This window comes from Streptomyces sp. NPDC126510 (assembly GCF_040302345.1).
Classification (GTDB): Bacteria; Actinomycetota; Actinomycetes; order Streptomycetales; family Streptomycetaceae; genus Streptomyces.
Genome location: NZ_JBEORR010000021.1, coordinates 1 through 57,131 on the forward strand (window position 1 = coordinate 1; position 57,131 = coordinate 57,131).

At 71.7% G+C, this 57,131-nt stretch carries 50 protein-coding genes and 2 pseudogenes (1 of these 52 running past the window's edge); 14 read left to right on the forward strand and 38 right to left on the reverse strand.

Going from position 1 to position 57,131, the window contains the following annotated elements:
• Positions 1-486: 486 nt before the first annotated feature.
• From ABTX60_RS27015 to ABTX60_RS27030, 4 genes are all read left to right on the forward strand, one after another.
• On the forward strand, positions 487-1,089 hold the full coding sequence (locus ABTX60_RS27015; protein ID WP_352099607.1) for a hypothetical protein: 603 nt from the start codon (positions 487-489) through the stop codon (positions 1,087-1,089).
• A gap of 37 nt (positions 1,090-1,126) precedes the next feature.
• Positions 1,127-4,273: a DEAD/DEAH box helicase gene (locus tag ABTX60_RS27020; RefSeq protein WP_352099608.1), complete on the forward strand. Its 3,147-nt coding sequence runs from the start codon at positions 1,127-1,129 to the stop codon at positions 4,271-4,273.
• Between the two features lie 441 nt (positions 4,274-4,714).
• Positions 4,715-5,638 (forward strand): hypothetical protein, encoded by a 924-nt coding sequence (locus tag ABTX60_RS27025; protein ID WP_352099609.1) that lies wholly within the window; start codon positions 4,715-4,717, stop codon positions 5,636-5,638.
• Between the two features lie 164 nt (positions 5,639-5,802).
• Positions 5,803-6,045, forward strand: a complete 243-nt coding sequence (locus tag ABTX60_RS27030) for a hypothetical protein (RefSeq protein ID WP_352099610.1) — start codon at positions 5,803-5,805, stop codon at positions 6,043-6,045.
• 72 nt (positions 6,046-6,117) lie between these two features.
• On the opposite strand, the gene ABTX60_RS27035 is transcribed toward ABTX60_RS27030, so the two are convergent.
• Positions 6,118-7,020: a PIN domain-containing protein gene (locus ABTX60_RS27035; RefSeq protein WP_352099611.1), complete on the reverse strand. Its 903-nt coding sequence runs from the start codon at positions 7,018-7,020 to the stop codon at positions 6,118-6,120.
• An 86-nt stretch (positions 7,021-7,106) separates the two neighbouring features.
• On the opposite strand from ABTX60_RS27035, the gene ABTX60_RS27040 reads away from it, so the two are divergent.
• Positions 7,107-8,420, forward strand: coding sequence for an AlbA family DNA-binding domain-containing protein (locus ABTX60_RS27040; RefSeq protein WP_352099612.1), 1,314 nt, complete (start codon positions 7,107-7,109; stop codon positions 8,418-8,420).
• Positions 8,421-8,651: 231 nt separating this feature from the next.
• Positions 8,652-9,362 (forward strand): hypothetical protein, encoded by a 711-nt coding sequence (locus ABTX60_RS27045; protein WP_352099613.1) that lies wholly within the window; start codon positions 8,652-8,654, stop codon positions 9,360-9,362.
• 283 nt (positions 9,363-9,645) lie between these two features.
• Here ABTX60_RS27045 and tpg (ABTX60_RS27050) read toward each other — a convergent pair whose 3' ends face one another.
• Together tpg (ABTX60_RS27050) and tap are read right to left on the reverse strand one after the other, a co-directional pair.
• Positions 9,646-10,203, reverse strand: a complete 558-nt coding sequence (gene tpg / locus ABTX60_RS27050; protein ID WP_352099614.1) for a telomere-protecting terminal protein Tpg — start codon at positions 10,201-10,203, stop codon at positions 9,646-9,648.
• A 10-nt stretch (positions 10,204-10,213) separates the two neighbouring features.
• A complete protein-coding gene (tap, locus tag ABTX60_RS27055) occupies positions 10,214-12,439 on the reverse strand; it encodes a telomere-associated protein Tap (protein WP_352099615.1) in 2,226 nt (741 codons plus the stop codon).
• Between the two features lie 271 nt (positions 12,440-12,710).
• Here tap and tpg (ABTX60_RS43270) point away from each other — a divergent pair, with 271 nt between their 5' ends.
• A complete protein-coding gene (gene tpg / locus ABTX60_RS43270; protein WP_502992404.1) occupies positions 12,711-13,265 on the forward strand; it encodes a telomere-protecting terminal protein Tpg in 555 nt (184 codons plus the stop codon).
• A 20-nt stretch (positions 13,266-13,285) separates the two neighbouring features.
• Here tpg (ABTX60_RS43270) and ABTX60_RS27065 read toward each other — a convergent pair whose 3' ends face one another.
• The 5 genes from ABTX60_RS27065 to ABTX60_RS27085 all read right to left on the reverse strand — a co-directional run bounded on the left by ABTX60_RS27065 (position 13,286) and on the right by ABTX60_RS27085 (position 18,148).
• A complete protein-coding gene (locus tag ABTX60_RS27065; protein ID WP_352099617.1) occupies positions 13,286-14,074 on the reverse strand; it encodes a hypothetical protein in 789 nt (262 codons plus the stop codon).
• A 38-nt stretch (positions 14,075-14,112) separates the two neighbouring features.
• On the reverse strand, positions 14,113-14,385 hold the full coding sequence (locus tag ABTX60_RS27070; RefSeq protein ID WP_352099618.1) for a hypothetical protein: 273 nt from the start codon (positions 14,383-14,385) through the stop codon (positions 14,113-14,115).
• A 13-nt stretch (positions 14,386-14,398) separates the two neighbouring features.
• The gene (locus ABTX60_RS27075) at positions 14,399-15,142 is read right to left on the reverse strand and encodes an AAA family ATPase (RefSeq protein WP_352099619.1); all 744 of its coding nucleotides are present in this window, start codon (positions 15,140-15,142) and stop codon (positions 14,399-14,401) included.
• The gene (locus ABTX60_RS27080; RefSeq protein ID WP_502992408.1) at positions 15,139-16,752 is read right to left on the reverse strand and encodes a transposase; all 1,614 of its coding nucleotides are present in this window, start codon (positions 16,750-16,752) and stop codon (positions 15,139-15,141) included. Before ABTX60_RS27080 ends, ABTX60_RS27075 begins: the two co-directional genes overlap by 4 nt.
• 160 nt (positions 16,753-16,912) lie before the next feature.
• Entirely contained in the window at positions 16,913-18,148 is a 1,236-nt protein-coding gene (locus tag ABTX60_RS27085) for an AAA family ATPase (protein WP_352099621.1), read from the reverse strand.
• A 297-nt stretch (positions 18,149-18,445) separates the two neighbouring features.
• Here ABTX60_RS27085 and ABTX60_RS27090 point away from each other — a divergent pair.
• Together ABTX60_RS27090 and ABTX60_RS27095 are read left to right on the forward strand one after the other, a co-directional pair.
• Positions 18,446-19,129, forward strand: a pseudogene (locus ABTX60_RS27090) (TniB family NTP-binding protein); the annotation flags it as partial.
• A 658-nt stretch (positions 19,130-19,787) separates the two neighbouring features.
• Positions 19,788-20,567 carry a TniB family NTP-binding protein gene (locus tag ABTX60_RS27095; protein WP_352099623.1) on the forward strand — a complete coding sequence of 260 codons (780 nt, stop codon included), beginning with the start codon at positions 19,788-19,790 and terminating at the stop codon, positions 20,565-20,567.
• 126 nt (positions 20,568-20,693) lie between these two features.
• Here ABTX60_RS27095 and ABTX60_RS27100 read toward each other — a convergent pair whose 3' ends face one another.
• From ABTX60_RS27100 to ABTX60_RS27165, 14 genes and pseudogenes are all read right to left on the reverse strand, one after another.
• Positions 20,694-21,452, reverse strand: coding sequence for an MFS transporter (locus ABTX60_RS27100; RefSeq protein WP_352099624.1), 759 nt, complete (start codon positions 21,450-21,452; stop codon positions 20,694-20,696).
• A gap of 11 nt (positions 21,453-21,463) precedes the next feature.
• Positions 21,464-21,826 carry an MFS transporter gene (locus ABTX60_RS27105; protein WP_352099625.1) on the reverse strand — a complete coding sequence of 121 codons (363 nt, stop codon included), beginning with the start codon at positions 21,824-21,826 and terminating at the stop codon, positions 21,464-21,466.
• Positions 21,827-21,978: 152 nt separating this feature from the next.
• On the reverse strand, positions 21,979-22,245 hold the full coding sequence (locus ABTX60_RS27110; RefSeq protein ID WP_352099626.1) for a hypothetical protein: 267 nt from the start codon (positions 22,243-22,245) through the stop codon (positions 21,979-21,981).
• A 38-nt stretch (positions 22,246-22,283) separates the two neighbouring features.
• Positions 22,284-22,661, reverse strand: a complete 378-nt coding sequence (locus tag ABTX60_RS27115; protein WP_352099741.1) for a hypothetical protein — start codon at positions 22,659-22,661, stop codon at positions 22,284-22,286.
• Between the two features lie 99 nt (positions 22,662-22,760).
• Positions 22,761-23,017: pseudogene (locus tag ABTX60_RS27120) on the reverse strand (alcohol dehydrogenase catalytic domain-containing protein); the annotation flags it as partial.
• 15 nt (positions 23,018-23,032) lie between these two features.
• A complete protein-coding gene (locus ABTX60_RS27125) occupies positions 23,033-24,313 on the reverse strand; it encodes a glycosyltransferase (RefSeq protein WP_352099627.1) in 1,281 nt (426 codons plus the stop codon).
• The gene (locus ABTX60_RS27130) at positions 24,310-26,199 is read right to left on the reverse strand and encodes an ATP-binding cassette domain-containing protein (RefSeq protein ID WP_352099628.1); all 1,890 of its coding nucleotides are present in this window, start codon (positions 26,197-26,199) and stop codon (positions 24,310-24,312) included. The genes ABTX60_RS27125 and ABTX60_RS27130 overlap by 4 nt, the downstream gene beginning before the upstream one ends.
• Positions 26,196-30,338 (reverse strand): non-ribosomal peptide synthetase, encoded by a 4,143-nt coding sequence (locus tag ABTX60_RS27135; RefSeq protein ID WP_352099629.1) that lies wholly within the window; start codon positions 30,336-30,338, stop codon positions 26,196-26,198. The genes ABTX60_RS27130 and ABTX60_RS27135 overlap by 4 nt, the downstream gene beginning before the upstream one ends.
• Complete coding sequence (locus ABTX60_RS27140; protein WP_352099630.1) at positions 30,332-30,622, reverse strand: acyl carrier protein; 291 nt, start codon at positions 30,620-30,622, stop codon at positions 30,332-30,334. The genes ABTX60_RS27135 and ABTX60_RS27140 overlap by 7 nt, the downstream gene beginning before the upstream one ends.
• Positions 30,615-31,688 carry an OsmC family protein gene (locus tag ABTX60_RS27145; RefSeq protein ID WP_352099631.1) on the reverse strand — a complete coding sequence of 358 codons (1,074 nt, stop codon included), beginning with the start codon at positions 31,686-31,688 and terminating at the stop codon, positions 30,615-30,617. Before ABTX60_RS27145 ends, ABTX60_RS27140 begins: the two co-directional genes overlap by 8 nt.
• The gene (locus tag ABTX60_RS27150) at positions 31,673-33,046 is read right to left on the reverse strand and encodes a trans-sulfuration enzyme family protein (protein ID WP_352099632.1); all 1,374 of its coding nucleotides are present in this window, start codon (positions 33,044-33,046) and stop codon (positions 31,673-31,675) included. Before ABTX60_RS27150 ends, ABTX60_RS27145 begins: the two co-directional genes overlap by 16 nt.
• 40 nt (positions 33,047-33,086) lie before the next feature.
• The gene (locus ABTX60_RS27155) at positions 33,087-33,476 is read right to left on the reverse strand and encodes an MmcQ/YjbR family DNA-binding protein (protein WP_352099633.1); all 390 of its coding nucleotides are present in this window, start codon (positions 33,474-33,476) and stop codon (positions 33,087-33,089) included.
• The gene (locus tag ABTX60_RS27160) at positions 33,473-34,414 is read right to left on the reverse strand and encodes a transglutaminase domain-containing protein (protein ID WP_352099634.1); all 942 of its coding nucleotides are present in this window, start codon (positions 34,412-34,414) and stop codon (positions 33,473-33,475) included. Before ABTX60_RS27160 ends, ABTX60_RS27155 begins: the two co-directional genes overlap by 4 nt.
• Positions 34,411-34,809, reverse strand: coding sequence for a hypothetical protein (locus ABTX60_RS27165; RefSeq protein ID WP_352099635.1), 399 nt, complete (start codon positions 34,807-34,809; stop codon positions 34,411-34,413). The genes ABTX60_RS27160 and ABTX60_RS27165 overlap by 4 nt, the downstream gene beginning before the upstream one ends.
• Before the next feature lie 125 nt (positions 34,810-34,934).
• Between ABTX60_RS27165 and ABTX60_RS27170 the strand changes: the two genes are divergently transcribed.
• Both ABTX60_RS27170 and ABTX60_RS27175 read left to right on the forward strand, forming a co-directional pair.
• Positions 34,935-36,119 carry a hypothetical protein gene (locus tag ABTX60_RS27170; protein WP_352099636.1) on the forward strand — a complete coding sequence of 395 codons (1,185 nt, stop codon included), beginning with the start codon at positions 34,935-34,937 and terminating at the stop codon, positions 36,117-36,119.
• Between the two features lie 42 nt (positions 36,120-36,161).
• Entirely contained in the window at positions 36,162-36,578 is a 417-nt protein-coding gene (locus tag ABTX60_RS27175) for a VOC family protein (RefSeq protein WP_352099637.1), read from the forward strand.
• A 57-nt stretch (positions 36,579-36,635) separates the two neighbouring features.
• Here ABTX60_RS27175 and ABTX60_RS27180 read toward each other — a convergent pair whose 3' ends face one another.
• The 9 genes from ABTX60_RS27180 to ABTX60_RS27220 all read right to left on the reverse strand — a co-directional run bounded on the left by ABTX60_RS27180 (position 36,636) and on the right by ABTX60_RS27220 (position 46,849).
• A complete protein-coding gene (locus ABTX60_RS27180; protein ID WP_352099638.1) occupies positions 36,636-37,469 on the reverse strand; it encodes a DUF4346 domain-containing protein in 834 nt (277 codons plus the stop codon).
• Entirely contained in the window at positions 37,463-39,349 is a 1,887-nt protein-coding gene (locus ABTX60_RS27185) for a B12-binding domain-containing radical SAM protein (protein ID WP_352099639.1), read from the reverse strand. The genes ABTX60_RS27180 and ABTX60_RS27185 overlap by 7 nt, the downstream gene beginning before the upstream one ends.
• Positions 39,346-40,734 (reverse strand): alkaline phosphatase family protein, encoded by a 1,389-nt coding sequence (locus ABTX60_RS27190; RefSeq protein ID WP_352099640.1) that lies wholly within the window; start codon positions 40,732-40,734, stop codon positions 39,346-39,348. The genes ABTX60_RS27185 and ABTX60_RS27190 overlap by 4 nt, the downstream gene beginning before the upstream one ends.
• Positions 40,731-42,008 carry a GTP-binding protein gene (locus ABTX60_RS27195; RefSeq protein ID WP_352099641.1) on the reverse strand — a complete coding sequence of 426 codons (1,278 nt, stop codon included), beginning with the start codon at positions 42,006-42,008 and terminating at the stop codon, positions 40,731-40,733. The genes ABTX60_RS27190 and ABTX60_RS27195 overlap by 4 nt, the downstream gene beginning before the upstream one ends.
• A 93-nt stretch (positions 42,009-42,101) precedes the next feature.
• Complete coding sequence (cysD, locus tag ABTX60_RS27200; RefSeq protein ID WP_352099642.1) at positions 42,102-42,908, reverse strand: sulfate adenylyltransferase subunit CysD; 807 nt, start codon at positions 42,906-42,908, stop codon at positions 42,102-42,104.
• Complete coding sequence (locus ABTX60_RS27205; RefSeq protein WP_352099643.1) at positions 42,889-43,650, reverse strand: hypothetical protein; 762 nt, start codon at positions 43,648-43,650, stop codon at positions 42,889-42,891. The genes cysD and ABTX60_RS27205 overlap by 20 nt, the downstream gene beginning before the upstream one ends.
• Positions 43,647-44,993: an alkaline phosphatase family protein gene (locus tag ABTX60_RS27210; protein ID WP_352099644.1), complete on the reverse strand. Its 1,347-nt coding sequence runs from the start codon at positions 44,991-44,993 to the stop codon at positions 43,647-43,649. The genes ABTX60_RS27205 and ABTX60_RS27210 overlap by 4 nt, the downstream gene beginning before the upstream one ends.
• Positions 44,993-45,316, reverse strand: a complete 324-nt coding sequence (locus ABTX60_RS27215; protein WP_352099645.1) for an acyl carrier protein — start codon at positions 45,314-45,316, stop codon at positions 44,993-44,995. The genes ABTX60_RS27210 and ABTX60_RS27215 overlap by 1 nt, the downstream gene beginning before the upstream one ends.
• Before the next feature lie 12 nt (positions 45,317-45,328).
• Positions 45,329-46,849 carry an alkaline phosphatase family protein gene (locus ABTX60_RS27220; RefSeq protein WP_352099646.1) on the reverse strand — a complete coding sequence of 507 codons (1,521 nt, stop codon included), beginning with the start codon at positions 46,847-46,849 and terminating at the stop codon, positions 45,329-45,331.
• Between the two features lie 169 nt (positions 46,850-47,018).
• Here ABTX60_RS27220 and ABTX60_RS27225 point away from each other — a divergent pair, with 169 nt between their 5' ends.
• From ABTX60_RS27225 to ABTX60_RS27235, 3 genes are all read left to right on the forward strand, one after another.
• On the forward strand, positions 47,019-47,741 hold the full coding sequence (locus ABTX60_RS27225; RefSeq protein ID WP_352099647.1) for an HAD family hydrolase: 723 nt from the start codon (positions 47,019-47,021) through the stop codon (positions 47,739-47,741).
• An 88-nt stretch (positions 47,742-47,829) separates the two neighbouring features.
• On the forward strand, positions 47,830-48,234 hold the full coding sequence (locus ABTX60_RS27230) for a type II 3-dehydroquinate dehydratase (RefSeq protein WP_502992409.1): 405 nt from the start codon (positions 47,830-47,832) through the stop codon (positions 48,232-48,234).
• Complete coding sequence (locus ABTX60_RS27235; RefSeq protein WP_352099649.1) at positions 48,231-48,926, forward strand: PIG-L deacetylase family protein; 696 nt, start codon at positions 48,231-48,233, stop codon at positions 48,924-48,926. Before ABTX60_RS27230 ends, ABTX60_RS27235 begins: the two co-directional genes overlap by 4 nt.
• On the opposite strand, the gene ABTX60_RS27240 is transcribed toward ABTX60_RS27235, so the two are convergent.
• The 7 genes in view from ABTX60_RS27240 to ABTX60_RS27270 are tightly spaced (at most 15 nt apart) and all read right to left on the reverse strand, a layout consistent with a single transcriptional unit that may run on beyond the window.
• Positions 48,902-49,768, reverse strand: coding sequence for a glycosyltransferase family 2 protein (locus ABTX60_RS27240; RefSeq protein WP_352099650.1), 867 nt, complete (start codon positions 49,766-49,768; stop codon positions 48,902-48,904). The two genes, ABTX60_RS27235 and ABTX60_RS27240, sit on opposite strands and share 25 nt — an antisense overlap.
• Positions 49,762-50,928, reverse strand: a complete 1,167-nt coding sequence (locus ABTX60_RS27245) for a Gfo/Idh/MocA family protein (protein WP_352099651.1) — start codon at positions 50,926-50,928, stop codon at positions 49,762-49,764. The genes ABTX60_RS27240 and ABTX60_RS27245 overlap by 7 nt, the downstream gene beginning before the upstream one ends.
• Positions 50,925-52,133, reverse strand: coding sequence for a DegT/DnrJ/EryC1/StrS family aminotransferase (locus ABTX60_RS27250; RefSeq protein WP_352099652.1), 1,209 nt, complete (start codon positions 52,131-52,133; stop codon positions 50,925-50,927). The genes ABTX60_RS27245 and ABTX60_RS27250 overlap by 4 nt, the downstream gene beginning before the upstream one ends.
• Positions 52,134-52,148: 15 nt before the next feature.
• The gene (locus ABTX60_RS27255) at positions 52,149-53,141 is read right to left on the reverse strand and encodes an ROK family protein (RefSeq protein WP_352099653.1); all 993 of its coding nucleotides are present in this window, start codon (positions 53,139-53,141) and stop codon (positions 52,149-52,151) included.
• Complete coding sequence (locus ABTX60_RS27260) at positions 53,138-53,962, reverse strand: SDR family NAD(P)-dependent oxidoreductase (protein ID WP_352099654.1); 825 nt, start codon at positions 53,960-53,962, stop codon at positions 53,138-53,140. Before ABTX60_RS27260 ends, ABTX60_RS27255 begins: the two co-directional genes overlap by 4 nt.
• Positions 53,959-56,205 carry an AMP-binding protein gene (locus ABTX60_RS27265; RefSeq protein ID WP_352099655.1) on the reverse strand — a complete coding sequence of 749 codons (2,247 nt, stop codon included), beginning with the start codon at positions 56,203-56,205 and terminating at the stop codon, positions 53,959-53,961. Before ABTX60_RS27265 ends, ABTX60_RS27260 begins: the two co-directional genes overlap by 4 nt.
• On the reverse strand, positions 56,196-57,131 hold the 3' portion of the coding sequence (locus ABTX60_RS27270) for a radical SAM protein (RefSeq protein ID WP_352099656.1). It continues 171 nt past the right edge of the window; only the last 936 of its 1,107 coding nucleotides appear in the window; its start codon lies beyond the right edge, outside the window; the stop codon is at positions 56,196-56,198. The genes ABTX60_RS27265 and ABTX60_RS27270 overlap by 10 nt, the downstream gene beginning before the upstream one ends.

The following is a 57,131-nucleotide window of genomic DNA, read 5'->3' on the forward strand; positions in this document are numbered from 1 at the left end:
GCCCTGGGCCCCCCCCCCCCCCCCCCGGCCGGGGGGTGCCCGCCCCCCCCCCCGGGGCCCCCCCGGCGGGTGGCTGCGCCACCCGCACACCGAGCCTGCTGCGCAGGCTCGGTGACGGTCCGTCCGCTGCGCTCCCGGACCGGCGCGGCCTTGCCGCACCATCAAGCCTCCGTTGCACTCCGGCCTGAAGGGCGGGTCCGCTGCGCTCCCCCGCCTGACGTCCTTCCGGCTGCGCCTCCAGAACCGTTGAGCCCGCTAGCGCGGGCCGTGCTGACTGCGAAGGGTGGGGGTCGCTCGTTCGTGTGGGTTCCAGTGTACCGCGTGCGTCAGGTTGATGCAGCATGTACTGTTGGCGAAACACGAGACATCCCCCAACCACCCGGGAAACTCCCCGGAATCCGAGAGGAACGACTGCAGATGACCGGTCACCATGAATCTACCGGACCCGATTCCGTGCGCCGGGTGACGCAGTACCAGACTGCGGGCGTGAACGCCCGGTTGAAGGTGTTCGCGCTCCTGGAGACGCAGGGCGTGCCCACCAGCGAGGCGGACGACCTGGTGGCCGCGTTGGAGGCCGGGGCGGTCGCGGGGGCGCAGTGCCAGGTGGTGGAGCTGGGCGGCATGGCGCCGGCCTCTCGGGGCCCGCTGTTCTCGGACGGCTGGGATGACGGCGTGACGGCCGTGAGCGAGGCCTTGGTGGGCATGGCGGACCGGGAGTGGTCGCGGCGTGGCGGTCGGTCGGCCGGGGCCGCTGAACTGGCCGTACACATCGCGGACATGAGACAGCGTGAGCGGGCCGACCTGGTGCGGCTGGAGAGGTTCGTCCGGGAGAACGTGCTGCCGCGCACGCACCCGCACACCACGGCGCGGCGTCGGGTGCTGGAGGCGCTGGGCGAGGCCGACGGTCTGTGCACGGCCCGGACGCGGAACGCGGACGGAGACGTCATTGTCTGCACGCTCGATGCCGGGCACTACGACCCGGACGATAAGCCGCCCTTCAAGGACGGAAAGCCGGGCGGCTGGCACAAGGCGGATGCGTCGATCTGGAACGACTTGGGCGCGGCCTGCATTCCGCATGCGGCCCTCTGAAAGACCACAGGAATTGACCGCTCGGGGAGCCATGGAAATGTCGGCGATTCAGCTCAAGGAACACCAGGTAGATCAGCGATCCGCGTTTCGCAAGTGGGTGGGATTCCCTGCAAGGTCATCTGTGCCCCCGCAGGGTGCCCGGGGCACGATCGTGTCAGCCACCGGTTCGGGCAAGACGATCACGGCCGCCGCGTGCGCGCTGGAGTCGTTCGCGGACGGCCGGATCCTCGTGACCGTGCCCACCCTGGACCTGCTCGCGCAGACAGCCCAGGCGTGGCGCCTGGTGGGCCACCGGGCCCCGATGGTCGCGGTGTGCTCGCTGGAGAACGACCCGGTGCTGAAGGAGCTGGGGGTGCGGACCACCACCAACCCGATCCAGCTCGCCCTGTGGGCCGGGTCCGGGCCGGTGGTCGTGTTCGCTACGTACGCCTCCCTGGTGGACCGCGAGGACATCGACGCACCCGAGGGGCAGCGGAAGGTTCGCGGGCCGCTGGAGGCCGCTCTGGCGGGCGGAGAGCGGCTGTACGGCCAGCGCATGGCGGGCTTCGACCTCGCGATCGTGGATGAGGCGCACGGAACCGCCGGTGATCTTGGGAGGCCGTGGGCGGCGATCCACGACAACCAGCGGATCCCCGCGGACTTCCGGCTCTACCTGACCGCTACCCCGCGCCTCCTCGCCGCGCCCCGCCCGCAGAAGGGCGCGGAGGGCCAGGAGGCGGAGATCGCGACCATGGCCGACGACCCGGAGGGCACCTACGGCGCGTGGCTCGCCGAGCTCGGGCTCTCGGAGGCGATCGAGCGCGAGATCCTCGCCGGGTTCGAGATCGACGTCCTGGAAATCCGAGACCCCTCCCCCGTCATCGGGGAGTCCGAGGAAGCCCGGCGCGGCCGGCGTCTGGCGCTGCTGCAGACCGCGCTCCTGGAGCACGCGGCGAAGTGGAACCTCAAGACCGTCATGACGTTCCACCAGAAGGTGGAGGAGGCCGCCGCGTTCGCGGAGAAGCTCCCGGAGACGGCTGCCGAGCTGTATGCGCGCGATGCCTCGGACGCGGACCTGGCGGCCGCGGGCGAGCTGCCCGCGTCGTCAATCGACGGGGAGTTCTACGAGCTGGAGGCCGGCCGCCACGTCCCGCCGGACCGGGTGTGGGCGGCGTGGCTGTGCGGCGACCACCTCGTGACCGAGCGGCGCGAGGTCATCAGGCAGTTCGCCAACGGCATCGACGCCGCCGGGCGCCGGGTCCACCGCGCGTTCCTCGCCAGCGTTCGCGTGCTCGGGGAAGGCGTGGACATCACCGGCGAGCGGGGAGTCGAGGCGGTGTGCTTCGCGGACACCCGCGGCTCCCAGGTGGAGATCGTGCAGAACATCGGGCGCGCGCTGAGGCTCAACAAGGACGGCAGCACGAAGGTGGCCAGGATCATCGTGCCGGTGTTCCTGGAGCCCGGTGAGGACCCGACGGACATGGTCGCCTCCGCGAGCTTCAAGCCGCTCGTGGCGGTGCTCCAGGGCCTGCGCAGCCACGATGAGCGCCTGGTCGAGCAGCTCGCCTCCCGCGCGCTCACCAGCGGCAAGCGCAAGGTCCACCTCCAGCGCGCTGAGGACGGGCGAATCGTCGGGGCCAGCGGAGATGGCGAGGGCGAGGACCAGGAGCAGGACGACACCGACGCCGCTGCCGAGTCCGCCCTGCTGCACTTCTCCTCTCCCCGCGACGCGGCGACGATCGCCGCGTTCCTGCGCACCCGGGTCTACCGGCCGGAGTCGCTGGTGTGGCTCGAGGGCTACCAAGCCCTGATCCGCTGGCGGAAAGAGAACAAGATCACCGGCGTCCACGCCGTCCCGTATGACGTCGAGGTCCAGGTCGGCGTCACCAAGGACTTCCCCCTCGGGCGGTGGGTGCACCAGCAGCGCAAGGCACTGCGGGCCGGGGAGCTGGAGGACCGGCGCAAAATCCTCCTGGACGCGCCGGAAGCCGGGATGGTCTGGGAGCCCGGTGAGGAAGCGTGGGAGGCCAAGCTCGCCGCGCTCCGGTCCTACCGACGGGCCACCGGGCACCTCGCACCACGACAGGACGCGGTATGGGGCGAGAGCGAAGCCGAGGGCCTGGTGCCGATCGGGCAACACATGGCCAACCTCCGCCGCAAAGGCGCGAAGAACGGCCTAGGCAAAAACCCGGAACGGGCCGCCATGCGCGCAGCGCAGCTCACGGAGATCGACCCGGACTGGAACTGCCCATGGCCACTCGACTGGCAACGCCACTACCGGGTGCTCGCCGACCTGGTCGACGCCGACGGTCAGCTGCCCGACATCGCACCCGGCGTGCTGATGGACGGCGACGACATCGGGCGGTGGCTGGAGCGGCAGCCCCAGCCGGGCACCTGGGCGCAGCTGTCCGCAGAGCAGCAGGAGCGACTGTCCCAGCTGGGCGTCAAGCCCGCTGAGGCGCCGTCTGCCGCCCCGGCCGCCAAGGGTGCGACGAAGGGGCAGGGCAAGGCGCAGCAGGCGTTCCAGCGGGGCCTGACGGCCCTCACGCAATGGGTGGAACGGGAAGGCGCGGACCGGCCGGTGCCAAGGGGCCACAGCGAAGAGATCACGGTCGACGGCGAGGCGGAGCCTGTGGTCGTGACGCTGGGCGTGTGGGTCTCCAACACCAAATCGAGGCGGGACAAGCTCAGCGCCGAACAGCTCGCCGCCCTCGCCGAACTCGGTGTCGACTGGGCGGGCGCACCACCGAAGCAGACCGCCCCGGCCCCGGCGGACAACGGCCCGGCGCAGCCCACGCCACCGGAGGTGCCGGCGCAAGCGCGCCACGTCCCCCACACCGACACGTTGACGGCCGAAGAACGCGAAGCCGAAGCGGCCCGCGGCCGGGCGCGCATGCAGCGCACCACGGAACTGATTCGGAAGCACACCAAGGCCGAACTACTGCGCATGGCCTACGCGGGCGGCCTGGTGAACCACAACTCCCCCGAGAAGTGGCGCAAGGAAGAAATCGCCGCCGCCGTCGTGGACAACGAACTCAGGGCCGCCGCCCGGTCCGGGGCTGACCAGCCTCCCGCCCCGCCGAAGCGGCCGCAGGTACGGCACCACCATGACGAGTGCGACACGGTGCTGTACGAGGGCGGCGCCTGCACCTGCGACCTCATCGAGCAGTACGGGCCGCCCTCCGGACGGGAGGACTCCTACTGAGACGACTTCTACACGCTCCCCCACCGGACCCCGGGCCTGTCGAGGCCCGGGGTCTCGTGCTGTCGGCGCAGTCGACGGACCCCGTCGCGGCCGCCCGGGGCGTGTCGCTCAGGTGGAGACGACATGCGGACAGCGGCACCGGCGGGCGGGCGTGTCCCGGTCCGCCAGGACCCACGCGGGCCGTCTCCTGCCAAGCACGGAGTCATTAGTTGAGATTGTCAACTCTTGGCGTCCAAGCTGCCATAGATCGCAATCTGAACACACAAGAGTTACAGGCCCCAAACACGTTCCAGCCTGCGGCCTTTGATGGATAAAGGTTTCCTATCGGGGTCATCAGTTTTTACATGTTTTCCGACTAGCCGAGCTGAGCGGGCGTCCGGCCGGGTGCGCGCTCCCGTAAAAGCACCCGAACCGCCCACGCTGGAGCGCATAGTTGGGCCTGTGAACACCGAACTGACCGTGCTCAAGCGGGACAAGGCCGTGAGCCAGGGCGACACGATACGAATGCTGCTGGACGAGTCCAAGCGCACCAGTCGTGCCGTCCCCATCCGGCGTGCGTTCGTCCAGGACACTATCCCCGGCCCCCGCCTGGTCACGAAGCCCGGCCCCCTCCGTCACCTGCTGCGCAGCCCCGAGCGGCTGGAGCTCTTCCTCCTGGTCCACTGCGTCGCCGCACGGGGCCCACTCCCGCGCGGTCGCCTCGACGGCGACTGGGGCGTGACTCGCCGGTCCGAGACATGGGGTCGCGCCGCAGGGATCTCGTTCGCCACCGACGGAAAGGCGAGCGCCGCGGTCTCCCGGCACCTGGCCAAGCTGCGGAAGCTGAAACTGATCAGCACGGCGCCGGACGGCCGGATGACCCGCATCACCAAGCTGCACGAGGACGGCTCCGGAGACCCCTACACGCTGCCGTCAGGCAACTGGGAGGGCTCCCGCAAGGACATCTATTTCAAGGTGCCGTTCGAGTACTGGGAGCAGGACTACTACAAGTCGCTGACGATGCCGGCGAAGGCAATGCTGCTCATCTTCATGAGCCAGCGCAGCCGGTCCTTCGCCCTGTACAAGGACAAGCAGTTCGCGTCCTGGTACGGGATCTCCCCGGCGACCGTCGGCCGCGGCATCACGGAGCTGAAGGCGAAGGGGCTGCTGTACGAGTTCCTCACCGAGCAGTACCTGGACGGCTCCTCCATCTTCGGCCAGAGCACGGGTGTGCGCTGGGCGCTCGCCGCGCCGTTCGACCTGAACATCAACAAGACGGACCGGGACGCAGCGACCGCCGCCTGGACCCCGGCGGGAGCCGCCGCCACCGCGCTGCGGATCGCCTCCGGCGTCCCCGTGCTCTCTGAGGCCTTGGCCCCGCGATGAGCACCGCCGGGACGCTATGTCCCGGCCCCGTGACTCCCGGCCCCGCACACGGGCCGGGTGCGGCGCAGGCCGCCGTCCCCGCAAACGGGCGACGGCCCCCTGTTGGAGCAGGGAGCCGCCCAGTGAAGAAACCGACAGTTACTCCCCAAGGAGGCACCATCAGCATGTTCAACGAGCCTAAGGGCACCGGTCGGCCGGCGTCGACCCGGCATCCCCAGGGCAACGGCAAGCTATGCCACGTCTGGTCCGGGATCCGGGCCCAGCTGCGGCTGTTGCTGGACGGCGGTCGCCGCCGTCGCCTGCGCGCCCTCGCCCGCACAGCGGGCTACGGCGTCCTCCGCGGCGCTGCCGGTGCCGTGGGCGCGAGCGGAACCGGGTGGATCATCTGGTGGATCCAGCAGCGCTGACCCAGCGCAGCTGATCGCGGAGTTCACCACCGTGGTGGCCTCGGTCCCCAGGACCGGGGCCATTCATTTCGATCAAGGGGCCTCGAAGAACGGCAATCCGACGGCGGCGAGCTTCGTCTGAAGATTGATGTCCCTCGTGGCCACATAGATCGCCGAACCTGGGTGCCGCGACTGCAGCAGCAGAGTGGAGGCCACGAAGCGGTCGTCCGGCACATCGAGGTCGAGCCAGTTCGGCAGGCCGTCGCCCTTGGGTTCGATGTGCTCGAAGATGGCGTGCACGTCGCCCGCCACCCGTACGCCACGTAGCACGTTCCCGTTGGTCCGCAACCCCTTCAGACGACGGTCCGCTTTCTTCGCGGCTTCCCGGAGGTCCGGGGTGCGGCTGGCGAGCTTCTTGTCGTCCAGCTCCCGCAGGACCACTGGGAACAGATGGACCATGTACCGATTGCCGAGCACGGACGTGTAGATCGCCACATCGGGGTCATCGAGCAGCATGTTCGTGTCGACTGTGACGCGCACCGGCCAGTCGTCGGAGGGCAGGAGCTCGCCCAGCTTCCGGAGCATGGCCACGGCCGCCTTGACCTTGTCGATGGCCTTGTCGATGGTGGCCGGCACGGTCTTGTCCCGGGGGCGCTCGAGCCAACGCTGCAGCAGGCCAAGGCTCCCGTCGAGGCGCTTGGTGACCTCCGGGGTCGGGTTCGGGAACAGCAACCGGAACAGCGGTTCCCAGTCCTGTACACGCCCCAGCAGTTCCATCCTTCTCGCCTCGAGTTCAGGGTTGCTGGGCACCCAGCCCCACTTGGCGGCACCGAAGTGCACGATGCCGTCGGACCGACGGTTCGGATCAATGTTCCGGATCTGTGACTCCGCGAGGATCGCCAGGAAGTCCGCCTCGATCAGGTCCAGGTCCTCGGACAGGCGGTCCAGGTATGTCGGCGGGGCTTGCGTCGATGCCATCCGCTGATGATGCCCCACGCCTCTGACGGTGCAAGAGATGTCGTCGGTTGACGTGCCGTGTTACCGGTGCGGGCGATGCGCTCGTACGCGTAGGCTCCGGCGGCATGGCCGCCGACAGCATGGTCCAGCTCGTGTCCTTTCTCGCCGGGCAGCAGCCGCACGAGGTCCTGGGCACGCCGGAGAGCGAGTGGGTCGACTTCAAGAGCGTCTCGCCCAAGGGGCCGTACGACCTGAGCACCGACAGGGGCAAGTTCGAGCTCTGCAAGGACGTCGCCGCGTTCACGAACGGCACGGGCGGTCTGATCGTGTGCGGCTTCAAGGCGAAGAAAAGGCAGAACGAGCTCCACGAGGTCGCGGAGAGGCTGACGCCCTTCGGCAAGGAACTGGTCGACGACGCGAGCTACAAGAGCGTCATCGCGGAGTACGTACGCCCGCTGCTCAGGGTGAAGTTCTTCTGGTACGACCACCCGGAGGGCGATCCCGACGTGTCCGGGCACTACTTCGTGATCGAGGTACCGGCGCTACCCGAGGCCGACCGGTGGGCAATGGTCACCCGGGGCATCACCGACAATGGCCAGTTCATCAAGAACAGCTGGACGATCCCGATCCGCAACGGCGACACCACCGCCTTCCTCCCGCCGGATGAGGCGTACCGCCTTATGAACGATGGCCTGCGCACGCGGCGCGGGCCCGCCGTCGCGCCCACGCCCGTCGCGGACCGGTTGAGAAGCCGGGAGGCCCTGCGTGCCGCCGTGGGCGTGGAGGAGACGCCGGTGCTCTTCTTCCAGACCATCCCCGACCATCCACGCGGACTCATCCCCAACATGTACGCCGACGGCGGCCTCCGAGACATCCTGGGCAACCAGGGCACGCTCCGCGACGCCTATGCCTTCAACTGGGCTTCGGTGCACAACCGGCCGGAACCACACGAGGGCGGTCTCCTGCTGGCCGATGCTTCCCGCCGTGGGCTGCTGATCGAGTCGGACGGCGCGGTCACCGGGGCCGCGGCCGCGAACGCGGACATGCTGGGCTGGGCAATGGAGTCCTCATCCGTCATCGAACCCCGCAGGATCAGCGTGTTCGTACTGACCGAGATCACGCTGGAGTACTTCCGCCTGGTCGACCAGCACGTCCTTCCCCTTATCGACAGCACGTGGACGCACCGGATCGTCGCCTCGGACTTCGCTCGCCCACCGGCCCGAACGCTGGCTCCCGGCGACGACCCGTCCTTCCCCCTCCGGGGCGATCCGCAGCCCGCCACGAGCGGCAGCTGGAACCACAGCTGGCAGGCCCTGGGCGACCCGGAACGCGACGCATACGAGGCACTGAGCCGCATCTACCCGCTCTTCGGCCTCGATGTCGGCGACAACCCCCTCGTCGATGCCGACCGTGTGGTCACGGCGAGGCTGCAGGCGTAGTAGCAGCCTCCAGCACCTGGTCCCCAAGGCCTATCTTCCCTGGTGTCTCTCGTCCGGCGTCGCCGAGGAAAGAGCAATCAATCGCGCGCCGCAGAGTCAGGGCGTCGACGAGGTAGCTTGCCCAAGGCCTGCAGCTCCGACGGAGCAGTGCGCTTCCAGTAGATCGAGTCGACTCGCTGAGCCTGGGCGACAATCCTGTCACTTCCACTCTCGCCAACGCTGAGGTGCCGGTTGAACATTCAGGATGCGGTCGACAACTACGTACGTGCCATCGAGCACTGTGAGAACTTGATACTGGTCCACCGATCGGCGGGTAACGGTGGTGTCGGGCGCAGGACGACCGAGACCTCAATCAACCGCGGGACGATCGTCCTTACCGTCGCGGCCTGGCAGGCCTTTGTACAGGACGTTGCTCAGGCCCTGCGCGACGAGGCCCTGGTTGAACTGGGCAAAGTAGCGGGGGCGCGGCTCCTGACGGATGCCATGGACCAGTGGCAGCGAGACTTCAATTCAGCACTGGAAAAGTTCTCCACGCCTGACGCGGAAAAGTCGCGGGCCTTGCTCAAGCGTGTCGGCTTCGACCCGCGCCCCAGTTGGACCTGGGTCCAGGCCGGAGGTCGAGGAAACCAGTCAGTGACCGTGCAGCCCAAGCATGTGGATGAGGTGATCAAGCAGTGGCTCCGAGTTCGGCATGACATCGCTCACGGCCACACGACGATCCATTCGCTGCCGGTCCTGACAGCCGTACGTGATCCCAAGTCCTCGGCCCGGGCTAAGGCCGCGCCCGCTCTGAGGCTCACCGACGCGATCGACTGCCTCGGCTTCTTCAGCTCCGTCGTTCGGCTCACGGCAGCCGAAGCGGCGAAGCACCTTGCGGTCCCTGCGCCGACCTGGGAAACGCTGCCGCCTCTCAAACTCGGGCTGCACATCTCTCATCTATAGGCCAGCAGGCCCGATCTCACTCTTCGCCAGCGGGACTCGGCAGCTGCCGCCCCATCCGTGGGGAGAGCACTCCGGTCGGTGACTGCGCAGCGCCACCTATAGTGACGCCGCGCACCGCCCGCTTGATTCCCGCGAGCTTCACCCCCAACTGGTTTGTGGGCCGGGCCTCCAAGTCGACGGTAACTCCATCGTCTCCACCGCCCTGGCAAGGCGATCTGTGTTCACCGTGAGCGTGTACACGCGAGGCAGGTCGGTGTGTCGGGGCGTTCATCGCCGGGCCAGGTCAGAGATCAAACTCAAGGTGCTCGATGTCCGTGAAGCGGACCTCCTCCAGCTGGCCGGCGCGGCGGCCGCCGTCCTGGAAGTACACCTCCTTGAGCGCTTCAGCGGCGATCTGCTGGAGCTGCCGGTCGCCGGCGCCCTGATCCTGGGCATCGAAGAGGCGGGCGGCGTACTGCGGCGGCAGCGCGACCGTCAGGTGCCGCAGCCGGTCCTCGTCCGTCGTCCCGATCGGCGCGGTGTAGCCGATCCGTGCGCGGGTGTCGATGACGATGCCGCCCGTGGTCGCCGCCCTCTGCCGCGCCTTGGCACGAATCTGCGGCTGCCACCGCTTCATCACCTCACGCTCCAAGCGCGCGGCAAGGTCCGGTCGGGGCTTTTTGATCTGGTCCTTCACGTACCGTTCGACGGTGCGCTGGGAGATGCGCAGCATCTGGGCGACCGCCTTGGTGCCCTTGAGCTGCTTGACCAGGTAGCGCATCTGCGCGCCCGCAGTCTTGGGTGCCGGGCGGGTGAACGCCTTCTGCACCGCGGCGTCCAGGCCGTTGCCGAACATGCTCATCGCGGTCTACCTACTCCCCGGTGTCCTGGTCGGTGACGGTGCCGTCCTTGATGTACCGGGCGAGGTTGAGCTCCGGGGCGTTGAACTGCTCGCGCACGCCTTCGCCCCACAGCACGCTCTGGGTGCCCTCGTGCTTGACCAGCCCGGGGTTGATGCCGAGCTTGAAGCCGCCCGGCAGCGGCTTGCCGTCCCGGTAGGGCAGGAAGTCCAGCGGCGACGGCCCGTCGGACGCGTAGACGGCGCAGTCCGAGAGGACGGCCACCGGATACTGACCGGTGAAGGCGGCGTGCTTGACGATCTTGCGATGCATGTTGATCCGGGTCCGGGAGATGACCGCCGCGCGGATGTCCGGCCGCCACGTCGGGCGGGACAGGGCGCGCCACGGCTGCCCGGGCTTCCAGCCCTCCCCACGCGGGCGCTCACGCAGCTTGCCGATGCCACCCTTCACGGTCGCCTTGATCGCGGACACCACGATCGCCAGCTCGGGGTCACGCTGCCGGTAGCCGTCCATCGCCGCGAGGAAGTCGGCCGGCGGCATGTCCGCGTGCACCCCAAGGTCGGCCATCGTGCCGAGGTAGGCGTAGCGCAGTCGGTTGTACCAGGCGTCCAGGTAGCGGCCGTTGTCGTGGCGGACGTACGCCTCGATTGGGCGCACGTCGTAGCCGAGCTCCACCGCGTACGCCACCGTCGGCGTGGCGTACCAGGCCGGCCCCGTCGGGCGCTCGCCTTTCGGCGTGAACGGACTGGGTAGCAGCTCCCCGTCCAGCTCCGCCCACTTGTCCTTGGCCACTTTCACGCGGGATAGGTCGACATGGGAGAGGTCGACCAACCAGGAGCCAGGCAGTTTCGCGTCGAAGACGGGGTTCTTGACGTGCGTCGGCGCACCCAGGCCAACCGTGAGACCGTTCGCTCCGGCGGCGAAGGCCATGTTCACGTCGATGCCCACCAGGTGGGGGCGAAGGCATTCGGCGTCGGTGAGCGGGCGCGCCCAGTCGTACGCCTCCTCCACCAGGACCTCCGCCGGGGTGCGGTGATGGAAGCGCGGCAGGTCCGCCAGGACCGGGTGCCCGTCGGGAGCCTCGCACGGCGCGCAGTCCACCGGATCCTTGCCCAGGGAACTGGGGTTGTGCTCGGAATGCCGTCGGCCGTCGGCGTCGGGCTCGGAGGCGCGGGTCGGCGGGTGCAGAGCGGTCATCAGCTCCAGACCGGTCACCGCGGTCGATCCGCGCGGCGTCATCACCCGGGCCGCGTAGGTGCCCAGGAGCCGCGCGAGGTCCGCCGGCGGAAGCTGCCCCGCGTCGGCCCAGTGCCGGGTGTCGAGCGCGTCCCACGACGGAATGCACAACTGCACGCAGGAACGCTCCGCGCCCTGCGCGGGGCGGTAGATCCTCGCCCACGGCCCCAACCCCCGCTTCGTCAGTTGCCAGTGGGAGCGCGTCAGCTGCTTGATGACCTTGTGGCCCTCCGGCAGCCGGCCGGCTAGGCGCTCGTCCTTGGTGAGCGTGACGGGCAAGCCGTAGTGCTCGCACGCGGCCCCGGTCAGCACGATCAGCGGGTCGGCGTCCTTGCCCGGCCCGGACAACTTCGGCTGACCGAGCCTCCCTTCGCGCAGCGTCCACTCCACCAGCGCAGGAAGCGACTTGGCGGGCACGTCCAGGACCAGGCCGCCGATGCAGTACGCCAGCACCTGACCATCTGTGTCGACGTCGACGACCGCAAGCGGACCGTTCTCGAAACGCGGATCGGCGCTGCCGGCTGGGGTGCCTGCGGGGGCGGCCTTCTTCGCGGCCGGACCGCGCGATGTCGGCCGGTTCGTGGTCGCCGGACGCGGTACAGCGGCAGGGGCAGCGGGGCGGAGCGCGGTATTCGCGGGCTCCGCAGCCGGGCCTGTGGGTGCGGTGCGGGCTTGGGCCGGTTCAACTGCCGATGGCGCAGGAGCAGCCGCAACGGCGGGCGCCTCGGGGATCGCCGTGTCCTCAGGGGGCACCGGAGCGTTGGCGGGGTAGAGCTGGGCGAGCTGTTTGAGCATGCGGGCGTATGCGTCGCGCTCCGGCGGCCGCGGCTCGGTCTTGCCGGCCTCCCAGCCGCTGACCGTCGCACGCCGCACCTGCAGCGCGGCGGCCACCTCGTCCAGCGTCAGCCCGTGCGCCTGGCGCAGCCGCTTGCGTTCCGCTGGGGGCGGCAACGGGGAGCGGGACGCGATGAGCGCGTCGACCGCTTCGAACAGCTCGGACATGCAGCACCTCCACTCCCGCAACCCTAGCGCGAAGCGCACATTTCGCGTACCAAACGCGTACGGATCCCGTAAGCGGCGGTTGGTGGCACGGTTGCCCGGGGGAGGGACGCCCTCGGGCTTCGGCTGCTTCAGGCTCCTTAGCCGAGGGTTTGCGGTGGTGTCTTGGCTTTGCCTGAACTGGCCACGGGGAGCGGCTTGGTGTGAGAGATCTTGGAGAGCAGACGGCCGCCGTGCACCAGCCATCGCAGCGGCAGAACGCTCGGGGGCGGGCATGGGTGAGATCGTCAGGGGGCTCGAGCGAGCGCTGCTGACCCGACCCGTGCCTACGAGTGACGCCGCTGTACGTTTCTTGCTCAAGACGGAGAAGGGCTCCACGAAGAACGTGGCTGCCCTCCTGGGGATCTCCCAGCGCACGGTGCAGAGGTGGGTCACCACTCGTCCGGGAATGCGCCGCCGTCCCAGTGCTGTGCATGCGGGGTTGATAGATGAGGCCGTCAGGGCACGGTGGCAGCCCCGGGTGCGGGCCCGTCTGCGGGCCCGGGCCGAGGCCGACGGCTTTGTGCTCCACACCAGGGCGCGGTTCGGATTCGGGGCTCCGGCAGGATCGTCGGACGATCCGCGGGTACGGCTGATCACCCAGTACCTGTCGGGAGAAGTGGCCCGCGAGTTGTTCGCCGCCCGGGACGCCGGCGGGGGCGAGCAGCAGCAGATGGTGATCCTCGCCCGAGCGCTGGGGCATGCCTACTTCCGGGACGGAGGCCTGCGTGCCCACGGTCTCGGGATCGCCTTCACCGATGTGGAGTTCGCCGATTTCTCCGTCGGCTGACCGTGCACCAGGGTTCGGGCTCAGCGCGAGGGCGGGATCTGGTGCCGTGTCAGCATCGTGTCGTAGTGCTGTGCTTCCTTGCGTTCGCGCCAGTCCCACTGGATACGGCCGGTGCGCTGGTCGGCGGGCGGCTGGGGCGGGCGGAGCCTGGCGCCCTCGGCCACGCGCAGCAGGTGGGTGCGGTCGTTAGGGCCGGCCAGCAGATGCTGGTCCTGGCCGGGCGCGAGCCGGGCGAAGCACACGGCGGCTTTCAGGAAGACGCGTGCCCACGGCGGCACCCGGTGCGAGGCGCAGCCGTCGGTGTAGCGGGCGCGGTCGTGCAGGGCCAGGGTGGCCGCGGTGTCGTCGTAGTCGCCGGGGCGGGCGGTGGCGAGCTGCTGGAGGGAGGCGCCGGTGAAGAGCGCGGCGGCGAGGGCAGCGGCCAGGCGGGGATGGGCGGTCGCGGCGGCCAGGCGCCGGGCGGCTTCCCGGGCTGTCTGCCCGGTGAGAGGTGCGGGTGGCGGGCGGTGCCGGAAGACGATCGGCGGCGGCGTACACGGGGCGGTGCAGGGGGTGGGGCTGTCGTAGGAGACGAGGCGGTCCAGCGCGGGCAGGGTGAGCCACCGGTCGGTCGGCCGGGCGGGCTCGTCGGCAGGCGGGTGTACGGGAGCAGTCGTGCCGTAGTAGTGGCAGCGGGCGGCCTGGAAGTCGGCAGTGACGCAGTAGTCGGCCGTCTGCAGCACCTGGTGCAAGGCGGCGGGCAGGTGCGGGCGATGACAGACCAGGGTCAGGTGGATGCCGGTGAGGGCTCGCAGCTCCAGCAGGCGCATCGCGCGGCGGGCGGTGAGGCGGTGGGCGCGCAGGACGGTCAGCCGGGTGACGGGCAGGGCCCCGTGATCCAGGCGGTGGCGGCTTCCCAGGCGGGCTGACGGCCGGCGGGGAAACGGCCCGGGAGCAGGGGCGGTTTGCCCAGGGCGGCCAGAACGTCGTGGGCGAGCCCGGTTTCGCTGGTCGTACCCGGGCCGGGGTGCAGGGTGGCCCGGCCCGACGGCGGATGGTGAGCGGCCAGGGCCGTGTGCGTGTGGATCGCATCGTCACCCGGGTCGATGACCACGGCGACCGGTGGCACGGAGGGCGGCATGGCGGCGTGGTGGTCAGGCGAGGCGGCTAAAGGCCCAGCGCAGCAGCTCCTGGTCCACGCGGGGGCGGCCGGTGCGGGCCAGGGCGGTGCGGGTGTGGGCGGTCAACTGCGCCCACGCGCGGAAATTGCCGTGCGCGGCGTGCTGGTCGGCGAAGGTGATGTCGTCGGGGTCGGCGTCGGCCCAGACCGGGTGGAACAGGGGGATGGCCTCCAGGACCTCGCTGGGGGTCAGACGGGTGAAGTGCTGCCAGATGAAGATGCGGGAGGAGAGCATCGGTTCGCGGCGCAGCACGGTGTGACAGCCCTCCCCGCCGACGAAGATGATCGCAAGCTGAGTGGCTGGTTCGTCCCACAGATAACGGAAGTACTCGAACGCCTCCCCGTTGAGCCACTGGGCCTCGTCCACGAGGAACGTGCGGGGGCGCTCAGCCAGGGCCATCTTCAGCAGCCGGTCGAACTCGCTGGGGTGGCGCGGCGGTTCACCGGCCAGGTCGAGCGCGGTGAACAGCTCGTAGCGGACCGCGCGGGCCGTGGGACGCGCACGGAAGGTGATCTTGCGGACGTCCTCGTGCGGTTCGAGTGCACGCAAGCAGATGTTGACGGCGAGGGTCTTGCCGAAGCCGGCGCCGCCGTGGATGCACATCATGGCCCGCGCGGCGACCGTGTCGAAGATGTTCTCCCGGGCGGTGAGCAGGGCACGGGTGGTGACCACGGACGCATCGGGCAGGTCGACATACTGGTAGGTGGCCGCGGTCACGAGGCGTCTCCGTCTTCGTCGGTCATGGGAGGTACGGCCCGCCCGTCGCGGCCGTCCGGGGCGGAAGCGCCATCACGGCCGGGCGGGTGCGGGGCAGGCGGGCCTGGCGTGGTCAGCGCGGCCAGGGAAGCAGGGGTGCGCCAGTCGTCCGGGGGCGCAGCGGGCGGGATGAGGTCCGGCATCGCGAGCTGCGCGAGGTCGGTGTCGGCAGTCTGGGCAAGTTCGGCCTCGGCCTGCGCGGTGGTCAGCGCGCCGAGCCGCCGGGGCGCCTCGGGCTGGGTGGCGGCGGCGTAGCGCTCGCGCTGGGAAGCCTCCAAGTCCTTCTTCAGACGGCAAGAGCGAGCGGCCCGCGCTCTTCGTACGGCGCTGATCTGTTCGTCGGTGGCCTGGTCGGCCAGGTCCGCGGGGCCCAGGTAGCGGCCGGTGGCGGCGTGGTAGACCTCGATGCGGTGGTCGTGGTGGGGCATGAAGCGGATACGGACCTGGATCCCGGCCTGTCCGGTCATCCACGCGCCCACGTAGTCGCGTCTGCGGAAGCGGACTCCGCGGGTGGTCAGCGTGCCGGTGCCGGCGTCCGCCAGGGTGAACGTCCACAGATCCGCGGCCGGCACGTCCCGCAGCGGGGTGGGATCGTTCTGCCACGCCTGAAGCGGAGTCCTGCCCCGCAACGGCGCCGGGCGGTGCTCGGTGTTCCACCAGAGCGTCCAGGCCAGAAGCTGGGTGGTGAAGTCCTCGAAGCCGAGCAGCACTTCGTCCTTCGGACGGGAGGAGCGTTTGCCGGGGCGCGGCTGGCGGGCGTAGCCGGGCAGCGAGGCCAGGAGCATGCTCTCCGCCGCCCGGTTCAGGCCCTCCACGGTGCCCTTGAGGTGGGGGGTGTAGGCGGGCAGGTCCTCCACCGTCACGTCCAACAGATCGAACGCAGCGCTCACCGTCCTGGACAAGAAGTCCTTGCCCCGGTCCACACGCACCTTCTCCGGCAGACCGCCGAACGGGCCGTAGGGGTCCTCACGCAGGACCGCGGAGCGCAGCGCGGCCAGCACCGACTCCCGCGACGGATGCCCCGGCGTGACCGCTACGCCGGTGATCGCGTTCGTCGCGCAGTCGGTGAACCAGGTGATCCACGGCCTGCGGGCCTTGCCCTCGACGTCGACCAGCACCGGAGCCTGCATGTGGTCGGTCTCCCACACCCGGTTGCGCCAGGAGCGCGGCCGGGCCAGGAACACATCATGCTTGCGCGCCGCCCGCTCCCCACCCGCAAGCCCCGCCCGCTCCCCCGGCGTCAGATCCCGGCGGATCGCGCGGTGCAGCGTCGTCAGCGACGGCGCGTCGGCAGGCGGAGACTGCCGAGCGGCACGGAGGACCAGCTCACGGTGGACCGCCCGCACGTTCCCCTTCCACAGCGCCAGCAGACCTCGGACTTCGGGCGTGATCGTGAACCTCGTATCGGCCCGGGACCGTGCGCCAGGGTCGGCGGCTGCGGCCTCATCGTTCTCAGCGGCAGCCAGCCATCGCCATACAGTGCGCTCCGACATCCCCAGCGCGTCTGCAGCCACACGGACATGACCGGCTGTCAGCTCCTTGCCCGCCCGCAGGGTGAGCAGCCGCCGCACTGTGGGACCGCGCAGTGCCGTCCTCGACGCCGCAGGCAGTCCGCCGCCTGCACGGACGACGCCTTCGTCCTCCATGCCAGCTCCCCTCGCGCGGTGGGACGTCGTGTGTTTGCCGGGGCCGTGAGCATGCGAGCACCCGACCGTTGCGGGAGCGCTCCGTTCACAGTGGCGGCGCGACCCGCTGGAACAGGCGCCGCAGCAGGATCCGGTCGACGGACGTGTCAGCTGTGGTGAGCAGCGCGTTCTGCAGGTGCGCAGTCAAAGCGGCCCACGTACGGAACGTGCCGTGCGCGCACGACTGGTCGATCCACGTCAGATCCGGTGCCGGGACGGTGCGCCACACCGGATGGAAGCCAGTCACCACGGCCGCCACTTCCGCTCCGGCCAGCCGCGGGACCTCCTGCCACGCGACCACCCGCGATGCCAGCTGCGGCAGCCGGGACAGCGCCCGCTCGCTGCCCGCCCCGCACAGCACCAGCGTGATCCGCGTGCCAGGGTGGTCCCACAGGCTCTGCAGGTACTCCAGGCACGGCGCAGAAAGGCGCTGGGCCTCATCGACCACCAGCACCCGCGCCTCCCCCAGCGCCCCCGCGACCGCGGCGTCGGCCCGCGCCGACGTATGCGGGAAGCGGCCCGGCAGCGCCACAGCATCGAACACCGCCCGCCGCATGCCAGCCACTGACGGTCGCACCGGCACCGGCACCCACGTCACTCTCCAGCCCGGCGAAACCTCGTGGAGCGCCATCCGCACGGCCGCGGTCTTGCCCCGGCCCGGGTCGCCGAACACACACACCGCGCCCTGAACCGCCATCGCCTGCCCGACCGCCTCGGCCACCGCCCGCACCGACGACGTCCGCACCAGCTGCGCCCCCGCCGGCAACGTCACACCCGTCACCGCACCGCCCTCCCCCGACGGCAGGACCGCAGACGCCGGTGCGGGGTGCGGGGTGCGGCGCGCAGCCTCCTTCGCCGCACCGCCCTCACGCGGCCCGGCCAGGGCAAGGTCAGCCAGCGCCTGCCGCGTCCGCTGCTCCTCCCGCTCCCGCCGCACCACCGCACGGTCCGGCAGGACTCTTCCGGCCTCCAGGTCCCGGCGCACCACCCGGTACAACGACGCCAGCGAGGGCACCTCTCCCCCGGCATCCTTCAGGTGCCGGTGCAGCACCGACACGTTCCCGCCCGCCTGCGCCAGCACCTCCCACGCCTGCTCGGACAACTCCAGCCGTGCCCGCGGCCTGCGCTCCACGCGGCCCTCCGTCCGCGCCGCCTCCAGCCAGCGCCACACCGTCCGCGCATTCACCCCACCGACCTGGGCGCCCGCCCTCACGTGCGCCGTCGTCAGCGCCCCGGCCGCATCGAGCTCCAGCAGCCGCGCCACCAGCACCGGCCTGGACACCCTCAACCCCGCCGTCACCTCACCCCACGCACCCGACTCCCCCACCCCACACTCTTCCCCCGGCGGACACCGACACCGACCACCGGGATGCCGCACAGCCCTCGGAAGGATCAGAAGTGCCGTTCCCATGACAGCGGAACGGAGCGGGGTGTACCGCCCCATGACAGCCGCACCGCTACAAAAACCGCCCCACCGCAGTGACCCCACCCTTACTCAGCACCCCACCAGCGAAAACGCTCAGTTCTGACGTGCCGTCACTGACACTCACCCACTGACACCAAACCAGCACGTCGCACCCACACCCGCAAAAACCCGCCCCCGCCCGGATCAGCCCACGCCGCGGCACCCGTGGCGTACGTCCTGGTCCCTCCCGGCGCCACCGCGAAAACCCTCATCACCGAATTCGCCCGCTACCTCGGCATCCCCGTGGCCACCCGCATGACCCAGACCCAGATCACCGACGCCGTCTGCCACACCTACACCCAAGCCGGCGTCCAACTCGTCCTCATCGACGAGATCCACCGCCTCAACCCCCGCACCACCACCGGCGCCCAAGCCGCCGACCTGATCAAAGACCTCACCGAACGCCTCCCCGCGACCTTCGTCTACGCCGGCATCAACGTCACCGAAACCCCCCTCTTCAGCGGGACACGCGGCGCCCAACTCGCCGGACGCGCCACCCTCATCACCTGCGGCTCCCTCCCCGGCCGCCACGGCACCCGCCAACCCTTCCGCGACGTCATCACCGACATTGAGAACGCCCTCGACCTCGAACAACACAAACCCGGCACCCTCCCCCGCCACGCCGCCTACCTCCACCAGCGCACCGCCGGCCGCATCGGATCCCTCACCCGCCTCATCCGCCAAACAGCCATCACCGCCATCCACGACGGCACCGAACGCATCACAAAAACTGCCCTCGACGCGGTACAACTCGACCACCTCGCCGAACAACACAGACGCCCCACCCGCAACCGCTAACCCCTGCCCACCGACCAGGCAAAACAGCACTGACCAGCACAAACACCAACCGATCCTTTACACGCTGGCGAAACCCACAACGAGCCCGGTCCCACTCAGCGCCCACGACACAACCCCAGCTCACACCCGAACTGCCCACTGGAACCGTGCACCCGACCTCTCTCAACAAACCCACAACACACCAGGCCAACAAGCCCGCAATACACCAACAAACCCCCCTCCGAGCGTCACGAAGACTGGCCGGGACACGGGGGCGTTCCCGGTCCGCAGCGGGTCTGACGATGAGAGCCAGGACCGTAACGAGAAAGGAAGCGTTATGAAGGCGACCGTGGAACTGCGCGAGCAGCGTGAAGCCCGTCTGCGACAGCAGCTGAGAGACACGCCCGATGCGGCCTCTACCGCTGTTCCAGCTCACCGGCTGGAACAGCTTCGTCGACGAGGAAGTGAAGCCACCTGTCCTGGCGGCGGGCGGCAGTCCTTCTGAGGACAGGGAGGAGGACGAACAGGCCATCGCCTACCACCGGCGTCTGCAGATGGTGCCCACCGACGCGATGTCCCACATGCAGGAGATGGTCGTTGAAGCGGTCCACCGCAACAGCGGGAACCGTGACGGGCAGACTGACCACGTCATCGACGGGCCCCCAGGCACCGGCAAGACGTGCCTGTTGCGAGCGGTGGGACGCGCCGCCCAGGGGAGATCGAAGCCGCCACGAACGGCAGGCAGCAGAACGTCATCCCGGTGGTGCACATCACCACCCCGGCAGACCCGGAACCGAAAGTGAAGTGGTTCTGGGAAATCGGCTCCTACCTGGGTCTCAACCCCCAGCCGAAGAACCTCCAGGAAGTCCTGGAGATGCGCAAGCACCAGGACGTGACCCTGCCGGTCAACTATGTCCTGGAGAACTCGCAGACCCGTCTGCTGCTCATCGACGACATCGACCGCGCTTCCCCGCAGCACCTGGCGAACGTGCTGCCCTATTTCGACTACCTGCGCGACAAGCTGCGCATCTCCATCATCTACTGCGGCACCGGTGCCAGCCACCGCCTACACCAGGCCCGCATCATGGCCCAGGACCTGATCCGGGTCAGCGCGGAGAACCGGGCACGGCTCAAGCAGGCGAGCCTCCCAGATCCCTCCTCGTCCTCGCCCTCACACAAAGCGCTGCTGCCGGTGACCTGGCTGCACCCCCTGCCTCTGGACACCAAGGAGGACGAGACCTTCCGGCGAGTGCTGGCGAGCTTCGAGGCCGACCTGAGCCTGTACCGGCTGGAGGAGAACGCCCTGAGCAAACACGCCGTCATACTGCATCAGCGCACCGGTGGCTACTTCAAAGCCCTCGCCTACGTCGTCTCCACGGCCGCCGTCCTGGCGATCCGCAGCGGCAGCGAGAACATCACCGAGAAGGAGATCGACACCGCAATCGCCGGGCTCAGGTGATGGACGCACCGGGCCCGGTGCCGGACCGGTCACGGCCCTGCGGCGGAGACGGAAGCGGCCCGGCCGGCATCCGGCCTACCGGAGATCACCCGAAGTGGACGCCTCATGGAAAGAACGCGCACCGGATCAGCGTCGACACGCCAGAGAGGAGACAACTACCGTTCCCACAAGCCCAGTTAGTCCAATGACAACACCCGGATGAAGCTGGGTTCCCAGAGCGCCGGACAGCGCGACCCCAAGTCCCTGCCCCGTCATTAGACCACTGGTCTGCACCGTGAACAGGCGCCCTCGGTAGGTGGGCGCCGTCGCCGACAGAATCAGCGGGTCGATGCCCTGGTTGCAGGCGAAGCCCGCGCCTGAAAGTGCCAGCAAGGCCGCCGCCATGGGAACTGAAGGGCCCAGGAAGAAGGCGATCAGAGGGAGTTGGGATCCGATGACCAAGGGAGTGATGAGGCGGCGCCGAGTGTCGGGCGACAGCCGCGCCACGGCGAGTTCGCCCATGACCGTGCCGGCGGCGTACCCGGTGAAGAGCCAACCTGCCGCCGTCTCGGCGGAACCCACCTTGGCGGTGTAAGCGACAGCAAGCCCGTCACCTACAGATGAGAAACCGGGGACGGCCCAGGTCAACAGGACCAGTCGTCGTAGCGGTCGGTTGGTCCAGATGTGGCGCAACCCCTCCGCCGATCCCTTCACCACGGATCGCAGGGACCGTTCGCCGTCCGGCGCGCTGGCGGGAGCAGCCGGTGTCCACAATCCAATGAGTACGGGCGAGGCCACGAAACTGCATGCGTCCACGGCCAGAAGCCACAGCGGTCTGATCGCGGCCACCAGAATGCTGCCCACCGCGAATCCGGAGACGACCGCGGTCTGACTGATGGTGCACAACAGCGAACGGCCTACCGGGAAGAGGTGTTCATCCAGCAGGTGGGACAGCTCGCTGCCCTGGCGCCTTGAAAGAGCGGCGCTACGAATCCGGTGATGAGCAGAAGTCCCAGCAGGGCGAGAGTCGGCAGCCCTGGTATCAGCATGGCCGCGATACAGGCGGCGCTGAGGAGGTCGCAGCAGACCAATAAGCGCCGTGGCCGGAAGCGGTCCGCGAGCGACGACAGGATCGTGCCGCCCACTGCGTAGGGCAGAAACGAACAGACGAGCACGAGGGCCGACCACAGGGCCGAGCCGGTGCGCTGGTAGATGAGGATCGACAGGGCGACCTCAGCGGCCAAGGTGCCTACCATGGACACGGCGTGTGCGACGAACACGGCGCGCATCCCTGGTACGCAAAGCACCGGCCTGATCCCTGAAGCCGGGACTGTACGGACCACGGACTGATGCACGGGCTGTCCCCGACCCTCTCTTGTCCGCGGAATGTGGCTCGTCCTGAAGAGGTCTTCCACAGTTGCGGGACTGCTCCTCAGAACGAGATCTCGAGACTGTACATCCCGTGTTCGGTCACATTGGGACGGGGAACGGGCTCGGAGACGAGCCGGGCGTTCGGATTCCGATGGCCGATGGTTCCGAAGACGGTGCGGGCCACCTGGACGGCGACCTGGGCGCCGAGGCAGGCGTGGGGGCCTCGGCCGAACGCAAGGTGGCGGTTGGGTGTCCGGTCCCATCGCAGTGAATCGGGGTCGTCGTGGACCGCCTTGCCCGAATAGGACATGCGGAAGGAGAACAGCACGCACTTGACCGCCTCGCCGGCCCGGGGCGTGATCCTTCTCAGGTGCCGGGATGGATGAGATCGAGTGTGTGGTCGGGGTGTGACCGGTAGTGATCGACGGCGGCGGCCAGGTTGGTCCAGCCGACGAGGTCGGCGAGGCCGAGGGCGGTGTTGCGCAGGCTGGCCATGACGCGGGGTGCGCTGCCGGTGTGGATCTTCGAGGCGTCCTCGCCGAACGTCACGTCCCTCACGTCGTGCATCGCCTCCACTCCCCAGTGTTCGCGGACGTGTTCGGCGAGGTGGGCGGGGGTGGCCTGGTGCATGGTCAGGTCGGTGAGCGCGTAAACGCGGTCGATGCTGGTCCTGCCGGTGCGCACATCTCGGCGCCGCCGGACGATCTGCAGGGCATGGTCGGCGTGCGGGAACGGCTTGGGCACAGCCCTCCTTCGCCTCGCGTGCTCGAGGGTTGGAACGACCGGAACTTGGAGCCGGAAGCCAGTTGGCCCGCTCCCCGGGGCGACGGGGTGCGGGCCAACGAACGGGGTGACGACCCGGTCGCCCACGGCCACGTCGGTCACCTCGGGACCGGTCTCCGCTACGACGCCCATGGTCTCGTGCCCGAGGATGTCCCCCGGGTCGGCATAGGGCCCGAAGACCTCGTAGAGATGCAGGTCGGAGCCGCAGATCCCGGTCGAGGGACCCGCACGACGATGTCGTCGGGCTGTTCGACACGGGGATCGGGCACCTGCTCCACGCGTACGTCGCGCCTTCCCTGCCACGGCAGAGCACGCATACGAAACGCGCCTTCTCAAGTCCGTCGGGAGACCCCGAGTACCCCTCGGCGCGTGCGTGATGCATCCAGCCTCGCGAAGACCCGCACCGCCGCGTCCGGGTCGTGCTCCGCGTGGAAAGCGCGGGCGCAGTCCTGGGCCGCGGTCCGGCGGGAGGCCGCCGTGTACGTACGGATCGCGGCGGCGATGTCGGCGGGATCGCTGTCGCGGCGCAGACCGGTTCCCGCGCCCAGCTCGTCGAGGCGGCGGGCGCTGTTGAACTGCTCCTGGAAGGACGGGAAGATGATCGCCGGGACGCCCCAGAGCAGCGCGCGCGTGGTGGTGCCGAAGCCGCCGTGGTGCAGGACCAAGTCCGCGTACGGAAGGCGTTCCTCCAGCGGTACGTAGCCCCGCGCGGTGACGTTCGGGGGCAGGTCGGTTCGGTGGTCGAGGACGCCGCCGAGGAACTCGAACTCCGTCTCCCCCACCCGTTCCGCCGCGCGCACGAGCGAGTCGACGAGGAGCCCCTCCTCGGGCCGGTCCGTCGTGGAGAGGCTGACCAGGACCCGACGGGCCGGGCCGGCCGGCCGGCCGGGGAGCCGGGCCGGCGGATCGACCTGGGGGCCCGTGTAGTGGACGTACGGCGGTACGGACGCGGAGGCCGGGTCGAAGCGCGGGTGGCAGGTGACCATCACCGCGTCCGCGTGCTCGTACTGCTCCTGCGCGCTGGCGAGCGGCGGCAGGCCGAACTCGCCGCGCACGGAGTTCAGTTGCGGAAGCCCCTGCGCGATCATCCGGGCGAAGAGGTAGGTGAACGGCCCGCTGCGGGCCGTTCCGACAGCGGTCGTCCCGGCGGTCGGCAGCGGATAGATCGTGTTCATGAGCACCACGTGCGGCAGCCCGCGCCGCTCGGCCGCGACCAGCGATCCGAAGAGCGTGTAGTCGGCGGCGAGCAGCTCCGCCCTGCACGCCTCAGCGGCCCGGAGGGTGTCGCGGCAGAGGGCCTCCGCGGGGCCGAACATGACCCGGTCCCGGATCAGTCGGGACGACTCCGCGGGAGTCTGCGCCTCCCACAGTTTGAGGACGTCCGTCTCACGGCTTCGCGGATCGTGCCGAGGGCCGAGCCGGAACGGCGTGAACTCCAGGCCGGCCGCCCGTACGCGATCCGCCACGGAGTCGTTCGACAGTACGGTCACCCGGGCCCCCCGGCGCGCGAGTGCGCCGAGGAGCAGCAGGGTGGTGGCGACGTTTCCGCCGCCGTCCCACAGCGCGTACAGGATGCGCCGGTCCTGCAGGGTCGCCTCCGGGCCGGCCGTCACATCCGGCTCGTTCCGCGCTTGAGGGCGGTCGCGGCCCAGGCCAGCATCAGGACGGCGAAGCCCGCACCGACACCGACGCCGGTAACCAACTGGCCTGCGTCCCAGCCGTCGTTGAGCAGTCCGCGCATCGCCTCAAGGAGGTACGTCGCCGGGTTGGCGGCCGAGGCGACCTCGATCCAGCCCTTCAGTTCGGAGCCGGGCATCAGGGCGGGCGAGATGAAGAGCAGTGGGAAGAAGATCAGGGTGGCCGCCTGGGCGGCCGCCGCGTTTCCGGTGATGACGGCGGTGGCGGCGGAGTAGCCGGCGATGCCGAGACCCCAGAGCAGGGCCAGGCCGAACACGGCGAGCAGACCGGGCAGTCCGGTCTCGGGGCTCATGCCCAGGGTTAGACTGAGCAGGGTCACGATGACCGCCTGGACGAGCACCATGAGTGCGCCGATCGCGGTGAACGAGGTCATCAGGGCGGTACGGGACAGCGGCATCGTCAACTGCCGCTTGAGGTAGCCCCCTTCGATGTCCTCGACCAGGGTCAGGCCCGCCGCTCCGCCGGACAGCGAGGTGAACAGGAGGATCGTCGGCAGCAGGAAGTTCGCGTAGTTGCCGCCGCCGGCCGCCTGCGCCGCCGCGGAGCCGCCGAGCAGTCCGTCGTACACGAAGAGGAAGAACGCGCCGATCATCAGGTTCGGCGCGGTGGCGGCGGGGTTGCGCAGCGCCTCGCGGAGCAGGCGGCGCAGCAGCAGGCCGGTCTGGGTGAGCGGGGAGGCGGCCGAGCGGGCTCGCGAGCCACCGTCCGCGCCGTTCTTCTTCGGCGCGGTGGCCGCGGTGGTCAGGGAGCGCAGGCGCTCGGCGGTGGGCGCCTCCGGTTCATCGGGCTCGGGCGGAGTCTCCTCGCCCGCGGTCAGGCCGTGGCCGGTGAGGGTGATGAACACGTCGTCGAGGCTCGGGCGGTTGATGCGCAGACCGAGGTGGCGGATCTTGCGGGTGTGCAGGGTCAGGAGCAGGTCGGGGACGGCGGTGTCGGGGTTGCGCACGGAGTACGCGACCCGGGTGCCGTTCGTCCGGCCCGTGCCGCCCTCGACCAGGACGTCGGCGGCGAGCGCGCGGGCGCTCTCCTCGTCGGCGAGGACCAGTTCGACGGTGTCGGCGCCGTGAGCGCGCTTCAGCTCGTCGGGGGTGCCCTCGGCGACGATCCGCCCGCCGTCGATAATCGCGACGCGGTCGGCGAGCTGATCGGCCTCCTCCAGGTACTGGGTGGTGAGCAGCACGGTCGTACCGGCGTCGCGCAGGGCCCTGACCTGGTCCCAGACGCGCCGCCGTGCCACCGGGTCGAGGCCGTTGGTCGGCTCGTCGAAGAAGAGGACCTCGGGCCGGTGGACCAGGGCGAGCGCCAGGTCGAGGCGGCGCTTCATCCCGCCGGAGTACGTCTTGACCAGGCGGTCCGCGGACTCCTCCAGGCCGATCAGGGCGAGGAGTTCATCGGCGCGGGCGGCCGCCTCCTCGCCGGTCATGCCCCAGAGGCGGCCGGTCTGGCAGAGCGCCTCCCGGGCGGTGGCGAGGTCCGCGAGACCCGTCTCCTGGAGGGCAACGCCGATGCTCTCGCGCACCGCCTCGCCCTCGGTCGTGGTGTCGTGGCCAGCGATGGTGGCGGTGCCCGATGTGGGGGTGGCGAGGGTCGCGAGGAGCCGGACGGTGGTGCTCTTGCCGGCGCCGTTGGGGCCGAGCAGGCCGAAGATCTCGCCGCGGCGCACCTGGAAGCTGACCCCGGTCAGCGCGTGCACGGGGGTGCCGCCCTTCGCCGGATAGTCCTTGGCCAGGTCCGTCACGTCGATGACCGGGTCCGTCACGGTCCCGGATGCTGCCTCGGTGAGGTGCTGGACGGTCGTCATGTGGTTCCTCGCTCATCTCGGGCGGTGGGGTCGGTTGCTGGTTCGGCGGTCGGCCCATGGGGGGACAGCAGGTCGGTGAGCACTCCGCGGCGGAGGGGGTCCATGACGGAGAAGTGGTCGCCCGGCACCTCCGACACGCTGGCTCCGGGGGGCAGTTGAGCCCAGTGCTCGCTCAGCGGCAGCAGGCCGGGAAAGGTGTCCGCGGCGCCGTCCGCGCAGCGCACGGCGAGCAGCGGGAAGCCGTCCGGCGGGGTCGGCCGGTGGGTGAGCAGTGCGCGGTAGTTGCGCAGGTAGGTGCGGTAGGAGGCGGCCAGCTCCGGTGGTACGACGTCCGCGTCCCGGCCGTCCGCTGGGGTGCCGCCGTGCAGGTCGGCGAGGAAGGCGCGGGCGGCGGGCGGCCCGGTGTGGACGAATCCGCCGGGCTCGGCCGCCACGTAGGCGTCGACGGCGACGACTGCGGTGACCTCGACGGGGCTGCCGCGCAGCAGCCGGGCGGTCTCCAGGGCGAGCACGCCGCCCATCGACCAGCCGGCGAACACGGCCTGCCCGGGGCTGAGTTCGGCGAGGAGCTCGGCGGCGTAGCGGGTGGCGAGGGCGGTCACGCCGTCCCGGGGGGCGTCGGTGGTCGCGGACGCGTCCGCCTGTGGGTCCGTGGCCGCGTGGAGGTCCCCGCCGGCGTCCGCTGCCGGGTCCGCGGGGCCGGTCTCGTCGGATCCGGCCGGCGGCGACTGCACGCCGATGACATGCCGGGCACCGGGCAGCGCGCCGACCAGCTCCCGGTAGCAGAGCAGCCCGCCCCCGACCGGGTGGAAGAGCACGAGCCGCGGCGCACCGGGCTCGTCACGCAGTACGGCGGTGCAGCGCGGGCTGTACGCCTCCGCCTCCTCCACGAGGCGGGCCTGCCCGGCGAGCGTGGGGTGGTGAAACAGGCCGGAGAGCACGGGTCGTACCCCGAACGCGGCCTCGATGCGGCCCACCATCCTGGCGGCGAGCAGCGAGGTGCCGCCAAGGCCGAAGAAGTCGGCGGTGCGCTCCGTGACGGCGACCCCGAGGACGGCTTCCCAGATCCCGGCCAGCACGGTCTCCGTGCCCGGCAGCGGCGGCCGGCCGGTACCGCGGGAGGCGGTGGCGGCCGCCTGGGCGGTGCGGCGCAGGGCGGCTCGGTCCACCTTGCCGTTGGCGGTGACGGGCAGCCCTTCGAGCGGCACCACCTCGTTGGGCACCATGTAGGGCGGCAGCGTCTCGCGCGCGGTCTCCGCAACCTTCCCGGCGAGCGCGGCCCGGGCCGCCGGGTCGCACACCACCGCCGGATCGCACACCAGGAACAGGGCGAGGCGCTGTTCGTCGGGCCGCTCGCCGAGCACGTCGGCGACGGCGGTCCGCACCCCGGTCAGGCCGTGGGCGGCGGACGCGACCTCGGCGAGCTCGATGCGGTGGCCGCGCACCTTGACCTGGGTGTCGGCCCGGCCCAGGAACTCCAGTGTCCCGTCGGGTCGGTAGCGGGCGCGGTCGCCGGTGAAGTACATCCGCTCGCCGGTCACCGGATGGTGGCGGAAGGCGGCGGCGGTCTGTTCGGGCGCCCTGTGGTAGCCGCGGGCCAGGCCCGCACCGGTGATGACGAGGTCACCCGGCACCCAGTCCGGTGCGTCTTCGAGGGTGTGGTCGAGTACGTGGAAACCCTGGTTGGCCAGCGGGGTGCCGTACGGCACGCTGGTCCAGCCGGGCGGCGGGGTGGCGGCGGCGAGGTGGACGTTGGACCAGATCGCGGCCTCGGTGGCGCCGCCGAGCGCGGCGACGACGGCGTCCGGGGCGAACGCCCGTACCTGCGCGGGAAGGTGGAGCGGGACCCAGTCGCCGCTGAGCATCACGAGGCGCAGCGAGTCCAGGCAGCCGTGCGGGCCGCCCGCGTGCATGGCCATGTCGAGCAGGGCGGGCACCGAGTTCCAGACGGTGACGCCGTGTTCGCGTACGCAGGAGGTCCAGGCGGCCGGGTCGGGCGGGCCGCCGTCGTCGGGTGGCAGGACGATCGCGCCTCCGGCGGCGAGGGTGCCGAAGATGTCGAAGACGGAGAGATCGAAGCCGAGCGAGGAGAGTTGCAGGGTCCGGTCGCCGGGGCCGAAGCGGAAGCGGTCGAGCAGGTCGTCGATGGTGTTGCTCGCGGCCCGGTGCTCGACGGCCACGCCCTTGGGCTCACCGGTGGTGCCCGAGGTGTAGATGACGTACGCCAAGTCGGCCGGTGTGGCAGAGGATTGGGGAAGCTCCACGGAGGCGGATGTCGCACGGAGGTCGAGCGTCACGACGTCGGGCGTACGGGCGAACCCGTCCGGGTCGTCGGTGAGGGCGTGCCGGATGCCCGCGTGGTCGAGCACCTTGGCGAGCCGGCGCGGTGGGGTGGAGGGCGCCAACGGCACGTAGGCGCCGCCCGCGTACAGCACCGCGAGGACCGCGGCGATCTGTTCCCGGCTCTTCGCCGCCCGTACCGCGACCAGGTCGCCGGGGCGCATGCCGGCGGCGACGAGGCGGCCGGCGAGTGCGCGGGCCGCCGCCCGGAGACCGCCGTAACTCACCTGCTCCGCGCCGTGGATGACGGCCGTGCGCGCGGGGTGCAGGCGGCACTGCTCGTCGAACCCGTCGTGCAGGAGCCGGGCGGGAAGGTGGCGGGCCGTGGCGTTGGCGGCGCGGCGGGCGGCGGTCAGCCGGTCGGGCAGCCGGGGACGCAACGGCTCGTCCCAGTGGTCATGGGCCTCGGTCAGGTCGTCGAGCCACTGGCGGTAGGTCGCCAGGAAGGCGTCGGTGAAGCCCTCGGGGAAGACGTCCTCCACCACGTCGAGGGTGCAGCCGATACCGCCCTCGTCCTCGTAGACCTGGTGGTCGATCCAGACCTGCGGGGTGTGCAGGGCGCCGCCGAGTGCGCGCGCACCGGGCAGCGTCGCTGCCTCCTGGTCCTCCGCCGGGGCGGAGGGAAGGCCGATGCTGCTGGCGAAGACGACAGGGAGCAGGGTGGGAGCGCCGGCGTTTGTGGCCTTCAGCCGGCGCAGAACCTCGACCGCGGAGACGGCGGAGTGGCCGTACGCCTCGTGCAGCCGTTCCTGCAGGAGCCGGGTGCGGTCGCCGAAGGACGCTCCGGAGGCCGCGGGGACGGCGAGCGCGACCGTGGTGCCGTGATTGCCGATGACCTCGGCGTGGCGTGGGGTGGCCGGTCGGCGGGAGGCGAGCACGGTCAGGGTGAAGGTGTCCTGACCCGAGAACTTGGCGAGGACGGCGGCGTAGGCGGAGCACAGCACGGCGTTGACGGACAGGCCCCGGACGCGGGCGCGGTCGCGCAGGCGGTCCGAGCGCTCGGCGGACAGCGTCAGCGTGTGCCGGCGGAAGGAGGCGGAGTCGGCGGGATGTCCCCCGGCCGCGACCGGCAGGTCCGGCGGTCCCGGCAGCTCGGGCACGCGTGCGGCCCAGTACGCCTCGGCCTCCCGTCGGGCGCGGCCGGCCCGGCGCTCCTCGCGGCGGGCGAAGTCGAGGAACTCCGCCTTTGGGGGCGGGAGTCGGAGGTCGGGGTCCCGGTAGAAGCGGGCGAGGTCACGCACCAGGATGCCGACCGACGCGGCGTCGAACACGAAGAGGCGCAGGACGAGGGTGAGCCGGACCGCCCCGGCCGTCCGCACGACGCTCACGACCAGCGGCGGCCCGTCCGCGAGGGCCGGCAACGCCTCCACCGCCTCGGCGCGCAGGGCACGCCAACGGGCCTGCGCGGCAGCGGAGTCGAGGACGGCGGGCTCCGAGTCGGCCGATTCCGAACCGGTGGCACCCGGGCCCGCGGACTCGAGGAGGGCCCGATCGGTGACGTCCCGCACCATGAGCGGTATCCGCGCCGCCCCGTCCACCCGCTGCGTCCCGTCGTCCCCGACGCGCACCCGCAGCATCGGGTGCCGGGCGGCGCACGCGTCCAGGGCGCGGCGCAGCGCGGTCACGTCGAGTTCGGGCAGCTCCCAGTCGACGCAGAGCCGGGCCGGGACAGAGAGGTCGTACGCGCCCTGCTCACCGAGCCAGTACGCGTGCTGGAGGTCGGTGAGCGGGGCACCCACCGCGTCCGCACCGGCGGCCGCCGCCTCCTCCTCACCAGGGGCCCTCAGCGCCGTCACCACGCCGGCCTCCCCACTCCCGCACCCGCGTGCGGCGCCTCCTCCTCGGTGAGGTACTCCCGCAGCGCCGCGAGGAAGGCCCCGTACCGGCTGTTGCGGAGCAGCAGCCGTACCGGGACCTCCTCGTCCAGGTCCTCGGAGATCCCGCCGACGACCATCACGGCCTGCAGCGAGGTGCAGCCGACCGCGAAGAAGTCCGCGTCGGGCGTGGGTGGTTCGCCGTCGGGCGAGGCCACCCGTGTCCACCACGCCTCGGCGACCTCGTCGATGCGGTCCCGGTCAGTCATGGGCCCGCTCCGTACGCGCGTCAGGCGCCGGCTCGGTACCCGCGTCGAGGTTGACCTTCACCAGGTGCCCCGACGTCAGGAGCCCGGCGACCGGGGAGCGACGCACCGCTTCCCGCACCAGGTCCTGCCAGCCCTCGGCGCCGGTGCCGGCGGCGTCGAGCGGGGTGACCTCCAGAGTGAGCCGGTGCACCGGGACCACCGGGTCGGGGCCGATGAGGAACAGGCCCCGGATGTCGACCTGCCCGGTGGCCCGCACCCGCCAGGAGTGCGCGGGACGCCCCTGCTGCGCGGACAGCGCGACGGTCCGGCCGAGCACGCAGGAGGCGAGCGCCATCAGGAGGTACTCCTGCGGGTTGGGCCCCCAGTCGACGCCGGCCAGCTGCTTGGGCTGATCGACCCGCAGCGGGGCCGGGTCACCGTCCGCGAGGAACTGCACGCTGTACTGCCAGTCCACCGTCGCCCCGACGGTCTCGCCGGGCCGGGCGGCGGGTTCGTACGGCGCGGGGGCCGGTTCGGAGACCGGCTGCGGGTGCGCGGCGGCCGACGGGTCCGCGGATGCGCCGAGCACCAGGGTGAGGGGCTGCGGGTCGGTCAGGGTGCGGTGGTTGGGGCTCTGCTGCTCCATGCTCGCCACGACCTCGGCGATGTCGACTCCCCCGGAATCGGCGCGTACCGCAAGCTCATACACGAGGTCGGTGAGCCGGTCGGAGACCTCGTCGCGGATCCGTTCGGCGCTGATGCCGAGCCGCAGGTACTCCAGGGTGACGCCGCGCGCACTGCCGCCGCCGACGAAGGTCGTCAGTGCGCAGGCGCCGAGTGCGGTGAGCGCGAGCCGGACCGCGGTGGGTGCGTCGCCGCGGGTGGGGCCCTGCTCGTCGGCGACGGCCACCTCGTAGCGCCGGGGCGACTTGACGGTGCCGAGGACGGCGGGTTCGTTGTGCGCGCGGATGCCGCGGCCCTCGTCCCAGCGTGCGACGGCCCCGTACCGGTAGATCGCCTCCTCGGGCTGCGTCTGCACCTCGTGCACCATCTCGCTGACGCCCGCGATGTTCATGCCGTTGCGCACGGGGTCTCCTCCTCCAGGCCGTCGTGGGCCTCGTCCGGACGGTCGACGGGCTCGGCCGGCTCGTCCAGGCGGTCGAGTGCGGCGCTCAAGTCCTCGACGAGATCGGCGAGTTCCTCGATGCCGGCCGAGTAGCGGATGAGCCCGGGGCGGATGCCGACCGCGCTGCGCTGTGCCTGGGTGAGCGAGCTGTGGGAGGTGTTGAAGGGCATGCTGACCAGGGACTCCACCCCGCCGAGGCTGGTGGCCACCTGGGGCAGCCGCAGCGCCTGCAGGACCCGCAGCGCGGCCTCGTCGCCGCCCGCGACCTCGAAGCTGACGACTCCGCCGTAGCCGCCGGCGCTCTCGCGCAGGTGCGGGTACGGATAGTCGGGCAGGCTCGGGTGGTGGACCTGGATGATCCTCGGGTGCCCGGACAGGAAGCGGGCGATTCCGCTCGCGTTCTCGTGGTGGGCGCGCATCCGCAGCGGCAGGGTCTTGAGCCCGCGTTCGAGCAGGAAGCAGGAGAACGGTTCCAGGGTGCCGCCGAGCCTGAGGGCCTGCGCCCACACCCGGTCCACGAACTTGCGGGAGCCCGCGACCGCGCCGGCCGTCAGATCGCTGTGTCCGTTCAGGTACTTGGTGGCGCTGTGCAACACGAGGTGGGCGCCGAGGTCGATCGGGCGCAGGAAGGCCGGCGACAGGAAGGTGTTGTCGACGACGAGCAGGATGTCGTGCTGCCGGGCGAGCGCGGCGAGTTCGGCCAGCGGGGGCGCTTTGAGCAGCGGGTTGGTGAGCCCTTCGACGAACAGCAACTGGGTCTCGGGCCGGATGGCCGCCGCGACCGCAGCCGGGTCGGCGGCGTCGACGAACGACACCTCGCGGCCGAGTGCGTGCATGTCCTCGCGCATCAGGTTGTACGTGCCGCCGTAGACGTCGTACGCGGTGATGATGTGTCCGCCCGGGTTGGTGAGCGCGAGGACGGTGGTGGAGATGGCGGCCATCCCGGAGGAGGTGACCAGGGCGCTCTCGGCGCCTTCGAGCAGGGCGAGTTTCTCCTGGACGCTCCACTGGGAGGGGTTGCCGTACCGGGTGTAGATCGGCACGTCCCGGGTGACGCCCTCGAAGAAGGCGTCGTAGCTGTTCTCGTCGAGCAGGAACGTACTGGTCTGGAAGATCGGGGTGCCGACGGCCCCGGTGGTGGGGTCGAGATACGTCCCCCCGTGCACGGCCGTGGTGGAGCCGCCCGCGGGTGCGTCCACGGACAGTTGGTGGGGCGTCCGCGGTCCGGCGGTCCGTTCGCGGCGGAGGTCGTTCATCCAGCCGGCGTCGGCGCGGGCCCGGGGAAAGGAGCCGATGGCGGTGCCGTCCCGCTCACTCATGGAGCCACCTTCATTTCGAGACACCTGTCAATCCCGGCGGTCAGCCAGCGAGTTGGTCACGGATCTTGCGGGGCAGCTTGGCGAAGACGATGTTGTACGACTCGGAGATCCAGTCGAGGGTCTCCGCGGGCTCGATCCGGCCGTCGAAGTAGACGGTGTTGCAGTGCCGCTTGTTGGCGTAGTAGCCGGGAACCACCGAGGGGTAGGTGGCCCGCAGCACGAGCGACTCCTCGGGGTCGTAACTGAACGTCGCGTACTGCGGATCCGCGTCGTGACCGAGCATCAGGAAGATCTTTCCGCCGACGCGGTAGCAGGTGGTCTGCGGCCCGAAGACGTTGTCGTACGTCACGTGGGGCATCGCCGTGCAGTGGGCGTGCAGGACGTCGGAGGGGAGCTGGGGCGTCGCGGGGGCAAGGTCCGGCGGGGTCATGGGGTCCTTTCGCGGGCGTGGTACTCGGTGAGGTAGGAGACCCGGGACTCCGTGCTCCCGTGCGTCGCGGGCGGCACCCACTCGCCGGAGATCCGCGTGACCAGTCCGGTCAGCGGCTGCGTCACCGGGGTGTCGTCCGGGACCGAAGGGGCCCAGCGAGCAAGGATCTTCAGGGTCATCGGGTCCAGCGGCACCCACGCGCCGTCCAGGCGGATCTCCGCCCAGTGGTGCGGAGTGGAGAACGGCTCGGCCACGATCAGGCCGAACGACCGCCGCGCCTGGTAGCCGAGCCGCTTCGCGCCCGCGAGCATCAGCGTGGAGCTGCCGCCGCAGTCCGCGATGCCGGTCGTCCGCATGAAGTCGGCATCCCAGCGGATCGACTCGGCCAGGAGGTAGAACCGCAGGCGGGCGATCTCGTGGCACAACTCCGCCAGATCGTCCGGGAGTCGGGCGTCGGGGCGTGGGCGCTCGCTCTCCAGGGTGACGGCCGGGGGTTCGTCGAGCGGGCCGAGGGTGACCTCGCGGCGCTCGCCGCCCGGCAGGGCGAGCCGGTAGATGCAGGGCCCCTGGTGGCCGGGTTCCGGACAGCTGGGCACGTAGCGCAGCACGTGGTGGCCGGGTCCGCTGCGGACGCGGTTCCAGGTACGGCCCCAGGAGCGGATGGCGATGCGCCGCACGGAGGACAGGCCGAGATGGAGTGCGATGTTGTCGAGGTCGAGGCCGTCGTAGCGGCGCTCTCCGTCGTCACCGTCGCGACTGCTCAGCCCGGCGCACACCAGGCGCTCCAAGAGTTCGGGACCCACGCCATGCTTGGACCTGGCCTCCCAGGTCCCGCAGCTGTACGTGCGGTGCTCGTCGGGAATCCGGGCGACGTCGGCGAGCAGGGCGTCGATCATCGCGTCGGTCACCGCCGGCGCCCGCGCGGGTGCGGCCGTCACGAGGCGAGCACTCCGGAGATCCGCAGCGTGACGTCCAGGCCCTCCTCGCCGGACTTGCCGATGCGGACGTCGCCGCGGGCCTGACGGTAGATCTCCGTACCGCCGGTGACAGCGAGCAGACCGAGCTCGTTCTCGACGAAGCCCTGGGCCGTCACACAGCCGCCGGGCAGCTCCATCGTGACGTTGAGCTGGTAGCTGGTGTCGGACGCGAGCGTGCAGACGCCGGCGTCGCGGCCGACGACCGTGCCGTCGGCGTCCTGCAGGTCGTCGTGGAAGACGAAGTGGTCGCCCAGGGTGGTCTTGCCCTCTTCCTGGGCGAAGAGCTTGAAGCCCTTCCCGACCGACAGGAAGCGCAGCACGCGCTCCTCGGTGGAAGGCAGTGTCCCGACGGTCATGGTGCTCTCCCCGCTGCCTTTGACAGGCGCCTGTGCACTGGACTGCGTCAACATAACCGGAACGTTGACTATAGTCAATGTCGCTTCTAGGCTTCTGATGACACCAGTTGAAGGGCGGACCGTCCATGCAGCCAAGCGCCGCGAGGCTCCAGGTCGTGGGCTTCGGGCCCGCGGCCCTCGGCATCCCGATCGCCGCCGACCGCGCAGGATCCCTCGACGCTCTGATGCGGGACGGCTGCGTGTTCCTCGACCGCCGCGGCCGGAACGAGTGGCGCAGTCTCGACTACGACATCTGCTCCAACTCCGCGGCCGGGGACTTCCTCGCCGGACTCGCCCCGGACGGCCGCCTTCGCGCGGCCCTGCGCTCCCCCGAGGGCCGGGCCCTGCAGGTCGACCCCGACCAGCCGGTGGCGCTCCGACTCGCCGCCCGCTTCCTGGCCCGTACGGCACGCGAAGTCGCCGACTACACCGTTCGGTTCGACCGCGCCCACACCCTGTTCGGCACCGCCGTCGACCACCTCCGGCACGATGCAGACGGGTTGTTCCACAGTTGCGATACGCGGGGACGCACCCTCGCCCTGTCCCGGTCCGCGGTCATCGCGGTGGGTGCACGACCACGGGCCGGTGACGACGGCGGCCCCTGGTTCACGACCTCGGAGGCCGTGCTGCGGCGCGAGCGCGACGCCCAGTGCGCGAGGGCCGTCGGCGCGGGCACACCGATCCGGGTACTCGGCGGCTCGCACAGCGCCTTCTCCACGGTCGGGCTGCTGCTGCGCGAGTGGGGGGACGGGCTGCGGCCGGGGCAGATCCGGGTCGAGGCCCGCAGCGAGATCCTGGTCTACCGGCCGGGCCGGCGGGCGGCGTCCGCCGGCGGTCCGAGCGGCGCGGGTGTCGCCACGGTCGATCCCGAGACCGAGCCGCTCCACCGGTTCTCCGGGCTGCGCGGCGAGTCCAAGACCGTCTACCGTGCGGTGGTACACGGCACGGAACCGCGGGTGCGCCTGCTGCGCCACAGCGAGGAGGCCGACCCCGCCACTCCCCCGCTGACCATCGCCGCCACCGGCTACCGCGCCCGCAGGCTGCCGGTCCTTGACGCCTCCGGCCGACCCCTGTTCCCGCCCGGCGAAGCCGCGGTGGACGCGAACGGACGCGTGCTCGACGGCGGAGGCCGCCCGATACCCGGTTTGTTCGGGATCGGCCTCGGCCACTGCTCGCCGCTCTCCCCGACGAGCGGCGACGGCGGCTACCCGATGGCCGCCGTGAACGTCTTCCACGGGCGAACGGCAAGCCGGATCGTCGCCCAGCTGTAGATTACGGAGCGTCGAATTTTGCGCACTGACAAAGGAGTTGTGGTGACGGAGCGTTCCGTGCGGTGCAGTTATGTCCGGCTCATGGTCGACGACTACGAGGCGTGCTTCCTCTTCTACCGGGACGTGTGCGGGTTCTCCGTCCTGTACGGCGACGAACAGAGCCGGTACGCGGAGCTGGACATGGGCACGGGAACCCATCTGGCGCTCAACAAGCGCGAGGTGATGGCCCAGGCGTTCGGCACCCTGCACGCGGACGCGAAGCTCCCCGGGCAGGACCGCTTCGCCCTGATCCTGGAGACCGACGACGTCGACGGCACCGCGGCGCGGCTCCGGGACGCGGGCGCCACCGTGGTCAAGGAAACCCAGGACTGGCCCGCCTGGGGCATCCGGGCGGCACACTTCCGGGACCCCGACGGCTATCTGGTGGAGGTCAACTCGCCGCTTCCCGAGGCGGGTTGACCCCACCCGAATGGGCCGGGCGGGTACGTGGCCAGGCTCACCGCTACGTGGCCGCGCTCACCGCGCGGTCAACGGCCGGTCCTGCACGTACGGCAGTCCGAGACGCAACGCCGTCTCCGCCTTGGTCAGTTCGGCGCCGAGATAGCCGGCGTGGCTGAGCTCGCCGGGCCCGAGGAGCTCGTGTCCGATCGCACCGAGCAGCAGGGCCTCCGCGCTGTGGCCGGTCAGTTCGCGGCACTGAGTGAAGTCCGCTCCGTAGTACCGAAGCACGATGCGACGCCGGGCAGTGTCCAGGGTGACCACGAAGTAGCCGGTGCCGGACGTGCTCAGAAGCCGGCGGCGCCCGCCCGCGGCCAGGCGCACCACGCGCGGCCCACTGCCGGCCAGCTCCGCCGCCAGGGCCACGGGTTCCTGCCCGGCCGGCGCTTCCGTGGCGGGCTGGGCGTCGAGTACGGCCCGCAGCCGCGTCTCGTCGGTGCAGCCGCGCACGTCGACCAGGGATACCCGGCGGCGGAACTCCGCGACCACGGCGGGCCGCAGGGTCCGCAGGTACGGCTCGTGGCCGAGCGCGCCGACGATGCGCCCATGCGCGTCCAGGCCGTGCGCGGCGAGGGCGAACAGGCTCTGGCCCGGCCGGAACAGCATGGAGTCCGGTCCGGCGACGACCAGCCGGTGCACCCCGTCGCGGGCCACCACGGCCCGCACCAGTTCCTCGATGCCGACGTTGGCCGTGGCGAGCGGGCCGGCCGCGGCCACCCTCGGGTGCCCGGCGATCCGGCTCGCGAGGCGCCGGTCGCCCAGCGTGCACACGGCGAGATCGGGGGCCGGAACGGCAGCGTCGGGCTCGGGGTCGGGCGCGGCCTCGGCCGGCGCGGCGGTCCGGTTCACCATGTGGGCGCACCGCCGTTGTAGCTGCGCGGGGCACCGCCCGGCTGCGGCAACGGCAGGGTGGAGCTGATCTCGGCGACGTCGAGGCCGAGGCGGTGGAAGCGCATCCCGGTGCGGAGCTGGCGGCTGCGGATCTCGTCGATGGCCCGGCGGAACCGGTCCTCGACCTCGGCGACTTGGCGCCGCTGGGTGGCCGCGTCGAGCCGGCCGGACAGGACGCCCTCCAGGTTGTTCATGAAGAACGCGTAGTTGGCGCGTCCCATCTCCTGTCGCAGGGTGTGCAGGAAGTCCTTGAAGCCGTCGAGTTCGGCCATCGCCTCCGGTACGTGGTGGAATCGCCGGTAGAGCCGGGAGACGAAGGTCTGCACCACCACGTTGAAGGTCTCGAACTCGAAGACCGCCGACTGGTCGGTGAGCACGCCGCGCTGGTGGTAGTCGTCGTTGTTGTACAGCGAGGCGTAGTGCACCGCGAGCTTCTGCACCCGCTCGTCCTTGAAGCGGTAGTCGTACGGGTCGAGCGACTTGCGGTAGTTGTCGCCGAGCAGTCCGTCGGCCGCCATCTTGGTCTCGATGGTGGTGCCCGGGTAGACCTCGAGCCGTTCGGTGAGCCGCCGCAGGTTGTGACCGGCGTGCGCGCGCAGGAACTTGGCGTTCTCCACGAGGGATTCCACCGTGGCGTACGGATGGAAGGGGATGAAACCCATGGCGAGGTAGATGCCGTGCTCGCGCAGCATCCGGATGACGGTGACGTTGTTCTCGACGGTGGCCCGCTTGTCCCACAGGAGCAGTTCCTCGGGGACACCGGACTCGATGCCCACATTGACCTTCTCCAGGCCGCTGCGCACCATCAGGTCGAGCAGGTCGTGGTCCTCGGGGGTGTCGTCCCAGTTCTCCGCCCGCATGCAGACGTTGTAGTAGATGTCCAGGCCGCGGTCGAGGAATCCCTGGGCGATGGCCCGGACCCGCTTCTTGCCGACCCGGCCGCCGTCCGGGTCCTCGAAGGTGGAGTCGACGAAGTCGAGGGTACGGAAGTGGTGTTCCCTGACAAGGTGTTCGACCTCGTCGACCACCGATTCCGCGCTGCGTCCGCGCCACGCCTTGCCGGCCTGGACCCGGTTGCCCAGGTTGGGCGCGGAGCAGAAGGTGCAGCGGGCCACGCAGCCGCGGCTGGTGCTGACGCGGACGTACTCCAGTTTGTTGCCGTGCGCCTTGAGTTGGTCGCGGGCAGGGTACGGCAGGACGTCGAGGTCGTGCACGAGGGGGCGCGGCGGGTTCTGGCGCAGTTCCCCGTCGGGCGTGCGGTAGGCGATGCCGGGGCAGTCGTCGAGGCTCTCGCCGAGGGCGAGGCGCTGCACCAGGTCCAGGATGAGCGGTTCGCCCTCGCCGACGGCGACCAGGTCGGCGTACGGATTGCCCCGCAGGACGTCCTTGCCGGTGAACGTGCCGGCCGGGCCGCCGCAGGCGATGACGACCTCCGGTAGCTGGCGGCGCAGTGCCTCGGAGAACTCCAGGCAGCTGGGCACGTTCAAGCTCATGAGGGTGAAGCAGACGAGGTCCGGGCCGAACGCGAGGATCTCCCGTACGGCCTCGTGGTGACTGCCGTGCTCGACCTCGCGGATCTCGCAGGTGAAGCCGACCTGGCGCAGGACGGCGGCCATGTAGGCGACGCCCAGGTGCTCGGGCGACATCACGAGGTCGCCGTCGAGGAGGATCACAAAGCTGACCCGGAAGGCAGCCGGGTCGGTGATCCGCTCGTCGAGCGCGATGGTGAAGTCCCCGGGTTTGGCCCGGCGCACGGGTTCGAGCGGCAGCGAGACGGGTGGCGCGGTGGCTGCCGGTCCGGGTGGCGCGGTGGCGGGTGAGGCCGCGGCGTCCGTGGTCATCCTGTGCTCCTCTCGGTGCCGGCGCCCACGGGCGCCGACGTGTCCACACCGCGCAGGTCCCGGCCCTCCATCGAGGGCGGGGCCGCGATGCCCAGGCCGGCGAGCACGGTCGGCATCACGTCCCGCATGTCGACACCGCCCGTGCCCCGGTCCCCTCGGCTCCAGAAGGTGGCGTCGTCCCGCGTGTGGGTGCCGGTGAAGGGCCCTGGGAGCACCAATGCGTCGGTGGACCAGGCGCCGCGGATCTGTACGCCGGGCGCGGGCATCGCCACCAGGTCGGGGGCCCGGTCGGCGACCGGTCCCGCGTACAGCTCCGCGCCGTACAGCACGTCGGCGACCAGCGGCCGGCCGGGGCCGCCCTCGGTGACCGTGCCGTCGTCTGCCCGGCGCAGGGCGAGGAGCCTGCGGCCGATCTCCTCGGCGGTGCCGGCGGCGAGGTCGCGGCCCCGGGGGAACCGGCCCCGGTGGTTGAGGTGGATGCGGCCCGGGTCGAGCGCGAACGCGGTGGTACGCGAGTCGATCCCGGTCAGGGACTCGGCGTCGGCGGGCAGTGCCAGGTAACCGGCCTGCCGGAGCCAGGCGTTGAGGTAGAACTGCGTGTCCGCGGGACCGAATCCGTGGTCGCTGACAAGGGTGAGCGCACCGTCGTCACCGGCGCGGGGCACGAGCGCGGCGACGGCCTCGTCGACCTCGCGGTAGAAGTCCATGATCCGCCCGTGCAGCGGGGCCTCGGAGTCGGTCACATGCCGCCAGAGGAAGTGGTGGACCCGGTCGGTCTCGGTGAACACGCAGAGCGCGAGCGTCCAGGGCTCCTCCGCCAGGAGCCGCAGGTATGCCGTGCGCCTGGTGCGGAGCGCTTCGAGCGCCCGGTCGAGGAATCCGTCCGGGTCGTTCGCCGCGTCACCGACCTCGACGTCGAGGTGGTAGCCGACTTCGCGCAGGGTGTCGCGCAGCCTCGGCGGTGAGACGGCGCGGTCGAAGTCGGGGGCCACGAAGCCGGAGACCAGGGCACCGTGCACGGGCGGGGCGGGGTAGGTGCCGGGCACGTTGAGCACCAGGGCCGGGACGCCCGCGGCGGCGGTGGCCTGCCACACCGGGGTGGCCACCAGGTCGTTGACGTTGGGGAAGTACGTGCCGTAGCCGCCCGGTTCGGTGTCGATGAACCCGTAGATGCCGTGCTGTCCCGGGTCCGCGCCGGTCAGGAAGCTCGCCCAGGAGGTGGAGCTGATCTCGGGGACAGGGGCCCGCAGCGGACGCAGGGTGCCCTGGGGCAGCAGGGCCCGCATGTGGGGCATCACGCCGTCGTCGGCGAGCTTCTGCAGCAGCCAGTACGGCACGCCGTCCAGGCCGATCACCAGGGAGCGCGGGTGGCGGTCGGTGCTCATATCGCGTCCTCCACCCGGTCCACGACGCCCAGGGCCAGGGCCCGGCCGTCCTCGTCGCAAAGCATGAAGCGGCCGAGCTGGACGCAGTCGCGTACCCGGTCGGCGGGGGCGGCGGCATCGAGGCGCAGCCGCAGGTCGGCGAACTCGGTGAAGCGAACCGGGCCTTCCTCGGTGACGGGGGCGAGGGTGGAGCTGTCCCAGCGGCTCTCGATCCGCTCGACCCGGGCGGGCGCGGAGGCCGCCGCGTACCGGACGACGCAGCGGTCGCCCTCGGCGATAGGGGTGGTGTCGCTGGTGGACAGGATGCGGATGTGCCAGCTGCGTCCGCAGGTCAACGGCTGGTCCGGTGGCGCGAGCACGGTTCCCGGGGCGGGTTCGGTGCCGTCGAAGAGCAGGCCCACGCTGTCGCCCGCCTGGGCCTGCTCCAGGGCGCTCTCGCCGAACCGCTCGATGGAGCGGACGACGCAGCGCGCGCCGGCGGCGTCGGCGAGCACCTGCCCGGGACGCAGGGTGCCGCTCTCGACCCGGCCCGCGATACGACGCCGCCCGGGCGCGCCGACGACGGTCTGCACGGCGAACCGCAGCAGCGCGGAGCGGGCCCGCTCCTGGCCGAGGCCGTGCAGGGTGTCGAGCAGCGCTCGGCCGGTGTACCAGGGGAGTTCGTCGGGGGCGGGGGCGGTGATGTTGTGCCCGGCGACGGCGCTGACCGGGACGGTGGCGGCCAGGCGCAGACCGCAGGCGTCGGCGAGTGCGGCCATCTCGTCCGAGACGCGGCGGAACTCGCCCTCCGCGTAGCCGACCAGGTCCATCTTGGTGACCGCGCACACCACGGTGGTGACACCGAGCAGTTCGAGGACGCGCAGGTGGCGTCGAGTCTGGTCGGTGGTGCGGGCGAGGCAGTCGACCACGACGACGCCGAGTTCGGCGCGGGAGGCGCCGGTGGCCATGTTCTTGAGCAGCGCGAGGTGTCCGGGCACGTCGATGAGGACGTAGCGGCGGACCTCGGTCTCCAGGACGGCCTGGGCGGTGTCGAGGGTGAACAGGTTGGTGCGCTCCTCGCTCAGACCGTCGAGCAGGAACGCCAGGCCGCCGTCCTCGATGCGGGTGCCGAGCCGGTCGGCCGAGATCGCCTCGGTGTCGTGCAGCACCCTGCCGAGGAGGGTGGACTTGCCGTGGTCGACCTCGCCGACGAAGGCCACGTGCAGGGTGTCGGCGGGGTCCGTGCCGGGTCCGGTGGGCGGCTCGAGGGTGCGTGGGGTGGGCAGGGTTGTCATGAGGGCTCGATTCCGGTCGGTACGGACGGGTGCGGCGAGAAGGACGCCTCGGGGTCGGACCCGGGCTCGGCTCAGGGCGTGTCCGGCGGAGGGTCACATGTAGCCGAGGGCCCGCAGCTTCTGCATGGCGGCGGCGTCCTCCTTGTCCTGCGCACGCCCGGCCCGTTCGCCGTCGCGGGCGTGCCGGACCTCGAGGACGACGTCGACCACGGTGCCCGCGGTGCTGCTCACCGGGGTGCAGCAGCAGGCACAGCCGATCGACCGGTAGCGCTTCTCGTCCTGAGCGAAGTAGAGCTCGGGGACGGGGATGTTCTCGGTCTGGACGTACTCCCAGATGTCGATCTCGCGCCAGCGCAGCATCGGGTGGACCCGGATGTGGCCGTCGTCGGCCACGGCCGTCTCGTGCAGGTCCCAGAACTCGGGCGGCTGGTCCTGGTAGTCCCAGGAGAACGACGCGTCGCGCGGGCTGAAGATCCGCTCCTTGGCCCGTACGCCGTGCTCGTCGCCGCGGATGCCGGCGATGACGGCGTCGTAACCGCCCGCGGCGATGGCCTGCTTGAGGGCGTCGGTCTTGAGCGCGGTGCAGCAGTCCAGCTTGCTGCCCCGCGTCGGACCCATGCCCGCGGCGAGCGCGGCCTCGTTGCGGTGGATGCGCAGGTCGAGTCCCCACTTCTTGGTCATCCGGTCGCGGAACTCGTACATCTCGGGGAACTTGTACGAGGTGTCGATGTGCAGCACCGGGAAGGGCACCTCGCCGAAGAACGCCTTGCGGATCGCCCAGAGCAAACTGGTGGAGTCCTTGCCCATCGACCAGAGCAGGGCGGGGCGTTCGAAGCGCTGGTGCACCTCGCGCAGGATGTGCACGGTCTCGTTCTCGAGTTCACGCAATGCCTGGTGCACCGGCGGTTCCTTCCAGTGAGGTGTCGTACGGCGGCGGGCCGTCCGGTCGGACGGGAGTGATCGGGCTTCCGTCGGCGGGGTGCAGGCCCACCACCAGCGGGTGGCAGCCGCGGAACCGGCCGGGGAACCGGTGGTTGGGGTGCGTGAGGCCGACGGCCGCGAACAGCTCGGGGGCGCCGGGGCCCGCGAGAAGGGTGCCGGTGTCCCTGCCGTCTGCGTCCCCGTCCCCGTTCGTCGGGAGCCGGAGGTCGTTGTTGAGGAGCAGCCGGACGTCGCGGACGATCCAGTCGAAGCGTTCGCCCGTACGGTCGGTGAACTCCAGGCGCAGGAACGTCCGCCCGCCGGTGGACCGTTGACGGCGGTAGCGCAGCGGCCGGACCGCCACGAGGCCGGCGCTCCGCCCGTACGCGAAGGCCGTCGCCACGTCCGGGTCGGCCACGGCGGCGAGCAGCGCAGCCCGTTCGTCGGGCCCGGCGAGGGGTCCGGCCCGCCGGGGTGTGCCCCGTACCGCGCGGTCCTCGGGCCGGGCGTCACCGCCGGTGGCCGGGCCCAGGTCGAGCCGTACGGGACGGTGCATCGTATAGACGGGGTCGGCGCCGGTGACCTCTGCCGCGTTGACCGGTTCGGGCCGCAGCCACCGTCCCTGGGCGGTGACCCCGGCGACGCAGGCCCCGCCCTCGGTGTCGAGCGTGACCGCGAGCGGCACCAACTCGGTGGCGGACTCCCCCGTGGCCGTGCTCATCCGCCGGCCCCGAGCGGGCTGCCGGTCAGGTCCGCAAGCGGTGCGCGGCCGAGCATCCGCAGGACTGTCGGTGCCACGTCGAGCGGCTGCCCGGTAGCGCCCGTGCCGGTGCCGAAGGACCTGCCGATTCCACCCCAGTACGACTCACGGCGGTGCCAGCCGCTCTGCAGGGTGCGGTGCACCTGCGCGGACCAGTGGGTGTCGCCGAGCGGCAGATAGCGCCAGTCGTGCGGCACGAGGATGAGGTCGGGCGCCCGGTCCGCGGCCGGGCCGCTGTGCACGTCCTCGGCCCGCAGCACATCGGCGAACAGGGGCAGTCCGGTGTACGGGTTGCGGTGCGCGAGCAGCGCCGTGCGCACCCGCCGCTCCGTCTCCGCGCGGCGGTGCGGCTGTACCGTGCCGTGCTTGTAGCGCCCGGCGGTGTTGAGGTTGACGCCCTGAGTGCCCTGGACCGCCTCGAACGCCTCGGTGGCGGCCCAGTCGGGTCGGCCGTCGGCGCCCTTGGTGAGCAGTCCGGCCACCTCCAGTACGTCGTTGACGGAGACGTACGCGCGCAGCGGGCCGAAGCCGATCTCGGAGAACGCCAGGAGCTCGGTGGTCGCGTCGGTCCGGTCGAGGAATTCTCCGAGCACCTCGTCGACCTGCTGGTACGCCTTCCGTACGGCCTGGTCGTCGGCGGCCACCGGGCTGCCCGGCTCCAGTTCCTGCCAGTAGACGTGCGAGAGCCGGTCGATGGCGGTGAGGTTGAGCACGAGCAGCTCGGGCGGCTCGCCCTGGCCGCCGTCGAACAGGTGCAGCGCGGCGTCGGCGCGCGCCCGGTCGGCGCCGAGCACCTTGCGGGTGAACTCCGCCCGGTCCTGGCCGGTGAACCATATGTTCACGTCGTGGGCGGGGTGGATGCCCGCCCTGCCGAGGCGCACGGGGAGGTCCCGGGGGTGGCAGGCGTGCAGGGTGCGGCGCATCGGGTACGCGATGCAGCTGCCGTTGAGCGGCTCCACGGGGTGGGTACCGAAGACGTTGACGACCGCGGTCGTCAGGTCGGCGAGCTCCGGGCGCTGCCACAGCAGCGGGCGGCGCGGTGCGGAACTGTCGAGCACGGCCGGTTCGTAGTCGGGGCTGTGCGCGTCCCAGTACGAGAAGACGCCGTGCTCGGCAGGGCTGTGTCCGGTGAACGCGCTGATCAGGCCCGGGGGTTCGTAGGGCACGAGCTCCGAGCGCATTGTGCCCCAGGCGCCCTCGGACCGCAGCCTGCCGAACGCGGGCAGGCCGTCGGGCCCCCAGCGGTCCAGGAGTTCGGGTGCCGCCCCCTCGGTGACGAGGACGACCGCGCGCCGGCGGTTCATCAGAGGGTCCCGGCGATCGGTACGGCGTCGGTGTGCGCCGCGGTGTCGGTGGTCGCTCCGGTGCCGGTGCGGGCCAGGCGCTCCTCGACGTAGTCGCCGAGGACGTTCAGCGAGTCGACCAGGAGCACGCTGAGGTCCTCGTCGTCGATCTGGATGCCGAACTCGTTCTCGACCCAGATGAGCAGTTCCAGACCGGCCACCGAGTCGATGTCGAGTGTCTCGCGCAGGCCCTCGTCCGGCACGGAGGCGGGGTCGCGGTCCAGGCGCAGCGCCTCGACGACCACCTTGCGCAGTCGGTCCTTGGTCTCGGCTGTCGCGGTCATGTCGGATTCCTCTCAGAGATAGCCCATGGCGCTGAGCGTCCGGGCCGTCAGGTCGTCCTCACGCAGGCTGCGTGCGGTGTCCTTGGGGTGCGGTGCGGGCGCGCCCGGGTCGGGCAGGAAGGGCAGCGGTCCGGCGCCCGCGTCGAGTACGTCGGGCACCGGCCGGCCGTGCACGGCGGCCGGCTGGCGCAGCCCGAGGTCGTACAGGAGCGTGGGGGCGAGGTCGCAGAGTGCGACGGGTTCCGTGCGGCGGCCGGCCGGGACGCGGGGCGAGCGGTAGGCCCACAGGCCCGCGTACCGGTGCATCCCGGTCTGTTCGCTTGGGCGCCAGATCCCGCCGGCCACGCCCGGGTCGGCGAGCACCCCTTCGTCGGCGGGCACGAGCAGCAGGTCGGGGGCCATGTGGGACATCGCCCCCGGGTAGGCCTCGTCGCGCGGCAGGGCGGCGGCGAACACCGGACGCCCGGTGTCGGGCGCCTTCAGGGACAGGAACAGGTCGCTCAACTCGGCGCTCAGGGCGGCCACTTCGTCTCTCCGTACGATGCCCTGGTGCTGGCGTCCGGCGAGGTTGACGTTGACGCCGTAGCAGCCGGGGGTGGGCATGTAGGCGCGGGTGCTCGTGAAGTCGACGCCGCGGCCCTCGCCCTCGAACCAGCCCGCGCGGCCGCCCGCGCCGGGGCGGGTGACGAGCAGGCCGGCCTCTTCCAGGAGCGCGTTGACGCCGAGGTTGAGGCGGCCCTGGCCAAGGCCGTGGTCGGAGACGAGCATGACCGGGGTGTCGTCGTCGACGGTGGCGAGGATGTCGCCGATCACGGCGTCGACTGCTTGGTGGATCAGCTCCACCGCCCGTCCCCACTCGGCCTGTTCGGGGACGGTGTGGCCGGGGTGGCAGGCGTCGGCGAAGTGCCAGTAGTGGTGGCAGACGCGGTCGATCTCGGTGATCACCGCCATTACGACGTCGGTCTCGTGGTGCTCCATCAGGTGGGCGACGGAGCGGCCCCGGGCCGCGACGTTGGCAAGGGCCTTGTCCAGGTAGCCGTGGTCGCCCTGGAACATCGCCATGATGTCGGGCGTGAACGGCGCGCCCGCCCGGGACAGTTCGCCGAGCAGGGTGGGCGGATCGCTGAACCGCAGGGTTCGCTCCAGCGGCCAGGTCACCTGGTAGCCGGGCAGCTCGCGCGGCGGATGGGACATCGGCACGTTGATGATCCCGGCGCTCCAGCCCTGCGCGGCCAGCCACTCCCAGATCGTGCTGCAGCCGAAGTCCCCGGTACCGGTCAGGCGGTCGCCGTAGTCGGCCTCCTGAGTGCCGAAGAACTGGTAGACGCCGTGCCCGCCGGGGCGCCGGGCGGTGACGAAGGTGCTCCAGCCCGGCGCCGTGTGAGCGGGCCAGGTCGTGGTGGTGGGGCCATACGTGCTCTGCTCGAGCAGTGCGGCCAGGTGGGGCAGCAGGCCACGGGCGATGAAGGGCTCCATCATCGCCAGGCTTCCGCCGTCGATCCCCAGGATCAGTGCCTTGGGGCGTGCGGTCACGATGCCTCCTCCGGTCGGAGACCGCCTCGCTGCGCGGGCGGCTGCTCTCGGGCCGAGACTAGACAGGCGACTTAACTAGAGTCAATATGAGTCAGCATTCGACAACTATAGTTAGATCGCCGTCGCCGAGCCGCCGGTGATCGGAACCCTGTCGGTGAACGGAGCACTCATGACACCGCCGAACTCCCCGCCGGACATGGCGCATCGCCTGCCGGACACGCCACCGAGCGCCGTCGTTTTTGACCTGGACGGGGTGCTCCTCGACACCACCGAGAACATGCGGCACGCGTTCGCCGCAGTCTGGGCAGCGGCGGGCCGGCCCCGGGCGGCTCCCTTCGAGACCTTCCTGACCCACATGGGCGCCCCGCTCCACGTGATCCTGGAGAAGTTCTCGCTGCCCGCCGAGTACGCGCCGGTGTACGCCGCCGCGAGCTCCGCGCGCCTCGATCTGGTCCACCCCTACCCCGGCGTCACCGAGGTGCTGCGCGCACTGCGCGGCGCGGGCGTCCCGGTCGGCGTCGCCACCGGCAAGTCCCACCAGCGGGCCGTCGAGGCACTGCGCTCCGGCGGTCTCTTCGAGCTGCTCGACGTCGTGGTCGGCAGCGACCAGGTGTCGGTGCCCAAGCCGGACGCCGAGATCCTGCACACCGCCCTGTCCCTGCTGCCGGGTCCGGCCGCCGCCTCCGCCGTCTTCGTCGGTGACAGCGTCCTCGACCTGCGGTGCGGGCGAGCCGCCGGCGTCCCGACGATCGCGGCGGGCTGGGGCCAGAGCTCCCGCCGGACGCTGCTCGCTGAGGCCCCGGACGCCTACGCCGGAGCTCCGCTCGACCTGCCCGGGCTCTTCGCGGTGCCGCTGCCCGAGGCCGACCGCCGGGAGGTCCCCGTTGGCTGACCGACGCCCGGGCCGCCTGGCGGGACCCGGTGAGATCCTGCTGCTCAACGGCCCCAACCTGGGGCAACTGGGCACCCGCAGGCCCGAGATGTACGGCACCACCACGCTCGCCGAGATCGAGGAAGACGTGGCGAAGGCGGCGGCCGAGGCCGGCTACACCGTGCGCTGCCTGCAGGACGAGAGCGAGGCGGCGCTCGTCCGGGCGGTTCACGAGGCGCAGGACTGCGTGGGCGCGATCGTCAATCCGGGCGCTCTGATGATCGCCGGGTGGAGCCTGCGGGACGCCCTGGAGACCTTCCCCGGCCCTTGGATGGAGGTGCACCTCAGCAACGTGTTCGCCCGAGAGCCCTTCCGGCACAACTCGGTGATCTCCCCGCTCGCCTCGGGGGTGTTGTGCGGCCTCGGGGCGTACGGCTACCGGCTCGCGGCGCTGGCGCTCGTGCACCGCCTCACCCTCGACGCCGCGTGCGGCACCGGCCCCGGCGCAGCGTGAGACGCCTGGTCCTCGCGCCGCATCCGGACGACGCGGTCTGGTCCTGCGGCGGGATGCTCCGGCAGTGGTGCCGGGAGGGCGACCTGACGGTGGTGACCGTCTTCGACGGGGACGGACCCGACGTGCACCGGCCCGGGTCCGGGCCCGCCGTGCGCCGGGCCGAGGACGCCGCCGCCCTGGCGCGCTGGCCGCTGCGCGTCCTCGGCCTCGGTCTGCCGGAGGCGACGCTGCGGTACGACGGCGCGGGGCGGGCCCTCTACGCCGGCCCGCTCGCCCTGCGCCGCGCCCCGCACCCCGCCGACGCCGAACTCACCACGAGGCTCGCCGAGTTGCTGCGGCCGCTGATCGCGTACCAGGACGAGCTGCTCCTGCCACTCGCCGTCCGCACACACGCGGACCACCTCCTGGTACGCGAGGCCGCCGAACTCGCCCTGGCACCGGGGCCGGGCGCGGTCCGGCCCCGGGTGCGCTACTACCGGGAGTTCCCGTACGCACCGCCGCCACCAGCCGGCGGGTACCGGGAGCACGCCGAGCCGGCCGACTTCACCGACTGGCTCCGCGGCTCCCTCGTGTACGAGTCGCAGGTGCGCGGCATGTTCGGGGACGCACCGCCCTTCGCCCGCGCCCTTGCCCGGCGTACGGGCGCGCCTCGCCGCTGTGTGTGGACCTACTGGGTGCAGGCCGTGACATAGGCCGCGATCCCGCCGCCCTCGCCGAGAAGCCTCGGCAACTCCCGTACCGCGCGCAGATCGTGCAGCGCGCCGAAGCGCTTCAGGTTCGCGTCGTGCTGCTCCCAGCGGTCCGGCCGAGCGTGCGTGAGGTGCACCCCGGCCGCCGGGGCGGGAACGACCGCCCGCGCCCCGGCCTCGTACAGCCGCACCCCCAGCTCCAGGTCCTCGCAGCCCCAGCCGAGTCCGAAACCCTCGTCGAAGCCGCCGGCCTCCTCGAAGAGCCGCCGGGGCAGCGAGGTGTTGGCGCCCACGCAGGCCGCCCAGGGCGCGACGGGCGGCACCCGCCCCTCGTCCATGGCGCAGATCAGCGATTCCAGCGTGTTGCGCACGAGCCGCCCCTCGGAGCCGGCGACGACCCGGGCGGCCGCTGCCGCCAGTTCGGCCTCTCCGGCGTCCGCGTACCGGTCGAGCCAGCGGCGCGCCCCGGGGAATTCACGCAGCAGTCCGTGCACCAACGCCCTTTTCCCCGAGGCTTCTTGATGTGCCCTCAGGTGGCCCGGGGCGGTGAGGATGTCGTCGTCGAGGAAGAGCAGGCTCGCGCCACGGGCGACCCGGGCGCCGGTGTTGCGGGCGGCGGCCCGCCCGAGTCGGGGGCCGTCCACCACTTGGGGCGCCGGCACCCGGCCGTCCACCGCCAGGCGGTGCAGCAGCTCCCGGGTTCCGTCGGTGCAGCCGTCGTCCACGACCACGACCTCGTATCCGTCCGGCCGGCCCTGAGCGGCCAGGGCCGTGAGGGTCGCGCGGAGCGAGGCCGCCTTGTCCCGGGTGGGGATCACCACGCTCAGCAGGGGTGCGGTCAGCATGGGACGGCTCCTGCCGCCCGGGCCGGCACCTCGGGCACGAGGGGCCGGCCGGCGACCCGGTAGGCGTCCTCCAGGAGGGCCAACACCGCGGCGGACGACTGGAGTTCGGCACGCCAGGGCAGATTGCGCCGGAGCATGGAGAGGGTGGAGTCGAGCTGGGCGTCGTACTCCTTGCCCGGCACCGTCTCAACGGGCCACTGTCTGCTGCGATCGCCGCGCCGCACCCGCAGGACGGGGTGGGTGACACGGTTCGGGCTGAAGCCGAACGTGGTCACCAGCTCCAGGTGGCACTCCTCGCCGTCGGCGCCGGTGCCGCGTACCGCGACGCGCGTGGTGTCGACGTCCACGTCGGCCGCCCATGCCGCGCGCAGCGTCAGGGAGGAGCCGTCACGGTAGTGCGCCAGGAGACGGCCGTCGGGCTCCACGTCGAAGACCGCGCCGTCCGGGGACGCGTCCGGTCCGTCGAGCGCGTCCGTGGCAGGTCCGTCGCCGCGCCAACGTGCGCCGCTCTGCGCCGAGTCCGCTGTCGGGAAGGCCAGTTCGGCAGTGAGCGAGGTGCGCCGGGGATCCGGCAGCAGGCCGTGGGTGACCTCGGCCAGATGCCAGCCGAGATCGATTAGCGCTCCCCCGCCGGCCTGGTCTCGCCGGGTGAACCAGGAACCGGGCCGGGGCACACCCGAGGTCCGCAGCCATTCGGCGTGCACCTGCACGGGCCCCACGCACCACTGGCGTACGAGCGAGCGGAGCCGGTCCACGTCGAGGCGGCGGGCCGAGGGACGGCTGATCTGGAAGGGGGTGCCGGTGGCCCACGAGCGGGCGTTCAGCCGTCCCAGCTCGTCCGTGGACAGGCACAGCGGCTTCTCGATCAGGGCCGCGACCCCCGCGTCCAGAAAGGTGCCGGCGGTCTGCTCGTGCAGGTGGTTGGGCGTGCCCACCACCACCAGGTCCAGGTCGTGCGCCAGCAGGTCCTCGAGCCGGTCCGCGACCGACCCCGGCGCCAGGCCGTGGTCACCGACCGCGGCACGTCCTCGGGTGGCGAGCACCGGATCGTACACCCCGACCACCTCGAAGTGCCGGTGCGCGCGCAGCCGCGGCAGCCAGACCTGGGCGTTGATCCACCCGAAGCCGACCAGAGCGGTCCTGAACGGGCGCCCGGTCACGGCCGGCCGACCTCGTCGACGGCGGACGCGATCACCTCGGCGACCCTGCGGACGGTGTCGGGGTCGGCGAGCATGATCTTGTGGTGCAGCCACAGGCCGCGGGCGCCGATCAGTTCCGCCTCCGGGCAGCGGGCGGCGAGTGCGTCGACGGTGACGTCCTCGGTGGGGCCGGCCCAGAAGCCGTCGGTGCGGTAGACCGGCGGGAAGTTGACGCAGGCGGGCACGTTGCGCTCCTTGAGCAGCTCGACAAGCCGGTCGCGGGCGCCCGGGCCGAAGCGGTCGCCGTCGAGCGTGAGCAGGTACATGTAGTGCGCGTTGACGGTGATCTGCGGGTCGCTCGTCTGGACGCGCAGCCCCTCGACCGGGGCGAGGAGTTCGTCGAGCTGCGCGGCACGGGCCTCGCGGGTCCGGGTCTGTGCGGCGAGGCGGGTCAGCTGGGTGCGCAGGACGGCTCCGGAGAACTCGTTCATCCGCGCGTTCATGCCGCCGGTGACGTGCTGGTAAGTGGTGTCCTGCGGCGGCCTGCCGACGGCGTGCAGCAGGTAGGCGCGGTCGAAGGACTCCCGGTCCGGGAAGGTGAGCGCCCCGCCCTCGCCTGCGGTCATGAGCTTGCCGTTCTGGAAGCTGTAGCAGGCGATCGACGGGTCGGCGCCGACCAGTACCCCGTCCCTCGCGGCTCCTTGGGCGTGCGCCGCGTCCTGTACGACCACGGCACCGAATGCGTCGGCGACCCGGTGGAGTGCGGCCAGATCCGCCAGGTGTCCGGCCATGTGCACGGGCAGGATCGCCCGGGTGCGCGCGGTCGCGACCGCCCGGACCGTCTCGGCGGTCAGGCACTGGTGGCCGGGGTCCACATCGGCCGGTACGGGGACGGCGCCGGTGTTCTGCACGGCGAGGGAGGTGCTGATGAAGGTGAACGCGGGGACGACCACCTCGTCGCCGGGGCCGATTCCGTGCACCCTCAGGGCGAGTTCGATGGCGTCGGTGCCGCTGTTCACGGCGAGCGCGTAGGGCGCGCCGTTGTAGGCGGCGAACTCCCGCTCGAAAGAGGTGACTTCGCTGCCGCCCGCACGCCACCACTGCCCCTGTTCGAGGGCGCGAAGCAGCGCGGTGCGCTCGCCGTCGTCGTACTGCGGCCAGGCGGGCAGCTCGTCCGGAGCCAGGGCGAGGGCGGGGGCGGGCGCGAACTCTTCGCTGATCGTCATGTGCCGGGTCTCCTTCTACGAACGTACGGGCGTACGGGCGGAGTGTCGTTCGGTGCCGGCGCGGTCGGCGGACGCGTTCCCTACGAGCAGGGCGCCCTGGAGGGACGCGGCGGGGCCGTGCACGGCCGGTGCCACCTCGGGCAGCGTGCTGCCGCGGCGGATGCGGTGGGGCAGCCGGGCGCGCAGCGCGGCGGCCAGGGTCTGTCCGGTACGGGCGACGCCGAGTCCGCCGCCGAGCACGACCGTGGCGAAGGGCAGCAGTTCGCCGACGGCGGCGACGGCCAGGGCACAGGCGTCCGCGGCCTCGGCGAGTGCGGCGGCCTCGCCCCGGTCCGCGGCGGCGCGGGACAGGGCCGGTCCGGCGGCGTACGCCTGGAGGCAGCCGTGCCGGCCGCAGGCGCAGCGCCGGCCGTCGTCCGGGCGCACCACGAGGTGGCCCGCCTCGCAGGGGCGCAGCTCGTCGAGGCTCGGCGGGGGCCCGTCCGCGCGCCGGGGCGGCAGCCAGGCTCCGCCGACGCCGGTGCCGAGTCCGAGGTAGAGCAGGCCGCCGGTGTGGCCGCGCCGGGCGTGGGCCTCGGCGTACCCGGCGAGCAGCGCGTCGTCGTGCACGGCCGGCACGCGGCCCCAGCGCGCGGCGAGTTCGGCGACCGGTCGCCGTCCCCGCCAGGCCGGTCGGCCCGGCCAGCGGCTGATCCGGCCGTCGGCGCCGAGCGTGGCGGGCAGGGCGAGCACGGCGGTACGGGGACGGGTGGCGCCGATCGCGTGCAGCGCCCGTCGTGCGGCCGCGTCGAGCCGCTCGATGTCGTCGTCGAAGTCGGGAGCGCGCCCGGTCTCCCAGGCGATACGGACGACACCGCTGTCCGCCGTGCCGTCCCGGGCTCGCACCTCCGCCTTCGTACCGCCGATGTCGACGGCGAGCACGGCGGACCGGCCGGGCGCGGTGCCGCGGCCGTCGCACGGGCCGTCCCGGGCGGTCGGGGTGCCCGCAGCGGTCGGGGCGTGCGTCACCACCGTGCTCCGCCGTCCACGAAGAGGGTCTGTCCGGTGACGTACGAGGCCCCCGGCCCGGCGAGGAAGCCGACGGCTTCGGCGACCTCGGCGGGCTCGGCGAGCCTGCGCACGGCGGTACGGGCCGCGGCCCGGTCGTCCTCATCGGCGGAGTACGTACTGTCGGCGCCGGGGCCGGCCCGCACTGCTCCGGGAGCGACGACGTTCACCGTCACCCCGAACGGCCCGAGTTCCCAGGCGGCCGACGCCGCCCAGCCAGACAGGGCGGCCTTGGTCGCCGCGTACCCGGCCTGTCCGGGCATGCCGACGGCGCCGCCGCGCGAACCGAAGAGGATGATCCTGCCGAACTTCGCGCGCATCATCCGCTTCGCGGCGGCGGCGGCCACCTGCTGTGCGGAGCCGGTGTTCAGCTGCCACAGGCGCTGTTCGGCGGCGCTGTCGATCGCCCCGCCGAGGACCGGGCGGCGTGCGGTGGCGCCGTGCGCGCAGACCAGGATGTCCGGCGCGGGGCCCACCTCCCTGACGCGTCCGAGGAGCGCGGCGGCCTCGTCCGGGTCCGCCAGGTCGGCCCGCAGCAGGCGGATCCCGGTCTCGGCCGCGAACTGCGCGGCACGGTCCGAGGGTGTGCGGTGCACCCCGACCACGGCGGCACCGCGTGCGGCGAGCAACCGGCAGACGGCTGCGCCGAGTTGCCCAGTGGCACCGGTGACCAGCGCGAGGCGGCCGTCGAGGGAGGGCCGGTCGTCCGGAGTCGGACGGTCCGCCGTGATCGTTCCGGCCCGGGCGGCCGGGCGGCTCGGCTGTGGGTGACGGTCGGTCATACGGTTCCCTCGAAGGGCGGATTCGGGTGGCCGGCGAGCCCGGCGACGACGAGGGTCACGGCCGGTCTCCCGACATGGACCGTGCGGTGCACCGCGAACCCGGCCGCGGCCAGGCCCGTCGTCAGGGTGGCCTCGGTGGGCCAGGAGGAGCCGCCATGGGTGAGCCAGTCGAGCCGGATCTCCTGCGGCAGGCTGCCCGGGGCGTCCAGGAACACGTCGTCGACGAGCAGCCGCCCGCCGGGAGCCAGTCGCGCGGCGAGGGCGCGCAGGTCGCTGCCGGGGCCCGGCAGGTGCACGGCGTTGCAGACGACCACCAGGTCGAAGAGTTCCCCGTCGTCCGGCGGCGGCACCTCCCGCTGCCCGCCTTCGCCCTCGCCGGTTCGCGGCCCCGAGTCGGCCCCGTGCGTGGCCTGTTCGGCGAGCGTGCCGACCCGCAGCAGCCGGTTCTCGCCGGCCGGGCCGTGCGTGTACGCGTACCGTCCGGGACCGCAGGTGATCTCCAGGAGCCGCCCGGCCCGCGTCCCGGACAGCCGGATGCCGATCCTGCTGCGGCTGTACGCGGCCGGGGTGTGCATGGCCCGCTGGTAGACCTCGCGCAGCGCGTCGTCGGGGCCCTCGGCGTCGAAGTCCCGCGCGGCGGACCCGCTGCGGGCGATTCCGGTCAGCTGCTCCCGGGTCACCCAGGAACGCGAGAGCCGCTCCTCCAGGGCGAGGATGGCCAACGCCCCGTCCAGGCCGTCGGCGGGAGCCGCGCCCCGCACCACCTCCTGGATCTCCGACGGATCCTGGGCCTTCGGCGGATCCTGGGGCTCCGACGGTGCCGCCCGCAGCAGGCCGGCGCTCTCGGCGACCTGGAGCAGTTGCTCGCAGACCTCGGCGTCGAGGCCCAGTTCCGCCGCGATGTGCGCGGAGTCGGCCGGGCCGTGCCTCAGGAGGTCGAGGACGCCCAACCGCAGCAGGGCGAAGAGGAGTTCGCTGCGTTTGTGTCCCTGGGCGCAGGCGATCAGGTCCGCCTCGTCGCCCGGCATCAGGCGGCGCGCGGGGAGCAGCTTCCCGGACCGGCCGCGGGGCAGTTCACCGACCGGCCTGATCCGGTCCGGCACCTTGTACGGGGCGAGCCGGTCCCGCGCGTGGCGGTGCAGGTCCGCGACGTCGGCGCCGGTGCCGCGCAGGCTCACCACCTCGGCGTGCAGCCGCGTGACCGGACCGCCTGCGGTGTGCCCGGGCACCCCGGTCACCCGGGACTCCAGGACGTCCTCGTGGGACCGCAGTACGGACTCGACCTCTTCGGGGGCGACCCACCGGTCGCCCCGGCGGACGGCACGGCCCTGGCGGCCCAGGATGCGCAGTCCGAGCTCCGGGTGGTAGCCCGCGACGTCCCCGGTGGACCGCCAGCCGGGATCCGGGGCGTCGGCGATGTGGACGTGGAGTTCGCCGGGTTCGTCGTCGTGCGCAGCGGTGGCGCCGTCGTCGCCGACGATGCGGAAGTCGACTCCGTCGAGCGGATGGCCGACCCGTCCGGGCGGCGCCCCGGCTTCGGCGCTGAACAGCGAACCGGTCTCCGAGGAGCCGTAGTCACGGGCGAGCCCGATACCGAAGGCGGCCCGGAATGCCTCGTCGAGCGCCTCGTCCACGGCGCCCGCGCCCACCATCGCGAGCCGCAGCGCGGACCCGGTGCGCGGAGCCCGGCGGACGCGGGCACTGAGCAGCCGGGCGACGGCGGGCACCACGGGCAGGACCGTCGCACCCTCCTCGATGTCGCGCACCACGGCGCCAAGGGCGGTCGGCGGGTGGATCCGCAGCGCGGCACCGGCCTCGAGCGCTGCGTGCAGCCAGCCCAGTGCGTAGGCGTGCCAGGGCGGCAGCGGCAGCAGCACCCGGTCGGCGTCGGTAAGCCCGGCCCAGATGGCGTGCCGGCGCCCCTCGGCACGCAGCGAATCGACGCTGCGCACCACGAGTTTGGGCGTGCCGGTGGTGCCCGAGCTGGGCAGCAGCACGGTGCCCGGGCGGTACGCGGACGGCGGGCCACCGCTCGCCGCCGGCGCCGCGGAGAGCACCCCGTCACGGGTGTCCAGGAAGCGTCCGCCGCCCGCGCGGTCGAGCCAGCGGGCGTGCTCGGCGGCGGGTGCTGCGGGGTCGACGAGCAGGGGTACTCCGCCAGTCTCCAGGACTCCCCGGTAGGCGTCGGCCCAGGCCGTACCGCCCTCCCCCACCAGGGCCACGACCTCGCCGGTCACCGCCACCCGGCCTCGGTCGCCAGGTAGCGCCGTTTGCTCTCGGCTATCAACTCGCGTATCGCGGGCGGCGAGTAGGTAGGGGCGGCGCACAGCTCGTCGAGGGTGATCTCGTCGTCGAAGTACATGCTGAGGGTGTCCCAGGGCGTGAAGCAGCCCTTGCAGGCGTCCAGCCTCGGCCGGTCCGCGAGCAGCGCCTGGTAGAGCCCGCTCTCGCCGACCTGGCTCAGGGTGTCCTGCCAGTCGTCCTCGAGGAGATTGCCCATGTTGGAGAACCAAATGTTGGGGCACGGGGTGACGGCACCGTCGCTGAAGGTGGAGATCACCATCCGCGGCAGGTGGCAGCGGAAGGTGCGCCCGCCCTCGCGGTAGAAGCTCACCAGGCGGTCGAGATAGGCCCGCGGCGGCAGTACGGAGGCGAACTCCTCGTAGCGGTCCGCGAACTCCTCGATGTGGTGCACCTGTTCGGGCCGCACGGCGAACCGCTCGGAGTCCGGTCCGCGCACCGGGAAGGGGAAGAAGACCGGGGGCACCGGACGGTCCGCGAGCCAGGCCGCGAACTCGGCGAGCTCGCCGACGCTCCGGTCGTTGAGCACCCCGTAGATCTCCACGTCGAGTCCGCTGTCGAGGATGGCCTCGACCCGCTGGACGACCTTGGTGTGCAGCTTCTCGGAGGCGACGCGGTGGGAGTTGCCGTGGTGCAGGTGGCTGTCGAGCGACACCTGCAGCACGACGTTGCCCCACCGGGCGAGCTCTTCGAGGTGTGCGTCGCGCACCAGGACGCCGTTGGTCTGGATGACGAGCACCTCGTGCTCGGCGGCCTGCTCGCGCAGGAAGTCCATGACGCCGGCCACCAGGAAGATCTCGCCGCCGGTGACCTTGAGCAGCGGCACCTGGAAGGTGGCGTCGATGCGCCGGTCGATGACCGGTAGTTG

Excerpts from the sequence above, each read along its gene's own strand:
- ABTX60_RS27190 (WP_352099640.1), bottom strand. The coding sequence starts at position 40,734 with ATGAGCACCGACCGCCACCCGCGCTCCCTGGTGATCGGCCTGGACGGC.
- ABTX60_RS27165 (WP_352099635.1), bottom strand. The coding sequence starts at position 34,809 with ATGACCGTCGGGACACTGCCTTCCACCGAGGAGCGCGTGCTGCGCTTC.
- ABTX60_RS27215 (WP_352099645.1), bottom strand. The coding sequence starts at position 45,316 with ATGACCGCGACAGCCGAGACCAAGGACCGACTGCGCAAGGTGGTCGTC.
- ABTX60_RS27260 (WP_352099654.1), bottom strand. The coding sequence starts at position 53,962 with ATGACCGACCGTCACCCACAGCCGAGCCGCCCGGCCGCCCGGGCCGGA.
- ABTX60_RS27195 (WP_352099641.1), bottom strand. The coding sequence starts at position 42,008 with ATGACAACCCTGCCCACCCCACGCACCCTCGAGCCGCCCACCGGACCC.
- ABTX60_RS27205 (WP_352099643.1), bottom strand. The coding sequence starts at position 43,650 with ATGAGCACGGCCACGGGGGAGTCCGCCACCGAGTTGGTGCCGCTCGCG.
- ABTX60_RS27240 (WP_352099650.1), bottom strand. The coding sequence starts at position 49,768 with ATGCTGACCGCACCCCTGCTGAGCGTGGTGATCCCCACCCGGGACAAG.
- ABTX60_RS27170 (WP_352099636.1), top strand. The coding sequence starts at position 34,935 with ATGCAGCCAAGCGCCGCGAGGCTCCAGGTCGTGGGCTTCGGGCCCGCG.
- ABTX60_RS27070 (WP_352099618.1), bottom strand. The coding sequence starts at position 14,385 with ATGCCGCCCTCCGTGCCACCGGTCGCCGTGGTCATCGACCCGGGTGAC.
- ABTX60_RS27130 (WP_352099628.1), bottom strand. The coding sequence starts at position 26,199 with ATGACGACCGTCCAGCACCTCACCGAGGCAGCATCCGGGACCGTGACG.
- tpg (WP_502992404.1), top strand. The coding sequence starts at position 12,711 with ATGGGTGAGATCGTCAGGGGGCTCGAGCGAGCGCTGCTGACCCGACCC.
- ABTX60_RS27225 (WP_352099647.1), top strand. The coding sequence starts at position 47,019 with ATGACACCGCCGAACTCCCCGCCGGACATGGCGCATCGCCTGCCGGAC.
- ABTX60_RS27155 (WP_352099633.1), bottom strand. The coding sequence starts at position 33,476 with ATGACCCCGCCGGACCTTGCCCCCGCGACGCCCCAGCTCCCCTCCGAC.
- ABTX60_RS27030 (WP_352099610.1), top strand. The coding sequence starts at position 5,803 with ATGTTCAACGAGCCTAAGGGCACCGGTCGGCCGGCGTCGACCCGGCAT.
- ABTX60_RS27020 (WP_352099608.1), top strand. The coding sequence starts at position 1,127 with ATGTCGGCGATTCAGCTCAAGGAACACCAGGTAGATCAGCGATCCGCG.
- ABTX60_RS27250 (WP_352099652.1), bottom strand. The coding sequence starts at position 52,133 with ATGACGATCAGCGAAGAGTTCGCGCCCGCCCCCGCCCTCGCCCTGGCT.
- ABTX60_RS27210 (WP_352099644.1), bottom strand. The coding sequence starts at position 44,993 with ATGAACCGCCGGCGCGCGGTCGTCCTCGTCACCGAGGGGGCGGCACCC.
- ABTX60_RS27040 (WP_352099612.1), top strand. The coding sequence starts at position 7,107 with ATGGCCGCCGACAGCATGGTCCAGCTCGTGTCCTTTCTCGCCGGGCAG.
- ABTX60_RS27140 (WP_352099630.1), bottom strand. The coding sequence starts at position 30,622 with ATGACTGACCGGGACCGCATCGACGAGGTCGCCGAGGCGTGGTGGACA.
- ABTX60_RS27185 (WP_352099639.1), bottom strand. The coding sequence starts at position 39,349 with ATGACCACGGACGCCGCGGCCTCACCCGCCACCGCGCCACCCGGACCG.
- ABTX60_RS27065 (WP_352099617.1), bottom strand. The coding sequence starts at position 14,074 with ATGCGCCTGCTGGAGCTGCGAGCCCTCACCGGCATCCACCTGACCCTG.
- ABTX60_RS27180 (WP_352099638.1), bottom strand. The coding sequence starts at position 37,469 with ATGGTGAACCGGACCGCCGCGCCGGCCGAGGCCGCGCCCGACCCCGAG.
- tpg (WP_352099614.1), bottom strand. The coding sequence starts at position 10,203 with ATGAGCATGTTCGGCAACGGCCTGGACGCCGCGGTGCAGAAGGCGTTC.
- tap (WP_352099615.1), bottom strand. The coding sequence starts at position 12,439 with ATGTCCGAGCTGTTCGAAGCGGTCGACGCGCTCATCGCGTCCCGCTCC.
- ABTX60_RS27150 (WP_352099632.1), bottom strand. The coding sequence starts at position 33,046 with ATGAGTGAGCGGGACGGCACCGCCATCGGCTCCTTTCCCCGGGCCCGC.
- ABTX60_RS27230 (WP_502992409.1), top strand. The coding sequence starts at position 47,830 with ATGTACGGCACCACCACGCTCGCCGAGATCGAGGAAGACGTGGCGAAG.